The sequence below is a fragment of the Pseudoalteromonas luteoviolacea S2607 genome (genome assembly GCF_001625575.1).
Lineage (GTDB): Bacteria > Pseudomonadota > Gammaproteobacteria > Enterobacterales > Alteromonadaceae > Pseudoalteromonas > Pseudoalteromonas luteoviolacea_E.
Genome location: NZ_AUXV01000016.1, coordinates 1 through 57,671, shown reverse-complemented (window position 1 = coordinate 57,671; position 57,671 = coordinate 1). Strand labels below are relative to the sequence as shown.

At 43.1% G+C, this 57,671-nt stretch carries 50 protein-coding genes and 5 tRNA genes (1 of these 55 running past the window's edge); 19 read left to right on the top strand and 36 right to left on the bottom strand.

The features are described 5' to 3' along the window. On the bottom strand, positions 1-1,288 hold the 5' portion of the coding sequence (rlmD, locus tag N480_RS09785; RefSeq protein WP_063372322.1) for a 23S rRNA (uracil(1939)-C(5))-methyltransferase RlmD. The gene continues 17 nt to the left of window position 1, outside the view; only the first 1,288 of its 1,305 coding nucleotides appear in the window; the start codon lies at positions 1,286-1,288; its stop codon lies beyond the left edge, outside the window. 82 nt (positions 1,289-1,370) lie between these two features. Between rlmD and barA the strand changes: the two genes are divergently transcribed. Then, positions 1,371-4,139 carry a two-component sensor histidine kinase BarA gene (gene barA / locus N480_RS09780; RefSeq protein WP_063372321.1) on the top strand — a complete coding sequence of 923 codons (2,769 nt, stop codon included), beginning with the start codon at positions 1,371-1,373 and terminating at the stop codon, positions 4,137-4,139. Between the two features lie 62 nt (positions 4,140-4,201). Here barA and N480_RS09775 read toward each other — a convergent pair whose 3' ends face one another. From N480_RS09775 to pspA, 8 genes are all read right to left on the bottom strand, one after another. After that, positions 4,202-4,543 carry a 4a-hydroxytetrahydrobiopterin dehydratase gene (locus N480_RS09775; RefSeq protein ID WP_063359553.1) on the bottom strand — a complete coding sequence of 114 codons (342 nt, stop codon included), beginning with the start codon at positions 4,541-4,543 and terminating at the stop codon, positions 4,202-4,204. A gap of 10 nt (positions 4,544-4,553) precedes the next feature. Then, a complete protein-coding gene (phhA, locus tag N480_RS09770) occupies positions 4,554-5,351 on the bottom strand; it encodes a phenylalanine 4-monooxygenase (protein WP_063372320.1) in 798 nt (265 codons plus the stop codon). 214 nt (positions 5,352-5,565) lie between these two features. Next, on the bottom strand, positions 5,566-6,744 hold the full coding sequence (gene megL / locus N480_RS09765) for a methionine gamma-lyase (RefSeq protein WP_063372319.1): 1,179 nt from the start codon (positions 6,742-6,744) through the stop codon (positions 5,566-5,568). Between the two features lie 177 nt (positions 6,745-6,921). Continuing rightward, complete coding sequence (locus tag N480_RS09760; RefSeq protein ID WP_063372318.1) at positions 6,922-7,947, bottom strand: YcjF family protein; 1,026 nt, start codon at positions 7,945-7,947, stop codon at positions 6,922-6,924. After that, the gene (locus tag N480_RS09755) at positions 7,944-9,350 is read right to left on the bottom strand and encodes a YcjX family protein (RefSeq protein ID WP_063372317.1); all 1,407 of its coding nucleotides are present in this window, start codon (positions 9,348-9,350) and stop codon (positions 7,944-7,946) included. The genes N480_RS09760 and N480_RS09755 overlap by 4 nt, the downstream gene beginning before the upstream one ends. A 52-nt stretch (positions 9,351-9,402) precedes the next feature. Then, on the bottom strand, positions 9,403-9,804 hold the full coding sequence (gene pspC, locus N480_RS09750; protein ID WP_063372316.1) for an envelope stress response membrane protein PspC: 402 nt from the start codon (positions 9,802-9,804) through the stop codon (positions 9,403-9,405). After that, positions 9,801-10,034 (bottom strand): envelope stress response membrane protein PspB, encoded by a 234-nt coding sequence (pspB, locus tag N480_RS09745; protein WP_063359547.1) that lies wholly within the window; start codon positions 10,032-10,034, stop codon positions 9,801-9,803. Before pspB ends, pspC begins: the two co-directional genes overlap by 4 nt. 79 nt (positions 10,035-10,113) lie before the next feature. Continuing rightward, the gene (gene pspA / locus N480_RS09740; RefSeq protein WP_063372315.1) at positions 10,114-10,773 is read right to left on the bottom strand and encodes a phage shock protein PspA; all 660 of its coding nucleotides are present in this window, start codon (positions 10,771-10,773) and stop codon (positions 10,114-10,116) included. 183 nt (positions 10,774-10,956) lie between these two features. Here pspA and pspF point away from each other — a divergent pair, with 183 nt between their 5' ends. The 6 genes from pspF to N480_RS09710 are packed head-to-tail and all read left to right on the top strand — an operon-like array spanning position 10,957 to position 17,364. After that, positions 10,957-12,042 carry a phage shock protein operon transcriptional activator gene (gene pspF / locus N480_RS09735; protein ID WP_063372314.1) on the top strand — a complete coding sequence of 362 codons (1,086 nt, stop codon included), beginning with the start codon at positions 10,957-10,959 and terminating at the stop codon, positions 12,040-12,042. Between the two features lie 14 nt (positions 12,043-12,056). Beyond that, the gene (locus N480_RS09730) at positions 12,057-13,700 is read left to right on the top strand and encodes an ABC transporter substrate-binding protein (protein WP_081231823.1); all 1,644 of its coding nucleotides are present in this window, start codon (positions 12,057-12,059) and stop codon (positions 13,698-13,700) included. After that, on the top strand, positions 13,700-14,731 hold the full coding sequence (locus N480_RS09725) for an ABC transporter permease (protein WP_063372313.1): 1,032 nt from the start codon (positions 13,700-13,702) through the stop codon (positions 14,729-14,731). The genes N480_RS09730 and N480_RS09725 overlap by 1 nt, the downstream gene beginning before the upstream one ends. Then, entirely contained in the window at positions 14,718-15,611 is an 894-nt protein-coding gene (locus N480_RS09720) for an ABC transporter permease subunit (protein WP_063372312.1), read from the top strand. The genes N480_RS09725 and N480_RS09720 overlap by 14 nt, the downstream gene beginning before the upstream one ends. Continuing rightward, a complete protein-coding gene (locus N480_RS09715) occupies positions 15,611-16,618 on the top strand; it encodes an oligopeptide/dipeptide ABC transporter ATP-binding protein (RefSeq protein WP_063372311.1) in 1,008 nt (335 codons plus the stop codon). Before N480_RS09720 ends, N480_RS09715 begins: the two co-directional genes overlap by 1 nt. Further along, entirely contained in the window at positions 16,603-17,364 is a 762-nt protein-coding gene (locus N480_RS09710) for an ATP-binding cassette domain-containing protein (RefSeq protein ID WP_063372310.1), read from the top strand. Before N480_RS09715 ends, N480_RS09710 begins: the two co-directional genes overlap by 16 nt. A 44-nt stretch (positions 17,365-17,408) precedes the next feature. On the opposite strand, the gene N480_RS09705 is transcribed toward N480_RS09710, so the two are convergent. The 11 genes from N480_RS09705 to N480_RS09655 form a co-directional block, all read right to left on the bottom strand. Next, the gene (locus tag N480_RS09705; RefSeq protein WP_063372309.1) at positions 17,409-19,322 is read right to left on the bottom strand and encodes a SurA N-terminal domain-containing protein; all 1,914 of its coding nucleotides are present in this window, start codon (positions 19,320-19,322) and stop codon (positions 17,409-17,411) included. 163 nt (positions 19,323-19,485) lie between these two features. After that, complete coding sequence (gene hupB, locus N480_RS09700; RefSeq protein WP_063359539.1) at positions 19,486-19,758, bottom strand: nucleoid-associated protein HU-beta; 273 nt, start codon at positions 19,756-19,758, stop codon at positions 19,486-19,488. A gap of 210 nt (positions 19,759-19,968) precedes the next feature. Then, the gene (lon, locus tag N480_RS09695; RefSeq protein ID WP_063372308.1) at positions 19,969-22,338 is read right to left on the bottom strand and encodes an endopeptidase La; all 2,370 of its coding nucleotides are present in this window, start codon (positions 22,336-22,338) and stop codon (positions 19,969-19,971) included. Between the two features lie 123 nt (positions 22,339-22,461). After that, positions 22,462-23,745, bottom strand: a complete 1,284-nt coding sequence (clpX, locus tag N480_RS09690; RefSeq protein ID WP_063372307.1) for an ATP-dependent protease ATP-binding subunit ClpX — start codon at positions 23,743-23,745, stop codon at positions 22,462-22,464. 236 nt (positions 23,746-23,981) lie between these two features. After that, positions 23,982-24,590: an ATP-dependent Clp endopeptidase proteolytic subunit ClpP gene (gene clpP / locus N480_RS09685; protein ID WP_063372306.1), complete on the bottom strand. Its 609-nt coding sequence runs from the start codon at positions 24,588-24,590 to the stop codon at positions 23,982-23,984. A 193-nt stretch (positions 24,591-24,783) separates the two neighbouring features. Then, positions 24,784-26,091: a trigger factor gene (gene tig / locus N480_RS09680; protein ID WP_063372305.1), complete on the bottom strand. Its 1,308-nt coding sequence runs from the start codon at positions 26,089-26,091 to the stop codon at positions 24,784-24,786. 273 nt (positions 26,092-26,364) lie between these two features. Continuing rightward, positions 26,365-26,441 (bottom strand) — tRNA-Pro (locus N480_RS09675). A 22-nt stretch (positions 26,442-26,463) separates the two neighbouring features. Then, positions 26,464-26,540, bottom strand: a tRNA-Pro gene (locus N480_RS09670). A 20-nt stretch (positions 26,541-26,560) separates the two neighbouring features. After that, positions 26,561-26,636 (bottom strand) — tRNA-His (locus N480_RS09665). Between the two features lie 24 nt (positions 26,637-26,660). Next, positions 26,661-26,737 (bottom strand) — tRNA-Arg (locus tag N480_RS09660). A gap of 49 nt (positions 26,738-26,786) precedes the next feature. Further along, positions 26,787-26,863: transfer RNA gene (locus tag N480_RS09655), tRNA-Pro, on the bottom strand. A gap of 384 nt (positions 26,864-27,247) precedes the next feature. On the opposite strand from N480_RS09655, the gene folD reads away from it, so the two are divergent. Further along, positions 27,248-28,102: a bifunctional methylenetetrahydrofolate dehydrogenase/methenyltetrahydrofolate cyclohydrolase FolD gene (folD, locus tag N480_RS09650; protein ID WP_063372304.1), complete on the top strand. Its 855-nt coding sequence runs from the start codon at positions 27,248-27,250 to the stop codon at positions 28,100-28,102. Positions 28,103-28,120: 18 nt separating this feature from the next. Here folD and N480_RS09645 read toward each other — a convergent pair whose 3' ends face one another. The 3 genes from N480_RS09645 to cysS all read right to left on the bottom strand — a co-directional run bounded on the left by N480_RS09645 (position 28,121) and on the right by cysS (position 30,813). Further along, positions 28,121-28,528 (bottom strand): hypothetical protein, encoded by a 408-nt coding sequence (locus tag N480_RS09645; RefSeq protein ID WP_063372303.1) that lies wholly within the window; start codon positions 28,526-28,528, stop codon positions 28,121-28,123. A 159-nt stretch (positions 28,529-28,687) separates the two neighbouring features. After that, entirely contained in the window at positions 28,688-29,155 is a 468-nt protein-coding gene (locus N480_RS09640; protein ID WP_063372302.1) for a RidA family protein, read from the bottom strand. 278 nt (positions 29,156-29,433) lie between these two features. After that, entirely contained in the window at positions 29,434-30,813 is a 1,380-nt protein-coding gene (cysS, locus tag N480_RS09635) for a cysteine--tRNA ligase (RefSeq protein ID WP_063372301.1), read from the bottom strand. A 206-nt stretch (positions 30,814-31,019) separates the two neighbouring features. On the opposite strand from cysS, the gene N480_RS09630 reads away from it, so the two are divergent. Both N480_RS09630 and N480_RS09625 read left to right on the top strand, forming a co-directional pair. Then, on the top strand, positions 31,020-31,514 hold the full coding sequence (locus N480_RS09630) for a peptidylprolyl isomerase (RefSeq protein ID WP_063372300.1): 495 nt from the start codon (positions 31,020-31,022) through the stop codon (positions 31,512-31,514). 52 nt (positions 31,515-31,566) lie between these two features. Then, positions 31,567-32,301, top strand: coding sequence for a UDP-2,3-diacylglucosamine diphosphatase (locus tag N480_RS09625; RefSeq protein WP_063372299.1), 735 nt, complete (start codon positions 31,567-31,569; stop codon positions 32,299-32,301). A 25-nt stretch (positions 32,302-32,326) separates the two neighbouring features. On the opposite strand, the gene N480_RS09620 is transcribed toward N480_RS09625, so the two are convergent. The 5 genes from N480_RS09620 to N480_RS09600 form a co-directional block, all read right to left on the bottom strand. Then, a complete protein-coding gene (locus tag N480_RS09620; protein WP_063372298.1) occupies positions 32,327-33,256 on the bottom strand; it encodes a glycosyltransferase family 2 protein in 930 nt (309 codons plus the stop codon). Beyond that, a complete protein-coding gene (locus tag N480_RS09615; RefSeq protein ID WP_063372297.1) occupies positions 33,213-34,352 on the bottom strand; it encodes a polysaccharide pyruvyl transferase family protein in 1,140 nt (379 codons plus the stop codon). The genes N480_RS09620 and N480_RS09615 overlap by 44 nt, the downstream gene beginning before the upstream one ends. A gap of 220 nt (positions 34,353-34,572) precedes the next feature. Further along, positions 34,573-35,253, bottom strand: coding sequence for a sugar transferase (locus N480_RS09610; protein WP_063372296.1), 681 nt, complete (start codon positions 35,251-35,253; stop codon positions 34,573-34,575). A gap of 2 nt (positions 35,254-35,255) precedes the next feature. After that, the gene (locus N480_RS09605; protein ID WP_081231817.1) at positions 35,256-36,512 is read right to left on the bottom strand and encodes a WecB/TagA/CpsF family glycosyltransferase; all 1,257 of its coding nucleotides are present in this window, start codon (positions 36,510-36,512) and stop codon (positions 35,256-35,258) included. Between the two features lie 213 nt (positions 36,513-36,725). Beyond that, positions 36,726-37,469 (bottom strand): hypothetical protein, encoded by a 744-nt coding sequence (locus N480_RS09600; RefSeq protein WP_063372295.1) that lies wholly within the window; start codon positions 37,467-37,469, stop codon positions 36,726-36,728. Positions 37,470-37,704: 235 nt separating this feature from the next. Between N480_RS09600 and N480_RS09595 the strand changes: the two genes are divergently transcribed. The 8 genes from N480_RS09595 (at position 37,705) to N480_RS09560 (ending at position 48,314) form a co-directional block, all read left to right on the top strand. Then, positions 37,705-39,333 (top strand): LruC domain-containing protein, encoded by a 1,629-nt coding sequence (locus N480_RS09595; protein ID WP_063372294.1) that lies wholly within the window; start codon positions 37,705-37,707, stop codon positions 39,331-39,333. 15 nt (positions 39,334-39,348) lie between these two features. Continuing rightward, positions 39,349-39,954 carry a hypothetical protein gene (locus N480_RS09590; protein ID WP_063372293.1) on the top strand — a complete coding sequence of 202 codons (606 nt, stop codon included), beginning with the start codon at positions 39,349-39,351 and terminating at the stop codon, positions 39,952-39,954. A gap of 239 nt (positions 39,955-40,193) precedes the next feature. After that, positions 40,194-41,648 (top strand): sigma-54-dependent transcriptional regulator, encoded by a 1,455-nt coding sequence (locus N480_RS09585; RefSeq protein WP_063372292.1) that lies wholly within the window; start codon positions 40,194-40,196, stop codon positions 41,646-41,648. Positions 41,649-41,816: 168 nt separating this feature from the next. Further along, a complete protein-coding gene (locus tag N480_RS09580; RefSeq protein WP_063372291.1) occupies positions 41,817-43,055 on the top strand; it encodes an oligosaccharide flippase family protein in 1,239 nt (412 codons plus the stop codon). Positions 43,056-43,065: 10 nt separating this feature from the next. After that, complete coding sequence (locus tag N480_RS09575; RefSeq protein WP_063372290.1) at positions 43,066-44,073, top strand: glycosyltransferase family 2 protein; 1,008 nt, start codon at positions 43,066-43,068, stop codon at positions 44,071-44,073. A 195-nt stretch (positions 44,074-44,268) separates the two neighbouring features. After that, complete coding sequence (locus N480_RS09570) at positions 44,269-45,540, top strand: polysaccharide biosynthesis/export family protein (protein WP_231102247.1); 1,272 nt, start codon at positions 44,269-44,271, stop codon at positions 45,538-45,540. 11 nt (positions 45,541-45,551) lie between these two features. Then, entirely contained in the window at positions 45,552-46,952 is a 1,401-nt protein-coding gene (locus tag N480_RS09565) for a GumC family protein (protein WP_063372289.1), read from the top strand. Positions 46,953-46,955: 3 nt separating this feature from the next. Then, entirely contained in the window at positions 46,956-48,314 is a 1,359-nt protein-coding gene (locus N480_RS09560) for an O-antigen ligase family protein (RefSeq protein WP_231101470.1), read from the top strand. Positions 48,315-48,322: 8 nt separating this feature from the next. On the opposite strand, the gene miaE is transcribed toward N480_RS09560, so the two are convergent. After that, complete coding sequence (gene miaE, locus N480_RS09555; protein ID WP_063372388.1) at positions 48,323-49,111, bottom strand: tRNA isopentenyl-2-thiomethyl-A-37 hydroxylase MiaE; 789 nt, start codon at positions 49,109-49,111, stop codon at positions 48,323-48,325. A gap of 206 nt (positions 49,112-49,317) precedes the next feature. On the opposite strand from miaE, the gene N480_RS09550 reads away from it, so the two are divergent. Next, on the top strand, positions 49,318-49,917 hold the full coding sequence (locus tag N480_RS09550) for a Yip1 family protein (protein ID WP_063372387.1): 600 nt from the start codon (positions 49,318-49,320) through the stop codon (positions 49,915-49,917). A gap of 119 nt (positions 49,918-50,036) precedes the next feature. Here N480_RS09550 and purF read toward each other — a convergent pair whose 3' ends face one another. The 7 genes from purF to N480_RS09515 form a co-directional block, all read right to left on the bottom strand. Beyond that, entirely contained in the window at positions 50,037-51,563 is a 1,527-nt protein-coding gene (purF, locus tag N480_RS09545; protein WP_063372288.1) for an amidophosphoribosyltransferase, read from the bottom strand. 18 nt (positions 51,564-51,581) lie between these two features. Then, positions 51,582-52,076 (bottom strand): CvpA family protein, encoded by a 495-nt coding sequence (locus N480_RS09540; protein WP_063372287.1) that lies wholly within the window; start codon positions 52,074-52,076, stop codon positions 51,582-51,584. A gap of 61 nt (positions 52,077-52,137) precedes the next feature. Next, positions 52,138-52,863: an SPOR domain-containing protein gene (locus N480_RS09535; protein ID WP_063372286.1), complete on the bottom strand. Its 726-nt coding sequence runs from the start codon at positions 52,861-52,863 to the stop codon at positions 52,138-52,140. A gap of 14 nt (positions 52,864-52,877) precedes the next feature. After that, a complete protein-coding gene (gene folC / locus N480_RS09530) occupies positions 52,878-54,137 on the bottom strand; it encodes a bifunctional tetrahydrofolate synthase/dihydrofolate synthase (RefSeq protein ID WP_063372285.1) in 1,260 nt (419 codons plus the stop codon). 22 nt (positions 54,138-54,159) lie between these two features. After that, positions 54,160-55,035, bottom strand: coding sequence for an acetyl-CoA carboxylase, carboxyltransferase subunit beta (gene accD / locus N480_RS09525; RefSeq protein WP_063372284.1), 876 nt, complete (start codon positions 55,033-55,035; stop codon positions 54,160-54,162). Positions 55,036-55,249: 214 nt separating this feature from the next. After that, positions 55,250-56,050: a tRNA pseudouridine(38-40) synthase TruA gene (gene truA, locus N480_RS09520; protein WP_063372283.1), complete on the bottom strand. Its 801-nt coding sequence runs from the start codon at positions 56,048-56,050 to the stop codon at positions 55,250-55,252. 96 nt (positions 56,051-56,146) lie between these two features. Next, positions 56,147-57,671, bottom strand: a 1,525-nt coding sequence (locus tag N480_RS09515; protein ID WP_331245795.1) for a FimV/HubP family polar landmark protein, incomplete at its 5' end; no start/stop codon positions are given.

Genomic DNA, 57,671 nt, shown 5'->3' with positions numbered 1-57,671 from the left:
ACGCCATAGTTTCAATATGCCCCGTGTGTGGAAACATATTCATCAAAGCGATTTGGCCCACTGTAAATCCAGCTTCAACTATAAGCGCACTGTCCCTTGCCAAAGTTACAGGGTCACAAGACACGTAGAGAACCTGTTCAAACTGAGCAAGCGGTAGCTGCTTGAGTACTTCATAAGCACCAGTGCGGGAAGGGTCTAACACCAAGGTATTAAACTCTTTGTTAAACCATGCTGCTGACGCCATATCTTGGGTCAGATCAAACTGGAAAAACTGAGCATTATCGATGCCATTAGTTTGCGCATTTTGCGTGGCCATTGCAACAGAAGAAGCAACCCCTTCAACACCAATTATTTGCTTTGCGCGTTTTGCCATCAACAATGAGAAATTACCAATGCCGCAAAACAGATCCAATACCTGATCGCTGTCTTTTAACTGCAACCAATCCATTGCCTGAATTAACATAGCGTCATTGACTGCCGCATTTACCTGAATAAAGTTATTGAGCTTAAATTGAAAGCGAATATCCTCGACTTGATACTCAGGAAGCGTGTCGTAATGCACTTCACCTGAACCATCATCCCAAAGCACTTGCCAAGGGAGCTGCGCTGATAATATTTGCTTGGCCTTTTCTTCAACCGGTTTGGTATGGCGCAATAAAATAAATGGCAAGTTATCCGCTTCGCATAATTGAATATGGCTAACACTTTTAAATTGTGAATGGCTATTGAGGACGTCTCGTAATAAAGAGAAGACCTCTTGAAACGCGTCATTTAATACTGCACACTTTTGGACTTCGACAATTTTTTTTGACTTTGCCGCACGAAACCCTAATTTTAAAGATTTAGTACGCTTGTCTAAATAGGTCGCAATTCTGCCTGCGCGGCGATAATGAAGACTTTCACTCGCAATCGCATCATGCCAAGGTAATGTTTGGATACCTGCGAACTTTGCAAAAAGCTTCTCAACTGCAAGCTGTTTGTGGCTTAATTGCGCGCGCTTTTCTAAATGCTGCAACGAACACCCACCGCATTCGTTGTAATGCGGACAAAATGGTTTTACTCTATCCGAACTTGGCGTGACCACCTTTTCAATGACCCCTTCAAAGAGCTTGGCCTTTTGTTGCAGTACACGCACTTTAACCTGCTCTGAGGGCAGTGCACCGTCTATAAACCCAACCTTGCCTTGATGTTTGGCCACCCCGCGTCCGGTGTGATCAAGAGACTCAATTGAAACTTCAAAGACTTGCCCTTTACCTGTTGTTTTTTTAGCACGAAAAAATTGTGCCATGCATCGCCCCTTTTACATTGCTAAACACCAGTGAACTCGCTACTCTAGAGTTCATAATTATCAAAGTTTTATATTGCTAAATATGTCAAAATTGAGCTTACGAGATAGCGTTTTGTTGCTTACTCTGATCCCGACGGTGTTAATCGGTTTAATACTTGGGGGGTATTTTACTATAAATCGCTACGTAGAGCTTGAACAAATCCTGAAGCAACAAGGCTCCAGTATCGCCAATGCACTGGCGATGACTGTAGAACAGCCACTTACCACGAAAGATAAAGCCAAGCTCCACGGTATCATCACTAAGGCTCACAATCAGCACGCCTCTTTGGTTAATAGCATCGCCGTATTCGATAAGCATAACCAACTCATCATGACTAGCAATTACCACAGTGAGTTTAATAACCTTCACTATAGGGGCAATGTCGTTGCCTTGCATGCAACTGAAGTGCAAAAGCTACATAATAACTATGTGATATTTGCTCCTGTAAAACATTATGGGACAGGCGCTGAATGGCAGGAAGCCCATGCACAAACAACCGCTGTATTGATGGTTGAAATCAGTCAAGATCAAGCCATTATAGGCCAGCAAAAAGCACTGTTATTCAGTAGTGCAATCATCCTTGTGGCACTCTTTTTAAGCGCTCTGTTGTCAACACGACTGAGTCGGATGTTTTCTACACCTCTCTCGCAGCTTCAACTTGCAACAGATAAATTAATTGAGGGGAAAACCGATATTGGTGTAAACAACCCTATGCAGGGTGAGTTTGACATGATGCGTCAGGGCCTAATCACTATCAGTGAAAAAATGGTGGGTCAACGTGATGAAATGCAAAAGCATATCGATCAAGCAACCAGTGATTATAGAGAAACGCTTGAGCAGTACGAAACACAAAATATTCAGCTAAATATTGCTAAAAAAGAAGCACAGGTTGCAAACCGCGTTAAATCAGATTTCTTAGCAAAAATGAGTCACGAGTTACGCACCCCGTTAAATGGCGTTATCGGCTTTACCCGGCAGCTGTATAAAACCCCGCTTAATAAACATCAGAAAGACTATTTGGATACCATAGAGCTTTCTGCGAACAGTCTGCTCACCATTATTAGCGATATATTAGACTTTTCGAAGCTTGAAGCCGGCGCAATGGAGCTAGAAAACATTCAGTTCCAGCTGCGTGACGCGGTAAACGAAGTAATGACTCTGCTCGCCCCAAGCGCCTATGAAAAGCAGTTAGAGCTTTCGATTGCCGTAAACCGCCAAGTGCCAGATAACCTTGTTGGTGACCCGACACGATTTAAACAGGTGCTCATCAATCTAATTAGCAACGCGATAAAGTTTACAGAAAAAGGCTCGGTCAAAGTAGATATAAGCCATCGTCTAAAAGGCGATACTCAGACTTCCTTATTAGTCTCGGTGAGCGATACAGGTTTGGGAATTGCACAAGAAAAACAAGATACTTTGTTCACCCCATTTGCTCAGGCTGATACCAGTATTACACGTAAATTCGGTGGCACAGGGCTTGGCTTGATCATTACGAAGCATATTGTAGAGGTAATGCAAGGGCGTATTACACTGAACTCCGCGCTCGGTAGTGGCTCGTGTTTTACCTTCAATGCCATTTTCACTTTACCCAATCGCCTGTTCAACGATGACTTACCTTGTAAACCACTTGAAAATAAACGCGTACTGTATTTCGAGCCGCAAGAACATACTCGCAATGCTGTATGTGCGCAAATTGAAAGTTGGCATATGCAAGTAACAGTATGTGAAAGCGATGAAGCTTTTCAAAATGCCTTATCGCAAGAGTTTAGTTATGACATCTGCTTAGTTGGCAATATGGCAACCGTAGACGACATGCAAACCGTAAAAGGTTACATCAATCAAGCTCGTAATAAGGCTGATTACCTCTACCTGATGGTCAATACCATTTCTCATAATATGCGAGAGTCTTTAATCGGCAGCGGCGCGGATGCATGTATCAGTAAACCTTTACATCATAGAAAACTATGCGAAATGCTGGCCGCGCCTTATCGATTAGATCACCCAGACCTTTCGATTGAACCGGATAGCCCAACTCACCTACCACTGAAAGTACTGATTGCAGATGACAATGATGCTAACCTCAAATTGCTCTACACCCTCCTTGAAGAACAAGTAGAAACTATTGAGACCGCACACAATGGAGCTCAAGCGGTCGGTTTGTGTAAAACGCACAAATACGACTTAATTTTTATGGACATTCAAATGCCAATTATGGACGGTATCACCGCATGTAAGAGTATTAAAGAGTCTTCCATGAACGATGATACTCCCATTATTGCGGTCACTGCGCATGCGCTAGCAGGTGAAAAAGAACAGCTGGTTAAAGATGGTTTTAGTGGCTATATGACCAAACCTATCGATGAAGATATGTTAAAGCAAATTATCTGTGATCACAGCGCAGCGTCTCCAGTTGAAAGAGCGCAAAAAGAAGAGCAACTTGTGAGCAGCGTCGCCCCATTCGATAGCCACTTACTCGACTGGAACCTCGCTTTGCAACGCGCTGGTAATAAACCCCACCTAGCACTCGAAATGCTTAATATGCTTCTTCAAAGCGTACCCGAAACTATCGAGTTATTGCATGCTGCAAGTGAACAAGAAGACCCTGAGCAACTATTAAAAATAGTGCATAAGTTCCACGGTGCTTGTTGCTATACAGGTGTGCCAAAACTCAAACAATTAGCAGAAACAATCGAAACCGCTTTGAAACAAGATAAAGGGTTTAATTATGTTGAACCGGAAGTGTTAGATTTGATAGATGAACTTACCAACTTGAATCAAGACGCTGAAATCACAACCGCCTCAAGTTTATAAGTATTTATTAGTTAAATAAAAAAGGCGCCCGTTGGGCGCCTTTAACATTCCGATTATTTCAATTACAGTGCCGCGAATACTTCGTCAGTTTTAGCTGCACAGATGAAATCGTTCTTGTGAAGACCTTTAATAGAATGGCTCCACCAAGTTACAGTCACTTTGCCCCACTCTGTAAGAAGACCAGGATGGTGGCCTTCTTCTTCAGCCATATCGCCTACTTTGTTTGTAAACTCTAGCGCTAGTTTAAAGTTTTTGAACTTGTAAACTCTTTCTAATTGCATGATCCCGTCACGTACTTCAGGTACCCAGTCAGGGATCTGCTTAATCAATACTGCTAACTCTTCATCTGACACTTTAGGCGCATCCGCACGACACGCTTCACATTTTTGTGCACTTAAAGACATGGATGGTTCCTTAACTTGCTAATTTGTTTTTAGGTGGAAATTTAGGTTCAAACAGACCCAGTTCTTTCGCTCTTTGTACTAAAGACATGATGTCCATTTGAGAAATATCAAATAGGTCATCAATCGAGTTAATGGTGTAGTACAGGGGCTGCATTATATCAATTCGATATGGTGTGCGAAGTACATCTAATACTTCTAATTTATTGATCTCTGGTTTATCAGAATAAACGTACTGCGTTTCGCCAGGGCTAGATAAAATACCGCCGCCATATATGCGCAATCCATTTTCAGTTTGCATCAGGCCAAACTCAACAGTAAACCAGTACAAACGAGCTAAATAAACGCGATCTTTTTTCTCTGCCGCATATCCAAGCTGACCGTACTTGTGTGTAAATTCAGCAAAGGCGGGATTTGTCAGCATCGCACAATGGCCAAAGATTTCATGGAAAATATCAGGCTCTTGCAAATAATCAAACTCTTCACGAGAGCGAATAAAGGTTGCTACCGGAAATTGTTTGTTCGCCAGCAAACGAAAGAACTCGTCGAAATCAATTAGTGCGGGTACTGGCGCTACCTGCCAACCAGTCTCTTTTTCGAGTACCGCATTAATTTCGTGCAACTGTGGAATACGATCGTGAGGTAAGTCTATTTTCTTTAGACCTTCCATATACTCGTCACATGCCTTTCCTTCAATGCACTTTAGTTGTCTCGCAACTAATTCAGACCAGATTTTATTCTCTTCGTCGCTCCACTCAATGATGCCTTGCTCATTCGGCTGCTTGGAGGTGTATTTACTAGATTTAGCCATAGTAACCTTCTTAAATATTGATCCCCACTTCTGCTGGTGGAGCGTTCAAACCTGTTATCTGGATACTATGTAAAAGTGAGCAAAATATTAATAGTAGGGACGTAAATGCCCCTACTCAAAACACGGTTTTTTGTACACCTTAAATTACACTTTTGAACAAAAAATAGTACACCCCTTATTTAAAGGGGTATACAGAGATATCTCGTGTAAATTTTTATATACACAAAAATGCATTTTCAAGGTCTGCGATAATATCTTCAGCAGCTTCTAACCCAACCGAGATTCGGATCAAACCATCTGATATACCTGCCGCCAATCGTTCCTCTGCTGTATAAGGTGAATGAGTCATAGAGGCGGGATGCTGGATCAGAGTCTCCGGATCGCCTAAGCTCACAGCCAAAGTACATAGTTTGGTTGCATTGATAAATTGCTCGCCGTCAGTCAATGTTCCCTTAATTTCAAAAGCAATCACTCCCCCCGCCGCTTTCATTTGATTACCAATAAAACGATGGCCTGGATGAGATGCTAGACCGGGATAGTATACTCGCTCTACTTTAGAATGAGACTCGAGATACTCCGCAACTTTTTGTGCACTTTCGCAGTGTCTGTCCATACGAACATGGAGGGTTTTCAAGCCACGATTGATAAGCCAAGCATCGTGAGGACTGATAGTTGCTCCAATGTCTTTGAGTACCGTCAGTTTAATGGTTTCTATGTGCTCTTTGCTCCCACAAACTACACCAGCAACCACATCACCATGACCATTTAAGTACTTTGTCGCGCTGTGAATAACAATGTCGATGCCGAAATGCTTGGGCTTTTGCAGTAATGGCGTCATAAAAGTGTTATCGATTACACTGATCAGTCCATTTTCCTGCGCAAACTCGCCTAGCATCGCTAAATCCAATACCGTCATGTTGGGGTTAATGGGGGTTTCAGCAAACAGCATTTTACTGTTCGGTTTAAGTGCCGCTTTAATTGCCTCAAGATCAGTCATATCAACGAAACTAACTTCGATACCAAATTTAGGTAGCATGTGAGCAAATAATGCAAAACTACAGCCGTACAGCGCACTGGATGCAATAAGATGATCACCCTGCTGTAAAAAACTCAGTACCGAAGCTGAAACAGCGCCCATACCAGTTGCAGTGGCGGCTGCATCTTCCATCTCTTCCAATTGAGCCAACTTTTCTTCTAACTCTCGTGTCGTTGGGTTGCCTAATCTAGTGTATATATATCCAGCTTCTTCACCTGCAAAGCGGGCTGCCCCTTGAGCAGCATTTTCGAACTTAAATGTAGAACTCTGATATAGAGGCGCAGTCAGCGCTCCATGCGGATCTTCAAAATGATTAGGACCGTGAATACAATTCGTTTGATCATGTAACTTCTTCATTGCTTGCCTGTTGTTATTATTCAAAAGTTTAATACCTGTATGTAATTAGATATTCTATGAACGATAAATGCACAAGCATGCCGGAAGTTCAGATGGCTATGTGAGAAAGATTAATATTGTGAGGCTGTACACATATCTTGTCACTCCAACAAGTTAAAGACATGTGCACTTTGCGTATTAGTTTTGCTTAAGCAGTTGATTAGTCAATTTTTTAGCAAATGTAGTGAGGAAGTTTGCTTTATTTTCTAAGCGCGGGATTGGCCGGCATAGCTCCATTGCTTTATACCCTAACCTAGCAGTGAACACACCGGCACTTAGGCCCTGAGCCGAACGCGCTGACAGCTTACCTAGTAACTCTGCACCCAGGCTAGTCGCTGCCAGATCGCTCAGCAACTCTGCCGCACCGACAAACACAATCTGCTTTGCCAATAACTTATACAGTTTTATCCGGCTGCGATAACCAAGCTCTACGCCGTAATGTTTACTCAGTTGTTCGACCAAACTCACACCTCGCCAAAGTACAGCCAGCATATCTGTGATGGCCATAGGGCTCAATGCCACCATCAAGGCAGAAGTAGTCGCATATTGAGATATGATGTCCTTTGCAACATCATCTTGGTTTTTTAGTATGCTTTGCTCGTATAGCTGAATGACTTCTTTATCGGTATAGTGACTTTTCAGACTCGCTTGAAATTCATCCACAGTGTCTTTGGGTAGTTTTTTTAGTATCGGTGCAAGCCAGTTTTGGGCTTCACCTATTTGGTTACTGTTGAGTAGCCTTGCGGCATACTCACGCCTTACCTCTAAACTTTTTAGCGTGCGTAATGCAACAACCTCTTTAATTAGAAAATTGCCAGCCCAACCCAAAGCCGACACTACACACACGATATAAATACCAGCAAGAACAATACTTTGCTGCAATGCCGTGTAAATAGCCATCCCCATTTCAATAGGAATAAGCACCATCAAGCTTAGCAAAAACCCATGCCGCCATCCAAAACGATTCTTTGAAAATCCAAAACTAGTTTCCATTTGCTCATCGCTTGTTTGGAGACTAAGCACTTTCACATCTTCAGAAGAAAACGTCGACTGTGCTTCAACCCTAGCACTTTGCCGATTGAACTTGGGGGAGTGTAGCGCCTCGTCTGAGTTATCATCGGTATCAATCCTGCGACCAGCTTGCCACTTTTTTGACTGTGTCATCTCAGCTTATCTCCTATCAAGAACTGTAACGTGTGATCTAAGCGGATATGTTCAAGCTGACCTTGATAGGCAGGTATCGGGTAAAAAGACAAAAACTCAAACCCTTGCTCCGGCCAACTAGAAGGCGATAATACATGGTCTGGCGGTTCGGGCGGCAAGAATGTAATGAATTGAGATTCGTTCAAAGGTTTGCCATATACACAGTTTAATGTTTTGCCTTGGTCTTTTACTTGCTTATGTTGACAGCTTTTTACCGACGAGATAGTCATCGTATCCACTTCAACCCCTGCAAATCTAAGCTCGTTTTCATGTTCACATAATAGCTCGTACAACAGCCGTGTTAAGTTGTCTTGCTCAGTAATAGCAACTGCATCGCACTTATTTGCAGCAAATAAAACTCTGTCTATTTTGGGCTTAAATAAACGCTGTAAAACACCACTTTTACCATGGTTGAACATGCTCATGGTCTCTCTTAACGCTTGCTGGGTTTGCGCTAAGGTTGCGGGGCCATCATTCAGTGCGCCAAGCAAATCAACTAAAACTAATTGCCTGTCAAATGCGCAAAAATGTTCTTTATAAAATGGCTCAATGACTTGTTTTTTGTATGCTTCAAACCGCTGAACAAGCTGCTCGTATTGTGTTCCCTCCGTTATTTCGCCATGACTTGATAAGGGAAAAAACTGAATAATTGGTGCTCCAGCCAGATCTCCAGGAATGAGCATTCGTCCTGGTTGCAATTTCGCTAGCCGAGTTTCACATTTAAGGGTGTGCAAAAGCGCGCAATACTGCTTTGCAAGCGCATCCAGCGCTCCAGAATCTACCGGCGCTTGTGCATTAAACTGTTTGAGTTGGGAGAGCAACGGCTGACAGTACTTTGAGAACGCAGGCTCTGATAGGGCTTTTAGCTGTGAAAGACTCCATTGTTCAAAGCTCATGTTTAGCATTGGCAAATCCATAAGCCACTCACCTGGATAATCGATCAATTCCAGATAAATCGTGTGGTCATCTGAAAAATGCTGCCGTATACCGCGATTGCTTTTAAACTTGAGCGCCAATGTAAGCGTATTAATTCGCTCAGTTGAAGGCGGCCACGTTGGCTCTTCAGCCAGTAAACAAGCTGCTGCATTGTGATAATCAAACGTGGGAATATCTAGCGCTTTTTGCGGTACCAGCTTGCAAGCGATGAGCCGGTGATCTCTTACCACATCAAAAAATGGCAGATTTTGGCTATTTGCTTGCGTTGTTAAATGTTTAACAAGCGCCGTTATAAATGCTGTTTTACCACTGCCACTAAACCCTGTGACTGCCAGTTTAATATGCTGATCGAGTGAGCGCTGTATTGTTTTTTGCGCTTTTTGTTGAAGCTTTTCAAGTGTTTTTTGGGTCGTGAACTTTAAGCTCATTGAATGATAGTTCCTTAACATTAGCGGCGTGGCGAGTCCTCGCCACTGGCCGTTAAAGCTTATTAATTTCCCTTTTTATCGTAAACTCCGCGGAGGTAACATAACGCTCCATATTTTGGATGCGGCTATCTAACCTGCCGAGTCTATCTTTTAAATCAAACAGTGCTTGACGTGGCGGCTCTCCTTTTTGCCATACTTTGAATTTTACTGAAACAGGATCACTATCATGATTGTTATTAACATGCTCCACTTCTGGCTCCTTTTTATCTAAAATAAACCAGCAAGCAATATAGATAACGACAAATAAAGGACCACCAGATAACAAAACTGCTGTTACAAATAAGATGCGTACCAGCCACAGCTCCATGTTGAAGTAATCACTCAACCCCGCACAGACCCCGGCTAATTTGCCTCTTTTTGGGTCTCGATATAACTCTCTTCGTCTCTGGCTCATACTTTGCGTCTCCATTCTGGTGACTCTTGATCTAACAACGCCTCTAACGTTTCTACGCGTTCAGCCATTTTTTCTGCTTTATGTGCAAGCTCTAGCAATTGACGATGCTCGTGCTCGCTCAGGCCCTGACTCAGCTGTTTTTTGCTTTTATAATGAAGAATGAGCCACAGCGGCGCTACCACAATTAAAAATAAGACAACCGGGGCAACTAATATTTCTGCGTCAAACATAATCTTCTCCTGTTTATTTTGGTCTTGGCAGCGTAATTATTGTTTTATGCACCTACTTTAACAGTAGGTGCAGTTAGGTTCACTTTTTTGCCAGCTTTTTCTTTAAAGCTTCTAGCTCGTCATCTACTTTTTCATTCTTCTGTAGATCGGCTATTTCATCAGCCAGTGATTTTTTACCAAGATCGTACGCTTCCACTTGCGATTCAAGACCATCTATTTTGTTTTCATAACGCTCAAAACGATTTAATGCATCTTCAACTTTTGAACTGTCTAACGCCTTTTTAACGTCGAGTCTAGACTCGGCTGAGCGCTGTCTCAACACAATGGCCTGCTGGCGAGCTTTCGCATCTGCAAGCTTTTCTTGCAGCGTAGTTACTTCTTGTTGCAATTTTTCAATGTGAGACTCAACATGGCTCAATTCTGCTGCAACACTTTGTGCTGCATCAGAGGCTTTTTGCTTTTCAAGTAGTGCAGCACGAGCTAAGTCTTCTCGTTCCTTAGTTAAAGCAAGCTCTGCTTTTTCTTGCCAATCATCGGCTTGCGAATTTAATTGCGCAACTCGTCTCTCCAGCTCTTTTTTCTCAGCCAATGTTTTAGCTGAAGTAGAACGTACCTCAACCAGTGTATCTTCCATTTCTTGGATGATAAGACGAACCATTTTTTCTGGATCTTCAGCTTTATCTAAGATGGCATTAATATTAGAATTAACGATGTCAGTAAAACGTGAAAAAATTCCCATAATCTTTTACCTCGTAGGTTATGATTTATATTACTGAGTTTTATGTATCAAATAGCTTGCCAACTTTATAACTTAATTTAAATGTTATATTTCAATAACTTATAAATATAACAAAAAGCTTCCTATCACTATTTTTTTCAAATAAACTATAACTTAGTCAAAAATACTAAGAGTTAGGCAAATATGGGTCAGTTCCGACAGCAAGATAACCTTTTGGGTCAATCCGACAGCTTTTTAGCCGTATTAGACCAGGTTTCACAACTCGCACCTCTTGAAAAGCCTGTTCTTATTATCGGTGAGCGTGGCACAGGTAAAGAGCTGATTGCCGCCCGTCTTCACTTTCTTTCGGAACGCTGGGATCAAAACTACGTTAAGCTTAATTGTGCAGCGCTAAACGAAAACTTGTTAGAAAGCGAGTTATTTGGCCATGAATCTGGCGCTTTCACAGGTGCGAGCAAACGACATGAAGGCAGGTTCGAGCGAGCAAATGGCGGTACTTTGTTCCTAGATGAATTAGCGAACACATCTGCCATGGTGCAAGAGAAGCTTTTGCGGGTCATCGAGTACGGTGAGTTTGAACGAGTTGGCGGTAAACAAACCGTCAAAGTCGATACCAGACTAGTCTGTGCAACAAACGAAGACTTGCCAAGCTTGGCCGAAAACGGAGAGTTTAGGCATGACCTGCTAGACCGCTTAGCATTTGACGTAATAACGCTACCGCCACTTAGAGCTCGTAAGGAAGATATCTTGTTGTTAGCCGAACATTTCGCAATCAACATGGCGCGAGATCTTGGCTGGTCATTATTTAGCGGATTTACCCGAAAGGCCACAGATACCTTGCTAGAATACGAATGGCCAGGAAATATTCGAGAGCTAAAAAATGTTGTTGAACGTAGCCTATATCGCCACGGTAATGAACACCTCCCTGTACATCAAATAAACTTTGATCCATTTGATAGTCCATTTCGACCTCAGCAAAGAATAAAAGCGGCGAAAAATATAGATACAGTGCGTTATGAGCCAGCACTAGCAGATACACAAGAACCCGACAACCACGATGAGCCTATCGCTTCTGCCAGTATGTCATTCAACTTTCCTTGTGATCTTAAGTCCCTCTCCAGCGACTACGAGATAGAATTACTAAAAAAAGCACTTGAATTTAGTCAATTTAATCAAAAGAAAACTGCACAAAACTTGGGATTAACGTATCATCAGCTGAGAGGCTATTTGAAAAAATATAATTTGTTAGACTCACAACAAGAGGCTTAACTGTGGTCACTGCGATGACTGACTTACTGACTAACCCCAAACGCTATATCACCCATTTATGGCTACCGGCTATCTCCCTGTTTGTAACAGCGTGTAGTGATGTAAAACCGGTTGAAAATGCAAGTAAAACACAAGGCATTGTATATTGCGCTGAGGCAAACCCTGTGTCATTCAATCCACAGGTTACAACAACAGGTTCAACAATAGATATTATTGCTAATCAGCTCTACAACTCCCTGATTAGTATTGATCCCGTAACCGCTGAGTTTAAGCCTGAACTGGCAACACAATGGCATATCAGTGAGGATGGGAAAAAAATCACTTTTAAACTCCGTGAAGGGGTCGAATTTCATTCTACCGATTATTTTACGCCGACAAGAACAATGAATGCAGACGATGTGATCTTCTCTTTCAGCCGCTTGTTTGATGTTTATAACCCCTACCACTTTGTTCATGACGCTAGCTATCCCTATTTTCAAAGTGTCGGTATGGACCAACTGATCAGAAAGATTGTCAAAGTTGATAACCACACAGTGCGTTTCGAACTGTTTAGTGCCGAAAGTAGCCTACTTTCAAATATTGCGACCGATTTTGCTGTGATTCTTTCTGAAGAATATGCAATGCACAGAGCGTCACAAGATCAGAAGCACCTATTCGATAATATGCCGATTGGTACGGGACCATACAAGTACAAAAACTTTTTACGTGATAATTTAGTTCGCTTTCACAAACATGAAAATTACTGGAAACATGACTACGCAGTCGATCAGCTCGTCTATGACATAACAACTAACAACACGACGCGCATCGCAAAAATGTTGACCAAAGAGTGTGATATCACCTCACACCCGAGTGCGACTCAGCTTGAAGCGCTTTCCGCCAGAAAAGATATCGTGGTCGACAAAGCCGTCAACTTAAATGTGGGATATTGGGCATTCAATACCGAGAAGCCGCCATTTAACAACGTGCTAGTTAGAAAGGCGCTCGCACACAGCATCGACTTTGACAAAATCATGCAAGCCGTATTTTATGGCAATGGCATTGCTGCCAAATCTATTTTGCCCCCTTCTTCTTGGGCTTTTTCAGCACAGCAAATGCCCGTATACGACCCTGAAAAAGCCAAAGCATACTTAACCGAAGCTGGCTTTCCAAATGGCTTTGAAATGACATTATGGGCCATGCCAGTTTCTAGAATTTACAACCCAAATGCTCGAAAAATGGCTGAGCTCATTCAAAGCGATTTACGTCAAATAGGTATCCGTACACGCATCGTAGAGTTCGAATGGAATACTTTTATAGAACGTATTGGTCGGCACGAGCATGACAGCGTATTGCTAGGATGGGCTGCGGACACCCCAGATCCGGACAATTTTTTTAGTCCACTGCTCAGTTGCACAGCGACTTTTACAGGAAAAAACCCTGCTAACTGGTGTAACCCAGAATTTGATTTACTACTTACGCAAGCATTAGATACCAATGAGCTTTCAATGAGAAAGAAATACTACCTCCAAGCGCAAGCTATGCTCATTGAAGAAATGCCGCTGGTTCCAATCGCTCATGGCGTGCGATTCCAAGCTCGAGGTGCCAATATAGAAGGTGCACAGTTGAGACCTTTTGGCGGCGTATCTCTTGCTAACGTTAGAAAGGGCGAACAGTAATGCTTGATTATCTACTTCGTCGATTTAGCTTACTCATATTTATGCTGTTCGCTTTATCAGCGTTTACATTCGGGCTGAACTATTTATTTCCAGGCGATTTGCTAACCAACTTTAGCGGGCAGGTTAATACCAGCTTTAGTCAATCTCAAATGCTAGAAGAAAAGTATCGTATTAATGACAATGTACTGGTGCAATACGGCGCTTTTTTGGGGCGATTGATTGAGGGGGACTGGGGTGTCTCTTTATCATCAGGGCAAACCGTTTTCTCACATGTTACCTTACTTTTGCCAGCCACATTAGAACTGTGCTTTTATGCCTTATTCATGGCGGTTTTGATAGGTATACCTGCAGGTATAATCACCAGTGCATATCATAAAAAATGGCCAGATAAAGTCATTAGCACTCTGACGCTACTTGGATTTTCTATTCCTGTTTTCTGGCTCGCCTTGTTGCTCATAATGGTTTTTTGCCTTGGCTTTGGTTGGTTTCCAATGTCTGGACGAATCGGTCTACTTTATGAGATACCCGCTGTAACCAACTTTATGCTGCTGGATATTTGGCTACTCGGTTTTCCTTATGGTGGGCAAGCGTTTGTCGATGCTCTACACCATTTAGCGCTACCGACCATTGTCTTAGCTATGTATCCAACGACTGTGCTTACTCGTTTTACACGGGACTCTATGCTAAATGTGCTAGAGCAAAATTACATAAAAACAGCTCGCGCAAAAGGCCTTAACCGCAGGCAAATCATTCTCGATCATGCGTTGCGAAACGCACTGTTACCCGTTATAAAACAAATCGGTCTGCAATTCAGTACATTGATCACGCTGGCAATGGTAACTGAAGTCATTTTTTCTTGGCCGGGTGTTGGTCGCTGGCTTATTGATAGCATTTACCAGCGAGATTACCCTGCTATTCAAGGTGGCCTATTGGCTGTATCGATGTTTGTAATATTTGCCAATATGTTAGCGGATTTAACGCACTCAATGCTTGACCCTGTATCAAGGAACCAGTCTCATGGCAAAGTTTAGCTTATACAGTGAAGAGTCAAACCGCTCACCATTATCTCGCCTGTGGCGAACTTTTAAGGCAAACCACTTAGCGCTTGTTGGCCTATGGATGTTTATCGGTTTGACGCTACTGGCTATGACAGCGCCGTTACTCGCACCTTATGGAATAGACCAACAACATAGCGACGCATTATTACTGCCTCCCTCATGGCATGATGAAGGTGATGTCCACTTCATTCTTGGAACCGACGATTTAGGTCGTGATGTGCTTTCTAGACTTATGAACGGCGCGACATACACGTTTGGCTTGTCTATTATTGCAGCCTTGATGACCACCATCTTCGGCGTTGTGCTAGGCACCTTGGCAGGCATTAATAGAGGCTTCAAGTCCAGTATTTTAAATCACTTATTAGATATCACCCTTGCTATTCCTTCATTGCTTCTGGCCATCATTATCATTGCCATTTTAGGGCCTGGGCTACTCAATACAGTCTGGGCAATTATCTTAGCGCTGCTGCCACAGCATATTCATTCTGTTCGAAACCTAGTTGTGGAAGAGTTAAACAAAGATTATGTGGGCGCATATAGGTTGGATGGTGCAAGTAGAGTGCACATTTTGTTTAGAGGTATATTCCCCAATATCTATGAGCATATCGTGGTTATCTTCACTTTGGCATTATCCACTGCAATCTTAGACATTGCAGCACTTGGCTTTCTCAAGCTGGGCGCTCAACCACCCACAACTGAATGGGGCGCGATGCTGGCCGAAAACTTAGGTTTAATCTATATCGCTCCTTGGACGGTTGGACTACCCGGAGCCCTGTTGTTTTTGTCAGTATTAGCCACTAACCTAGTAGGTGACGGGCTTAGAAATGCACTACAAGCGCGAAAGGCGACCTAATGCAATTATTAGACATCAAAAACCTTACTATAGAGCTGCCCACTGAAGACGGAATAATACGTGCCGTGGATAAAGTGAATCTGAGCTTGAAAGAAGGAGAAGTACACGCACTGGTCGGTGAATCGGGGTCAGGAAAAAGTCTTATTGCTAAGGCGATAGTTGGCGTGCTTAACGCGCGCTGGCGTGTCACTGCGGACAGAATGCACTGGCAAGGCGTTGACTTGATGCGACTCAGCCCAGAAAAGCGCCGCAAGATCGTTGGACGAGATATGGCCATGATTTATCAGGAGCCGAGACGCAGCTTGGACCCAACGGCAAAAATCTTTGAACAGGTTGCGGAGTCTCTGCCTGACGATTGCTTTAAAGCGGGCTTTTTTGGCAGAAAAAAAGAACGCCAAAACAAAGTAAAGGCACTACTCCATAAAGTTGGGATCCGTGAAGATGAAAAAGTTTCGAGTAGTTACCCCCATGAGCTTTCGGAAGGCGTCTGCCAAAAGGTAATGATTGCCATGGCCATAGCAAGAAGCCCAAAACTGTTAATCGCTGATGAACCAACGACAGCACTTGAGAGCACAACCCGCGCTCAAGTGTTTAGACTACTAAAAAGTTTAAATCAGCTTAAGAACATGTCTATTTTGATGATCTCGCACGAATTGGAAGAAATTACTCAGTGGTCACATGCTATGCATGTGCTGTACTGCGGGCAAATGGTAGAGGCAGGGCCGACCAAAAAGGTGTTTAATGGTCCTTACCACCCATACACCCAAGCGCTGGTAAAGTCATTACCTGATTATGCTCATGGCATTGGCCATAAAGCCCCGTTTTATGCCCTCAAAGGCACGATCCCCCCACTTCAACACCTACCTATTGGTTGTCGTTTAGGCCCTCGTTGCCCACAAGCTCAAAAAGAGTGTGTCGCTACGCCAACACTGGTGAAATCTCATGGTCATTCCTATGCATGCCACTTTCCATTAAATAGAGAGAAAAAGAAATGCAACCCGTGCTAAAAGTGCAGGCACTTAATAAATCATTTAAAACCCGGGCAGGCCTGTTTAGACGTCAGCAAGTTCAAGTTTTAAAAGGGGTCTCATTTGCTGTCACACCTGGGCAAACTCTGGCGGTTATTGGTGAAACCGGTTCGGGGAAAAGCACGCTAGCAAAAGTGCTTGCGGGAGCGGAAGAAGTAGACTCAGGACAAATACTCTTGAATGGAAACATGATTGTTGATGATGGCATCAAAAATCGTGAATGTAGACATATTAGATTGATTTTCCAAGATCCCACTCGCTCACTAAACCCTGGTTTGACAATCGGTGACATGCTGGATGACTGCTTGAAATTTAATACTAAGCTCACAGAGCAACAAAGAGAAAGCAAGATTGAGCTTACTTTGTCTAGAGTTGGATTACTGTCGGAACATTACGATTATTACCCCCATATGTTTAGTGGCGGTCAACTACAGCGTGTTGCGCTCGCAAGGGCATTAATACTAGACCCAAAAGTGGTTGTGCTCGATGAAGCGCTTTCCTCTTTAGACCCTTCAGTGCGCGCACAGATAGTGAACTTGCTTCTAAAACTGCAAAGAGAAACGGCTTTAAGCTACGTATTAATCACGCATCATCTGAGCTTAGTGAAGCACATGAGTGATAAGCTATTGGTACTAAATAAAGGTGAGGTGGTTGAATATGGTCCAAGCGAGGCGATATTTAATAATCCTCAGTCAAGGGTCACACAAAAGTTACTTGCTGTTTAAATCTTAAATCACAGACATTAAAAAAGGCGCCTAAGCGCCTTTTTTTAGTTTTCTTCAGTGACTTCAAATGAACTCGGTTTGTTTACTTCAGCTGTACTTTCAAGAGCACTCAAAAGCGCTAGGTAATTTTTGTTAACCTGTGTTCTCGTAATGCTCTGTTTTTGTTGTGGCTGAACTTCGTCCGTTATCTCTGCAAGCTTAACAGCTTTCACTACCAATAACGCAGAATCACCATTGTTCAGTTCTACCATTGACTTAGACACGCTATCAGCAGCTGGGTGAGGCAACTTGAATGCTTCGCTCACTAATGCTGGTTGCACCGCATAGCTTTGACGCGCTAATGCATCTTGAGTTTGAACTTCAAGAGATTGCTCCGCTGCAATATCAGCTAGCGATGTACCTTGCTCAAGTTTTGCAAATAGCTCTGTCGCTTTCTCTTTCGTCAGCTCTGTCGCTTTGTCATTTTCTAAACGAGCCTTAATCTGTGCAGTCACATCTTCTAGTGCTCTAACAGTAGCCGCTTTATGCTCTGCTACGCGCACAACTACCATATGCTCAGGTGCAATTTCAATAACTTCAGAATTCACACCATCTTCTAATAGTTCTGGTGTAAACACAATATTCGTCACTGCTGGTTGGTTGAGCGGCGCAGGAAGCAAGTTGCGAGCAAGTAGCTCGGTCTTCTTCACTTCAATATTTGCAGCCGCTGCAGCTTCTTCTAGAGAATCTGCAATTTCAAATGCCAACTCACGAACTTCTTCCTGTTTACCATAGAATGCATCAATTTTCGCATTTTGCTCCAGTTCGGTGCGCAATTCATCCGCTACTTCAGCATATTCTTTACTTTCTTGAGCTTGAAGGTCTGTCAGCTTAATAATGTGAAAACCAAACTCAGACTCCACAACCTCAGAAAAATCGCCAATATTTGCTAGCGCAAATGCAGCAGCTTCAAATTCAGGATCCATCATATCACGATCAATCCAATCTAAATCACCGCCTAGCTCACCGCTGGCAATATCGTCTGACTGTGATTCCGCTAGCTGAGCAAAATCCGCACCGCCTTGAAGTTGCGTGTAAAGCGCCTCAGCTTTTGCTTTTGCAGCTGATGCATCATCACCACTTTCAACTAAGATATGAGATACACGACGTCTCTCTTCTTCTAGGTACTGTGCCTTGTTTTCTTCGTAGTAGGCTTTGACATCTTCTTCTGTGATAGCTTCTTCCAGCTCAATATCAGACGCTTTTAATTCGATGTAACTTAACGCAACTTGCTCAGGTGACTGGAACTGGTCTTGATTTAAATCGTAAAAATCTTTAATTTCTTCGTCACTTACAGATACTTGGTCTTTCACCGCATCTTTACTCAGTACGAGGTAGTCTACGTCACGAGTTTGTTGCTGAAGTGCAAGCGCATGCTTTACTTCGTTGTCCAATACAAAATCCGAACCTGCTAGCGCAGATACCAATTGGTTACGTGTCATTTCTTCACGTAGGTACTCACGAAATTCATCAGGTTGGAAGTTCATTTGACGAATAAGTTGCAAGTAACGGTCGTTACTAAATTCGCCGCCAATTTGAAAATATGGCATTTCAAAAATGGCTTGTTTAATTTGGCTATCGCTTACACGCAGGCCTAACTCAAGCGCCAACTGGTTTTGTAGCTCTTGCTGTACAAGTCTGTCTACAACACCCTGACGGATCTGCGCCATGTAAGTTGGATCTGAAGCGATTTGTTCAAAGTATTCACCAAACTGTTGTTCTAATCTGCCACGCTCGTTTTCGAACGCTCTAGAAAACTCTAGTTGGGTGATTTTAACTCCGTTGACTTCTGCCACTGGTTGCTCTGTGGTTTGACCTAGGTAACCACCGATCCCTGCCAGCGCAAAAGACAAGATAACTGCACCAAGAACGATCTTGGCAGCAAGGCCTTGCGAGCCCTCTCTAATCTTTTCAAGCATTTGTTCTATCTCTTATCTAAGTCAAAGCACCGAGGTACTTTGCATCAGTTAGCTCATGTAAAAAAAGCGTATCTTACCAGATACGCTTTTTATCTTGAAGCTTATCACGTTCAATTAACTCGGTTTCGCAACAGAGTCAATTGCAAATTGTATAAGCTATAACTTAGTTAACCGCGTCTTTTAGAGCTTTACCAGCTTTAAAAGCAGGGATGTTAGCAGCAGCAATGTCAATTGCAGCACCCGTTTGAGGGTTACGGCCTGTACGAGCAGCGCGTTCACGAACAGAAAAAGTACCAAAACCTACTAGCGCTACTGAATCGCCGTCTTTAAGCGCAGTGGTTACTGACTCAATGAATGAATCCAGAGCACGACCAGCAGCGGCCTTAGAAATATCAGCATCAGCTGCGATTTGATCGATTAATTGAGATTTATTCACAATATCATCCTCTTACATTGTTATTATCAAGAGCGATGGTTTTTTAAAACTAACATCACTTTTGTTGTTAACTACGAGAAATCTTACGATTCTCTATTTGCTTAAATGTATTACAGCCTAGATACTACGGGGCTTCCCGCGAACTAGGCTTAAATCCAGTGCTTAACTTAGCACACCACTGGGATTTGAAAACCCTTTTTATCGACTTTTTTAAGCTTTCGCAGCAGTTTTTTGAGTTTCTACTGAAAAACTGTCCACAGGTTGAGCAAGTGCTATCGATAAAACGTCTTCAATCCATGTTACAGGGTGGATTTCTAACCCATTAAGAACATTATCTGGGATTTCTTTGAGATCTCGTTCGTTCTTTTTAGGGATAACGACCGTCTTAATCCCACCACGATGAGCGGCTAGCAACTTCTCTTTCAAACCTCCAATTGGCAATACTTCACCACGCAGGGTAATTTCACCAGTCATGGCGACATCGCTTTTAACAGGGTTACCAGTCAAGCTAGAAACAAGACCAGTTACCATCGCAATACCAGCGCTTGGACCATCTTTAGGTGTCGCACCTTCAGGCACATGCACGTGAATATCACGTTTTTCATAAAAGTCATCGTTAATACGAAGCTTGTCGGCACGGTTTCTAACCACCGTCATCGCCGCTTGAATAGACTCTTGCATTACGTCGCCTAGCGAGCCCGTGTACGACAATTTGCCTTTACCTGGTACTGCTGCGCTCTCGATAGTCAATAAATCACCACCCACTTCAGTCCACGCAAGCCCTGTAACTTGTCCAACACGATCCCCATCTTCCGCTTTGCCGTAGTCAAAACGTTGAACTCCTAGGAAGCTTTCCAAGTTGTCACCATTGATAACAACCTTCTTTTGGTCTTTATCGAGCAAGATAATCTTCACAGCCTTACGGCATAGCTTGGACATTTCACGCTCTAGATTACGAACGCCCGCCTCGCGAGTGTAGTAGCGAATCGTATTAATAATCGCGCTGTCTTCAATCTCGATTTCGCCAGCTTTTAATCCGTTACGCTTAATTTGTTTCGGAATTAAATGCTGCTTAGAAATATTTAACTTTTCGTCTTCTGTGTAACCAGATAGGCGAATAACTTCCATACGGTCTAATAGTGGACCTGGAATATTAAAACTATTCGACGTTGCGACAAACATTACATCTGACAAATCATATTCAACTTCAAGATAGTGATCAGCAAAGGTACTGTTTTGCTCTGGGTCTAGCACTTCAAGTAATGCAGATGCAGGATCGCCACGCATGTCCGACGACATTTTATCGATTTCATCCAACAAGAATAATGGATTTTTAACACCCACTTTGCTCATGCTTTGGATAAGTTTACCTGGCATAGAGCCAATGTATGTACGACGATGACCGCGGATCTCAGCTTCATCTCTCACTCCACCTAACGCCATACGCACGTATTTGCGACCAGTAGAACGAGCGATCGATTGACCAAGGCTGGTTTTACCTACACCTGGAGGACCGACTAAACACAAAATTGGCCCTTTAAGTTTATTCGTACGCTGTTGAACCGCTAGGTATTCAATGATGCGCTCTTTCACCTTATCTAGGCCATAGTGGTCTGCATCTAAGATCTTTTGCGCGTTTGCTAAGTCTTTTTTCACCTTAGAGCGCTTTTTCCAAGGTACATTGATAAGCGTATCGATATATGAACGTACAACGGTCGCCTCAGCTGACATAGGCGACATCATCTTCAATTTGTTCAGCTCGGAAGTTGCCTTTTCTTCAGCTTCTTTTGGCATCTGTGCTTCACTGATACGCTTTTTCAGCGTTTCAAATTCATCTGGCACATCGTCTAGTTCACCGAGCTCTTTTTGAATGGCTTTCATCTGCTCATTGAGGTAATACTCTCTTTGCGATTTTTCCATTTGTTTCTTGACGCGAGAGCGGATTTTCTTCTCAACCTGAAGCAGGTCGATCTCGCCCTCCATTAACGCCATGAGGTACTCTAGACGCTCAGTAACATTATATAGTTCTAGCACCTTTTGTTTTTCAGGCACCTTAATTGGCATATGCGCTGCCATGGTATCTGCCAAACGTGCCGTTTCATCGATGCCGGATACAGAGGTCAGAACTTCAGGTGGGATTTTTTTATTGAGTTTTACATACCCTTCAAACTGACTTACCGCACTGCGGATGAAAATATCTTGCTCTTGCTCAGAAATATTTTCTGAAGCAATAAACTGAGCTTGTGCTAAGAAGTAATCATCGGTTACTAAAAATTCATCGATTCTCGCCCTTTGCGTACCTTCAACAAGCACCTTAACTGTGCCGTCAGGCAGCTTAAGTAACTGCAATACTGTTGCAACCGTACCGACTTCATAGATATCGTCAGTACTTGGATCATCGATTGAGGCCTCTTTTTGAGCCACTAAAAATATTTGCTTGTCATTTTCCATTGCAGCTTCAAGACATCTTATAGACTTCTCTCTGCCAACAAATAGCGGGATCACCATATGAGGGTAAACAACCACATCACGCAGTGCCAACACTGGAATTTCAACTCGATCCGTTCTCTCAAGCGTCATTATGTTCTCTTCGCACTTCATTTATTTTTAAGATTACAGAGGTATATGGGGATGCCCTCTATAAAGTTCAACTCTTCGACAAAAAAAGGAGCACGAGGCTCCTTTTCTAATTATCTTGCCTGACTATTCAGACGCCGCTTTGTCTTGACCACTGTTTTCATAAATTAAGATAGGATCCGACTCCCCCTTAATTACAGTTTCATCAATAACAACTTTGCTCACATCTTCAATTGAAGGTAACTCATACATAGTTTCGAGTAATACGGCTTCAACAATTGAGCGTAGTCCACGGGCACCTGTTTTACGTTCCATTGCTTTATGTGCAATTGCTTTTAAAGCATCTTCGCGAAACTCAAGTTCAACGCCTTCCATCTTAAATAGCGCACCATACTGTTTAGTCAGTGCATTCTTAGGCTCATTTAAGATCTGTATTAACGCGTCCTCGTCTAACTCAGTCAGCGTTGCAACAACAGGCAAGCGACCAATAAACTCTGGTATCAAACCATACTTCACGAGATCTTCTGGCTCAACGTCTTTAAACGTCTCACTCAATGAACGCTCGCTATCAGCACTTTTCACTTCTGCACCAAAGCCAATGCCAGTACTGGTATGACTACGCTGCTCAATCACTTTATCTAGGCCCGCAAATGCACCGCCACAAATAAACAGAATCTTTGACGTGTCTACTTGTAAGAATTCTTGCTGTGGATGTTTGCGACCACCTTGAGGAGGTACTGACGCGACAGTGCCTTCAATTAGTTTCAATAGTGCTTGCTGAACACCTTCGCCTGACACATCCCTAGTAATCGATGGATTGTCAGACTTACGTGAAATTTTGTCTATTTCATCAATATAAACAATACCACGCTGTGCTTTTTCTACATCATAGTCACACTTTTGAAGTAGCTTCTGAATGATATTCTCTACGTCTTCACCAACATAACCTGCTTCGGTTAATGTTGTAGCATCAGCCATAGTAAATGGAACGTCTAATAACCTAGCAAGTGTCTCAGCTAATAATGTTTTACCACTACCAGTTGGACCGATCAGTAGAATATTACTTTTACCAAGTTCTACTTCAGTTTTAATACCTTGATTTCGAAGACGCTTGTAATGATTGTAAACAGCCACTGACAACACTTTTTTCGCGTGCTCTTGTCCGATTACATAATCATCTAGATGGTTGCGGATTTCTTTAGGCACCGGCAGTTTATCAGACGAATCATGCTGCGGCGCAATATCCTTGATCTCTTCCCTAATGATGTCGTTACACAGTTCGACGCATTCATCACAAATGTATACTGATGGACCAGCAATTAACTTGCGTACTTCGTGCTGACTCTTACCACAAAATGAGCAGTACAAGAGTTTGCTATTCTTGTCGCCGTCTGTAGGAGTGTCTGACATTCAACTACCTCTTAAATTTGGTGAGTTGCCACAATGGTGACAACACAATACATGCTTTAACTATACCAAATAAAAATTCAGTTGGCATAGCTAAGCCAGCTCAAAATGAAAACTACTCGTACAAAAGTCATCATTTTGGCATTAAACTATAGAAAACTTGGACCTCTCTAAGATATAGATCCAAGTTTTATTATTTCAAGGTGTAATTTTTCACCTAAAAACAAACTTTACTTAAATTAGCGGCTTGTGTGAACCGCATCCACTAAACCATACTCTACAGCTTCTTGTGCATTCATGAAGTTATCACGGTCTGTGTCATTGGCTACCACATCAAATGGTTGACCTGTATGATCAGCAAGTAACCTATTTAGTTTTTCTTTGATAGTTAGGATTTCTTTCGCGTGGATCTCAAAATCAGATGCCTGGCCTTGGAAACCACCCAAAGGCTGGTGGATCATCACGCGAGAGTTAGGTAAACAATAACGTTTGCCTTTAGCACCACCTGACAATAAGAATGCCCCCATGCTTGCTGCTTGGCCAACACACACAGTGCTCACATCTGGTTTGATGAAATTCATCGTGTCATAAATTGACATACCAGCAGTAACAGAACCGCCTGGTGAGTTTATGTACAAGTAAATATCTTTATCTGGGCTCTCTGACTCAAGAAATAACATTTGTGCAACAATCAGATTCGCCATGTGGTCTTCAACTTGACCTGTCAAAAATATAATTCTCTCTTTAAGTAGGCGAGAGTAAATATCGTAAGAGCGCTCACCTTTAGCTGTCTGCTCAACAACCATAGGGACTAAAGCGTTTAGAGGATCTATCATACCGTCATTCATATTATTGGTTCCTTTGTATGCGAGGCAGGTTTGCTGCGCAGTTCAAGCGCTAATTATTGAACTAGCTTTATACTTGTTCTTTATCGTAATAACGAAAAAGGCTCGCAGCACTGCAATTAACAGAGCATTACGAGCCATTTAAGCGTTAGCTTAACAGTAAGTCAATGCTTTCCTCATAGACGAGGGAAGAAACTTACTCTGCAGCTTGTTGTGGGTTCATGATGTCGTCAAAAGACTTTTCAACATCAGTAACCGTAGCGCTTGAAAGTACAGCTTCTACTGCTTGCTCTTCCATTGCTACATTACGCATTTGCTGCATTAATTGATCATTTTCTTTGTAGTAGTTAACTACTTCTGAAGGATCTTCGTATGCAGAAGCAACAGTTTCAATTAGAGCTTCAACTTTTGCATCATCAACTTTGATATCATTTGCTTTGATCACTTCACCAAGAAGAAGACCAGTCTTAACGCGAGTTACAGCTTGCTCGTGGAAAAGCTCAGCTGGAAGTTCAGGCATGTTCTTCGCATCGCCGCCAAAACGCTGTGCAGCTTGCTGACGAAGCGCATCAATCTCTTGGTCGATAAGTGCTTTAGGTACTTCAACTTCGTTAGTTTCAAGTAAACCCTGGATAGCCTGCTCTTTAACCTTCGCTTTAACAGCTTGGTCAAGCTCACGCGTCATGTTCTTTTTGACTTCTTCTTTAAGAGCGTCAACACCGCCTTCAGCTACACCGAACTTAGTTGCAAATTCGTCGTTAAGCTCTGGAAGTTCTTGAACTTCAACTTTCTTCACTGTGATAGTGAATTGTGCAGGCTTACCTTTAAGGTTTTCTGCGTGGTACTCTTCAGGGAAAGTTACGTCAGCAACAACTTCGTCACCCGCTTTCTTGCCAACAATACCGTCTTCGAAGCCAGGGATCATACGACCTTGACCTAGCTCTAGTGGGAAGTCTTCAGCCTTACCGCCTTCAAACTCTTCACCCTCAACAGTACCTAGGAAGTCGATAGTTACACGATCTTGTTCACCCGCAGCTGCTTCAACTTCAGTCCAAGTAGCGTGCTGCTTGCGAAGAGTCTCTAGCATGTTAGCTAAGTCATCAGCAGTAACATCTACTACTGGCTTTTCTACTGCAACCTTGTCTAGGTCTTTGATTTCAACTTCTGGGTAAACTTCAAAAGTTGCTTCAAACTCAAGATCTTTACCAGCTTCTAAAGACTTAGGAGCAAAGCTAGGAGCACCAGCAGGGTTGATCTTTTCTGAAACGATTGCTTCGATGTAGTTACGTTGCATTAAATCGCCAGCAACTTCTTGACGAACAGCTGCACCGTAGCGCTTGTTGATTACAGAAACAGGTACTTTACCAGGACGGAAACCGTCAATACGCTGGGTTTTAGACAGTTGTTGTAAGCGTTTTTTAACTTCAGTCTCAACGTTCTCTGCAGGAACGGTGATAGTCAGACGGCGCTCAAGGCCTTGAGTCGTCTCAACAGAAACTTGCATGATATACCTCAATTTTCATTTTTGGCGACAACGCGCCTTCCTTCACAAACAAGTCGACACTGAAGTGCAATTAGAATTCAAGCGAAAAGCGCTTATGACCTACCAATTACATGCCAGACTTGCTGCCTGCCCCATCAGGGCACTATGTTAAACATTAGACGCGGCATTATAACCTATAAAACGGTAGAGTCGAGCAATCCGCTGAAATAAATGAGATATAAGGTAACAATAGTATATTTAAGGAAAAAATAGAGAAAATTTTGAATGAGGAGATGGTCGGCGATGCAGGATTTGAACCTGCGACCCCTTGGACCCAAACCAAGTGCGCTACCAAGCTGCGCTAATCGCCGATAATATATATTTTTTTGAAAGTGGTCGGCGATGCAGGATTTGAACCTGCGACCCCTTGGACCCAAACCAAGTGCGCTACCAAGCTGCGCTAATCGCCGAAACATTTTTTGAGTGTAGATGGGGCGACTGATGGGGCTCGAACCCACGACAACCGGAATCACAATCCAGGGCTCTACCAACTGAGCTACAGCCGCCACTACATGTGGACATAATTTAAATGGCGCACCCGGAAGGATTCGAACCTTCGACCCACGGCTTAGAAGGCCGTTGCTCTATCCAGCTGAGCTACGGGCGCAACACAAACAACACTTGTGTGCTATCCACCCACCTCTTCAAGGAAGAAGTGGTCGGCGATGCAGGATTTGAACCTGCGACCCCTTGGACCCAAACCAAGTGCGCTACCAAGCTGCGCTAATCGCCGATTTTGTTACTTACTAAGAATGTTTTTGTTTAACACCCCTCGTTGGCAACGGGGTGCATATTAGAGATTTGAGTTGTTGAGGTCAAACATTTTTTTTAAAAAATATTTCAACTGCCTATTTTTACCACAAAAGGGTTAAAAATCAGCTGAAACAGTCAAATTTCGTTCAACTTAATCTTCGTCTCTTTACTTTGCTCTATGTTTATCGTGGGATCTAGCTTGGCTAATCAGTTCAATTTTGCGAAAATATAGGCAGCACAGTTGTAATCCTTACACATACCCTATTTTATTGTGGGGAATACATACTGCCATATTTAAATAGAGTGACCCCTTTTTAACTCTATAATCGTTCAAGTAACTAACCCTTATATATAAAGGTCACCCATGACGGCAAACATCATAGATGGCAAAGCAATTGCGAAACAGGTTCGCAGTACAGTCGCAAAACGTGTTGAGCAGCGAGTAGCTGAAGGGCTAAGAGCCCCAGGATTGGCTGTGGTACTTGTCGGGCAAGATCCTGCCAGTCAAGTTTATGTTGGCTCAAAGCGTAAAGCCTGTGAAGAAGTAGGCTTTGTTTCTAAGTCTTACGATTTACCCAATGATACGAGTGAAGAACAGTTACTCGAACTGGTAGACAACCTAAATGTTGATCCAGAAGTTGATGGTATCTTGGTACAACTCCCTTTACCTGAGGGTTTGGATGCCGAGAAAATTTTAGAGCGTATTCACCCAAGTAAGGACGTTGATGGGTTCCATCCATATAACGTTGGTAGACTTGCGCAGCGCATGCCTGCTTTAAGACCTTGTACACCAAAGGGGATTATCACCCTACTCGACTCCACTGGCGTTCGATATAAAGGGATGCATGCTGTCGTAGTAGGCGCCTCCAACATTGTTGGCAGACCGATGTCGTTAGAGTTACTACTTGCTGGTTGTACAACAACCGTATGTCACAAGTTTACTCAAGACCTTGAAGCCCATGTTCGCCGTGCTGACTTGCTCGTTGTCGCTGTCGGTAAGCCTGAGTTTATTCCTGGTGACTGGGTTAAAGAAGGCGCAATCGTGATCGATGTGGGTATTAACAGATTGGAGTCGGGTAAGCTTGTAGGTGACGTGCAGTATGATAAAGCAGAGCAAAATGCGAGCTTCATCACGCCTGTGCCAGGAGGCGTTGGCCCAATGACTGTTGCCAGCTTAATTGAGAACACGTTAGAAGCTTGTGAAAACAGCAAAAATTAGTAAAGCACAAGGAGCACTTTAATAGTGCTCCAATTTATTACTCTGTTTTTCAGTTTCATCTGCCGATTTTAACTCTTTCGCCATCATTGATTCTAACATTTCCATTTGTTTATCAAAATCTTCTTTACTAATTTCACCATTCTCTAGACGACTTAATAACTCATCCATTTTGGCTTTTATCTCTTTCACTTTTTCCTCGTTTACGCCAAGGCGGTTAAACATCAAAGTTTGTTGTACCTGAGATAAAAAGCTCTGATTCAGGTTAGACGTCGATAAATCTTTTTGTCTCAAAGACTGCGACAATTGTGAGACTGGGTTCTGGTTGTTTAATTCATTCGCAAAAGATTCACCACTTTGATTTTTAGCGGTGCCTGCGCGCGATGAGTATGTAGATTGGGGGGTAGCGCCAGTTTTATGCAATAGCATTTTACACTCCTTTTAAAATGGGCATGTCATTGCCACGCAATGACATCTTGATTCTGTTAAGCAATCAGTGTGCCTGTATCTCTATCACAGCTTAATAAATTCAATACTACCCTTGTTCAGCTAAGGTGCTGTATCAGCGTCACCTGTGTATAAAGGTCACTATTCAGGCACCACCGCTGTGCACTCGACTTCAACACGTGCACCTAACGCCAATCCATTGGTAGAAAATGCACTTCTAGCAGGGTAAGGGCGGCTAAAGTACTTGGTGTACTCTTGGTTAAAGGCCGGCCACTCCTTTATATCTGCAAGCATTATGGTGCATTTAAAAATATCTTTCATAGCAAGGCCATGCGCTCCTAAGCTGGCTTTTATATTCTCCATGGTTTGCTTACTTTCTGCAGCGATCCCACCTTTAACTAGCTTAGTTGTACCTGGTTGGATCCCTATTTGACCAGAAAGATAAACCTTGTTATTCACTTTTACCGCCTCTGAGAAGGGTAGATTATGCCCTGCGGGTAATACCGCATATGAATTTAGGTACTCTATATGGGATTGACTTTTAGGCTCTGCAAATGACACACCTGTAAAAAGAGATAACACAATAAGGGGGATTGTGCTTTTTTTCATAACGATTCCTTGATTAGAAAGCTTTCAATTTCCAAAATACCATTGTTCGATAAAAAACCAAATTGCGTTGTTAAGTCAGCGACTAAACATGATTAATTTTATTGTAAATATTGATATGTGACGTTTAATTTAAGCGGGATGGGGCTTTAATTAGCGGGGTGAGTATTTAGATGGATGCTTAAAAGCCGTGTCAAATGCGTAGAAGAATAAAAAGAAATAGGAGAAATGAAGCGTAAAAAGAAGCACTTAATGGCTTCTTTTTACAAATCGATAATAACTTACGCTTTACGCCAAGTTGTTTTACCGGCGCTATCCTCAAGCACAACGCCCATTGCAGTAAGTGCATCACGCGCTTCATCTGCGGCAGCCCAATCTTTATTTGCACGGGCTGTTTTACGTTGCTCAATTAGGGCTTCAATTTTAGCCACTTCATCATCGTCCTGTTCGCCTTGCAAGAAGCTCTCAGGTGACTGTTGAGCAATGCCCAGCACCTCAGCGAGCTTAACCAGAATAAAGGCATGTTTACCAGCCGCTTGCGGATCTGACTCTTTTAACAAGTTTACTTCTTTTGCCAGTTCAAAAATAACAGGCAAAGCTTCTGGCGTATTGAAATCGTCATTCATTGCAGCCTCAAAGCGCTCAACATAAACATTGCCTTTAAGTTCAACTTCTACCTGCTCAACACCACGTAACGCTGTATAAATACGCTCAAGTGAAGATCGAGCTTGCTCTAGGTTTTCTTGAGAATAGTTTAGCTGACTGCGATAGTGGCCATTGATTAAGAAGTAACGTACCGTTTCACGGTCAAATGCCTTAAGTACTTCACGCACAGTAAAGAAGTTGCCTAAGGACTTAGACATTTTCTCTTTATTGACCTGAACCATACCAGTATGGATCCACGTATTCACGTAGCGGCCATTGTTTGCACAACAAGATTGTGCAATTTCATTTTCATGGTGCGGGAATTGTAAGTCAGAGCCACCACCATGAATATCGAAAAACTCGCCTAAGTGTTTCGAGCTCATTGCACTACATTCAATGTGCCAACCAGGTCTACCTTCACCCCAAGGTGATGTCCAAGATGGTTCACCTGGCTTGGCTTTTTTCCAAAGTACAAAGTCAAGCGGGTCGTCTTTACCTTCAGCTACTTCAACACGAGCACCCGCCTGCAACATATCTAAATCCTGTTGAGACAATTGCCCATAATCTTTAAACGTTGATACATCAAATAAAACATCACCGTTTTTGGCAACATAAGCGTGCTGCTTTTCAATCAAACGTTCGATCATTTGAATAATGTCGTCCATATGACCGGTTACTGTTGGTTCAATATCCGCAGGCAAAATATTCAATGCATCAAAGTCCTCATGCATCGCTTTAGTCATGCGAACAGTCAGGTCGTTGATCTCTTCATTATTTTCAGCTGCGCGTTTGATGATTTTATCATCTACATCGGTGATGTTACGCACATAAGTTACATCGTATCCTAAATGGCGAAAATAACGGTTCATCACATCAAACGATACATAAGTACGTGCATGACCTACATGGCAGAAATCATAGATTGTAATACCACACACATACATGTCGACTTTGCCTTCGACAAGGGGTTTAAATGGGGCCTTTTGGCGTGTAAGTGTGTCGTATATCTGCAACATGTAGTAATTTTCCTAAAGTTGTATTAAAACCACAGCATCATAACACTTGCACAGGCTTGTCTCTACTGTAAATACGCTAATTCTCACCTATTTGAGTAACAAAGTTTACACCGAAAAACTGTCAAAGTTATTTCAACGCTTTGTAGTTCAGCAGATGTACTATAAAATAGCGTTCTAATCTTTTTATTGTAATTCAAGGACCCATTATGGTTGTTTTACAAACAAACTTCGGCGAAATCAAAATCGCATTATTTGAAAAAGAAGCGCCAGCAACTGTGGCGAACTTTAAGAAATATGTTGAGAATGGTTTCTACACAGGCACTATTTTCCACCGCGTAATCGATGGCTTTATGATTCAAGGCGGCGGTTTTGAGCCGGGCATGAGCCAAAAAGAAGTTGATGCACCAATTCAAAATGAAGCAAACAATGGTCTTGCAAACAAAGTTGGCACATTGGCTATGGCGCGTACGCCAGATCCACACTCTGCTACAGCGCAATTCTTCATTAACGTGAACGACAATGACTTCCTTAACTTCTCTAGCGAAACTTCGCAGGGTTGGGGCTACTGTGTGTTTGCTGAAGTTGTTGAAGGCATGGATGTTGTTAACAAGATCAAAGGTGTTGCAACAGGTTCATCTGGCTTCCACCAAGATGTACCTCTAGACGATGTAATCATCGAGAGTGCTGTAATCACAGATTAATCCAAGGATTAAGAATGAGCGCTACGGCGCTCTTTTTCCAACAAGAGACCCCATGCGCAAAACCTATTTTATTTCTGATCTGCACTTAACTGAGCACCGCCCTGACATAACCAACGCCTTTTATTTGTTTCTCGATAACTGCATCAATTCAGATGTCGACGCTTTATACATCCTCGGTGACTTTTTTGAAGTCTGGATTGGCGATGATGAAGGTGACCCTCTGGCGTTAGACATTGCGCAAAAGCTAAAAAAAATCAGTGATAATGGCACTAAGCTCTTTTTTATCCATGGCAACAGAGACTTTTTAATTGGCCAAAAGTATGCGGACTTGTGTGGTATGACTCTTTTACCTGAGCAGACCGTCATTAACCTATACGGCACTCCCACCGTGATACTGCACGGCGATGAAATGTGTACACAAGATATTGAGTATCAGAAGTTTCGTAAAAAAAGCAGAGGCTGGTGGTGGCCACGACTCATGCTTGCTATGCCTCTTTGGTATAGACGCCGAGTCGCGAAAAATGCTCGAGAAAAGAGTAAGATTACACAAATGGGTAAAGCTCCGAGTATTTTGGACGTCACCCCAGATGCCGTGCAAAATATGTTTGATAGATTTGATGTCAAAAATATGATCCATGGCCACACGCATAGGCCACACGTGCACCAAGGTGCAAACCATACGCGCACTGTTTTGGGTGATTGGTATAGCCAAAGCTCTTACTTAGTAGTAACCGAACATGGCCAGTCGCTCGAGCAACATGGTTACAACGAGCACAGCCACTCTTAGCAGATGCTCGCGGTCGGAGTATTTATTAAGCCCCTTTCAGTTTGGCGATATAAGCAAAAGGCAGTGCTACAAACTTGTAGTAGCTCCAATGTACAGGTCTCTTGCGCGACGCAGGATGTGTCAACAATTGCGCTGCATATTTTAAAGAACGATGCTGAATGTGACGTTTAGCTAAATCACATATGTGTGCACCTACGTATTTTAAGACCATTGGCTTCAGCTTTTCAGCCACTCGTCCCTCTTTGATATCAGTTAAAAGTCGCTCAGCGAAAGGACATAGTTGCTGTGGTGGTGCCTGATCACATGCGCTATTTTGCGTACCCTGATAATAAAAACTCTCGATAACAGGTGTGTAGGCAATGCGAGAATACATTGCAAAGTTAATATAGAAGCTCTGATCTTCTCCCATCCACTCACCGCGTGGAAATCCGCCCAACTCATGAAAAACAGGCTTACTAACGACAATGCTCGACATGGTAAATGGTAAATCGCCACTGGCAGCAACGGCAAAATAGTTATCCATTTCATACCCACACGCATCCCACTTGGTTAGAGCAATTTTGGCGTCTTGAAATTCATTGTCGCCATAAACTTTTTGGTAACGCGTTGCATAAAGCCCCATATTAGGAAAGCGGCTGATCAAATCAGCAATACGCGATAAGAAAAACGGGGTCCATGTATCATCGGCATCCAAAAACGCCATATATTCATTACTGCAATGCTCAGCCCCAGTGTTTCTAGCGGCTGAAACACCTTGGTTTTCTTGATGAATCAACTTTAAATTTGGCACATTTAACGCTTCTACTTTAGCCACACTATCATCTGTGGAACCGTCATCTACAATGACAATTTCGTCCGCTGGACAACTCTGCTCAAGCACACTTTTAATGGTGCGCTCGATGCACTCACTCTTATTGTAAAGAGGGATTACGACTGAAAACTTGATGCTGTTCATATTCATTACTCCAATTCTTCATTGATAACGCGATAGCTTGCTCCACTGGTAAAGTCGGAGGAACACAGTGCCCAGCCACCAGCTTGTTTATGGTATTAATCACGCTTTCAGGCTCGTATTCGTTTGCGTCAAATTGATAATCTTGTGCCATGCCGATTTGTTTAGACCACTGCTTACACTTGCTGTGGTACTGCAGGTTTATAAAAGGGGTGTTCATCATATATGCATATATTGCAGCGTGAAGCCTCATACCAACGACAGCTTTGAACATCGCCATACTTTGCAGCATACGCAGTGGGTTGATTGTGTAACGAATACGCTTGATTGGTACGTAACTCGGAAGCTTGCTGATGATTTGATCATGAATTAGATTATCACCAAGTACACCATGGTCGTTAAGCTCGATTAAATACACATCTTCACGTGTGGTCTCCCAAACAGACGTGATGAGTTTAACTGCTTTGCGTACTCGCGCTCGTTCGTTTAAAGCATCCGTTTCACCAAACGCATTGGTGGCTTGCTGACAGAAGTTAAATGCGACACCTCTTCTGTCAATCGTGCGAATTGAGTCTCCGAAATAGTGCAACAATGAAGGCGCTAAATCAAAGGTCAGCGCGACGTTTGAACTTGGTGCGATAGACTTAGCTATTTCGTAGCTTTGCGCGTCTCTTACACCAATGAAATGGCATTTATTTAAAAATTTAGCACACTGCTTTTCATCTTTCGTGGTTTTAAATGCTTCAATGCCAACGCCAACTGCATAGCTAGATTCTTTACCGCACAGAGATATCATGTGGCATTTCTGTGCAATATCCTTACTAGAGTGCAGCACTGACCCTCCACCAAAGACAATCGTTTCCGCATCAAATGCGCGTTTGTAATTAGTTAAGCGTTGGTGCCCTCTAAACATCATCGGCCCCTGACCTTGTAACTCCAGCTGCCTCACAAGCCCGTATTGGCGACTTGCGTTGACGGCCACACTGTTGGAGCTAAATGCGTGCTTAGCGCCTTCAACGCTCGCTAACATCAAAGCGTCGTCTCCGCTATTGCGCATGCCGTAATATCCCACTACAAATATGTCGCTTTTGCTTTGCATGATTAGTCCTCAAATCTGAATGTCTGAGTAACTAATTGCAGACTGTGTGCCAATAAAAAACAAATTTTAAGATTCTGATTTTTAATAACATTAATAATTACAAAAGGACAAATATGCAGATTGGAAATTGAATTTTTGCATTTCGATAATAATTAGGTGGGAATTTTTTAAAATAAAAAAGTCGGCGCAGACAGCACCGACCCCTTGAAAACTCTACTTTTTAATATGCGCCTTTTGCACCTAGTACACACGGTACCGTTTTCAGTAATATTTTCACATCACTCATGATGCTTTGCTCTTGAATGTACTGCTCATCTAATTGCACTTGTTGTTCAAACGTTGTATCTGCTCTACCCGTTACTTGCCAAAGCCCCGTTAAACCCTGTTCACTGTTCAAGCGCGATAGCTGACTAGGTTCATACTGCGCAACTTCCATCTCTAAAGCAGGTCTTGGACCAATGAGTAACATGTCGCCTTTCACTACATTCAGCAGCTGAGGCAATTCATCAATTGAATATTTGCGAATAAAGCGGCCAATACATGTAATGCGAGGGTCATGGATATACTTTTGACATACCCCCTCTCTAGAGCTGTTTTTTTGTTCAGGCGCTTTAAAACGAGGATCGTCTTGCATATACATTGAGCGGAACTTGTACATGGTAAAACGACGACCATATTTACCTACCCGAACTTGCTTGAAAACACATGGACCTTTGCTCTCTAGCTTAATTGCCAACATTAGTAGGGCTAACAAAGGGCTAATCGCGAGTAAGCCAAGTGTTGCAACAGCACGTTGCAGCCATACAGGGATACCATGGTGGACACCATCCACACTGACTTTGCGTACCGCTTTGATTGTTCTTACTGTGGCTGTAGTTGAAATTTTGTTTGTAATTTCCATGATTAAAGCCCTCTGATAGATTGTTTTAAAACATAAACTCTGAATAAGAAAACTGGATTACCAATAACGTACCGCTTGAATTTGGCTTTGGGTTCTTGCATGAGACGCCAAATCCATTCAAGCCCTAGCTCACGCATCCACAACGGCGCTCTTGGGATAGAACCTGAAAAGAAGTCAAATAAGCCACCAACAGCAAGCGCACAACGACAATCAAGACGGTGTTTGTTTTGCGCCAGCCACATCTCTTGGCGGGGAGAGCCCAACGCAACTAGTAAAATGGTTGCGCCGCTATTATTAATTTTTTCGATGATTTCACTGTCATCTTTGAAATATCCATGGTGTGTGCCACGAATATCAAGGCCTGGGAACCGTGCTTCGAGCGCTTTACCTGCTTGTTCAGCAACCCCTTCTTTTGCGCCAAGTAAAAAGAAAGAGCTGCCAGTCTCTAAGGCCTTGCTGCAAAGTACGGGCAACATGTCGGTACCATTTATATTGTCGGCTAAGTCTATGCCCGCGTGACGAGACGCTAAGCGCATACCTGAACCGTCAGCGAAGTTTTTGTTACTTTGAGACAGTGTCTCTCGCAGCTCTGAATTACTAGCTGCTAGGTTGATGGAATTGGCGTTCAAAAAGTAGCCAACCTGACAGTAATGCTCTTTGGTGTGAGGCGCACATACCCAGTTCACAGCATCATCCATCATCGTGTTGTCAAATGGGATGCCAAATACAGAGGAATTTGCCTGTTTAGCACCGCCGTCAACATAGATACAGCGACATAGCAAAATTTTCAAAACCATTGCAAAATCTTTTGCCACGCTTTGCGCATTTTGTGCCGCCAATAAGCTAGGGATGTCTCCTGCCACCAGCCCGGTTAGACGATGCAGCTGCAAGCTGTCAAATACGCCTGCTTTGGCGCAAGGAGATTTAAACCTACGAACATTAGGAACTGACGTCTGACCCCAGATAATCGGCGTACCTACAAAATGAATATCATCACGCATAATATTGAAGACGAGGGCGCTGCTTTTAAAAACGCCTGCTTGCCATACATACAGCTCAACAACACCGCCGCCAATGTCTAGCCATTTTTGCTTCTTAAGAGGTGCACGAATAAGTAAAACACTCAGCACAGTGTTAAACGCAAAAAGTGGAAGCAAACAACCGATTAAAGTTAAAGCACAAGCAACTCTCACTATTCGACGAGCACAGCTTTGCTCTGTCGTTTTGCTTGCGTGATGTGTGATTTTATCGTCCAACATAATTCACCCTCAAATATTTTTATCTGAGGAGGGAGTAGCGAGGAGTGTGCCAATCCAAAATTAAATTTTAATCAACTGATTTTAAATGGAAAAACAAAACTTTTAAACTTGTTGGGTATATTAATTTCTTATTTTGCGAACTAAATCGAAAAGCTTTTTTTAAAATAAGAAAACGGTAAGAAATATAGTGAAGGCTATTTATTTTGTGCCAATTTACTTAGAGAACTCTGGATATAACCGAACCACGCGGTTGAATAATTTAGGAAGCTTATGCTGCACCACCTGTAGCTTTTTCTCCTGTTGGCCCATATCGTTTAAATCACACTTAAGCAAAATTTTACTCACTTTAAATATCACTTTATGAATTACTTTATCTGACCAACTATTTTTTAATGGTCCAAAATTAAAATGCCTTATGTAGTCATTCATTTCCTTAGCATAAGTATTGTTCCATTTTGGGGATATTAATTGAAACCCATCCCAAGCCTTTGCAAAGTGCGCAACATGGCCATTTTCACCCCACCCTATCCCTTCTGACTCCGCCACTGGCGTGCAAATCGAAGCCAATACTTCATTGATCCAATTCAATGCGGCTTGAGAGCGTTGCATCAGCATAATACCGGAGTTTATCTCTCCACTGTAGCCATGGGCCATATAGAGAAACTTATCTTCCTTTATAAGTTGTTCAACTGGTGGACAGGTTGGTTGAATGAGTGCATCAGCATCAACGAACAGCACCTTACTATAGCCAGCCTCTAATGCTGCTTTTAACAACAGAAGCTTTAACCAACAACACTCCACTCCTAACGAAGTGAATATAGGTCGAGATACCACAACATATTGGTAATTCATTTTTTTAGCGTATTGCTTATGGCTTTTAATACAATGACTATAGCGCCACTGATAGCCATTTAGTGCCACACTGAAAACTAAAGTCGTCGCTGCTCTATTCGTCATCACATACCCTCAAAAATATTGCTGCTATTTATTAATAAAGCAAAAGAACAGCATTTTGCCCAAAAAGTTATTTTCTCAATTTTAAAAATGAGAAAATAATTACTTTCAATATTGCGAAAATACGCCTTAAAACTCGCTTATAAAATGCGTAACCCACTGTTATATATAACAACTCAAATTTGGCATAGTTACTGCTCTCTCAGGTATATCATCAACTGAATACAAGGTTCTTACTATGAACTACTTAACTAAGATGTGCTTAGGAGCTGCATTGTGTGCAACAGCGTCACCAACGCTGGCGGTGCAGGTAGTGGATGGGCAATACGTATGGCAGTTTCAATCAGGACAGGCTTGGCCTAGCGGCTACAACCAGAATACAGGTAAGCCAGACAGTATGATCTATGCGCGAGACCAGTATAGTAGCGATTTCTTTCAACGTATAAGCAATGCGTTGCCAGAAGCTAAGGTAAACGAGGCTTTCATCACTGGTGATGAAGGTTCTACCATTCATCTAAACGAAGAAGCTGAGGTGTTTATCACCTTTATACATGAAGGTGCGGGATACAAAAACTCGTTTGGATACTTTACCTTCGACCCACAAAACCCACCAACTTCCGCAGAGGAAGTACAAGAAACCATCGTATTTCCGAACTTAAGTTACCCTCACTTAACCAATGGGCATCGGGTCAGCATTGGTACTTTCCCAGCAGGCACCAGTATCGGCTTTTTCGTTGCAGCCAATGGCTTTTGGTACTACACCGGCGTTAAGAATTGGCAAATTCCCTACTATTATTCAATCTCATCTTTAAATCCTGAACCTACAGAGGAATTGAGACAACACTGTGTACTTCTTTATGATGAGCAGGAACAAGAAGTGGTCATTGGCTTTGAAGATTTACCGCGCACATGGGGCGACAATGACTTCAACGACGCAGTATTCAGTGTCACTGCTAGCCCTGGTTCCGCAATCTCTTCAACCAACTTAGTGACCATGCCTGAGGCCAATGACAGTGACGCAGACGGGATCCCAGATGAGCAAGACGAGTTCCCAAACAACTACCGTCGCTCTCACAGCCAGTACTTCCCTTCTGAAACGGGAGTATCGACGCTGGCTTATGAAGATAACTGGCCGCAACGAGGCGATTACGACATGAATGACCTTGTAGTCAAGCAACGCATTCAAACCACGTTGGACGCGGATAATCTTGTCAGTGGGTTTATTTTACACGGCTGGATAACTGCGCGTGGCGCTGCTTTTGAAAACGGGTATGGCTTGCGTATAATGGGCTCAACACCAGACCTCATTGAAAGCGCCACTATTACCATCGATGGACAAAGCTTCGACAAGTCTGCGGAAGAGTTCCAAAGCAATGCAGTTCTTCAACTGTGGAGCAGTACACAGGTCTTCACGCAAACAGGTCAGTCAGGTCAATGTTCGCACTTTAACACAGTTAAGACATGTAATTATTTCGAACCAGTGCCTTTTACACTGGACGTTACATTTGCCGAGTCTCAAGCATCGCTGAACGTTTCTGATATGGACTTTTTCATCTTCAGAACCGCCGACAGAACAATTGAAGTGCACATGGCCGATTACCCGCCAACAGATTTATTTGACCAAACCCGATTTGGTAAGGTCGACGACACGTCTGATGCGAACAGTAACCGCTACTTCAGAACAGCAGACAACCTTCCGTGGGCATTAACGGTAAGCGAAGAGTGGAATTACCCTCGTGAATATATTGATGTGCTTTGGGCGTACCCTGAGTATGAAACTTGGGTCGAATCCAGCGGTGAACAAGCACAGAACTGGTACCTCACCAGCGACCGCGATACACACTACTATTTGCCAGAATCTGAGTAATGTTAGGAGACCATCATGAACACACTGCAAAATTTAAAAACAGCTATTAGTATGGCCTTACTGACCACCTTTATTACTGGATGCGGTGGTGGCGGTGGCGGCGACTCTGCACCGTCGAATACGACGAGCCAGACGACACAGCAAGCAACACCGGCTGACACCACTAGTCAAACCCAGACAACCAGTGAAAGTAGTGCAGCTGAAGACGCTAACACAGATGCCGCGATGCCAGAGCTCAGTTATGAACCTGAAGCGGCGCTTTTACAAACCGCAGCATCTGCTTCCACCGAGCTATACGTAGAACCCGACTTCAAGTTTAGAACCAGTGATGATATTTCACTTGAACTGGATGGACAAGATGTCTTCGGTGAATCATTGGCTGGTAGAGCGATAAAAGTTTATTCGTTCAGTATGGAAGTACCATCTGTTGAAGATGAACTAATGGGCAACAAACAATTAATCGCCACATTGCGTTTTAACTCTGCAGGGCAATTGCAGCATACACTGACAGTTCCTCAGACGACGCAAACTATGCTAATCAGAGTAGATGGTATGTTAGAAACCAACCAAGTATTGTTTAAATTGGACTCTAGCACCTCAGTAACCCATACCTTCAATTAATGCGCCTACGCGGTGTGCAACCATTAAGCACACCGCGCATTCATACAGCGCAACTTTTTTAAATAATTTCATGCACCTTCCCTCGCAACTTTGTTATCTTTAACTAAGCTTTTGCCGAGTAGTTACCCATTTCTTGGAATTTCAACAAAGGCAGTTACGTTTTAGCAAAAGTCCTTGGAACTCTGAAAGTTAGGCTGCTATATCTTAATAGAGAACAAAAATGAAAAAGGAGCGCGACCATGGAAAAGATGATGGGATTACATATCCTGCTAGTAGACGACGAGCCACATATTTTACGTTCTTTGAGTCGTGCTCTGCGCTCTGAACAATACACCATTCATACCGCTGAAAGTGGCCAACATGCCTTAGACGTATTAGCTCACGAGCCGATTGATGTGGTTGTTACCGACAAGAACATGCCCGGAATGACGGGCAATGAGCTGCTGGCCATCATCGCTGAAGACTACCCTGATACCATTCGCATAATGTTGACAGCGTTTACTGAGCAGGCAGCACTTATCGATGCAATAAACCAAGGTAAAGTATGGGGTTACCTGCAAAAACCTTGGGAAAACGACAATTTACGCATCACCATAGAACAAGCACTACAGACAAAAATGCTCATAGCTGAACGCAACATGCTGCGGGCTAGCCTTAAAAGGTATAAAAGGGAGCACCGCTCTCAATTTCAACGTTTTATTGGTAGTTCATTGGCTATGCAGGTTGTCTACAAGGCCATAGATAAAGCCGCTCCAAGTCGTGCAAATGTGTTTATTACCGGTCCCAGTGGTACAGGTAAAGAGCTCGCAGCTGAAGCAGTTCACAATTTGAGTCCACGCACTGAACAAGCGCTCATTTGTATCAACTGTGCAGCCATTCCATCAGAGTTGATGGAGTCAGAAATCTTTGGTCACGTGAAAGGAGCATTCTCTGGCGCCACCAACAACCGAGATGGTGCAGCAACTCTCGCCGACGGCGGCACATTATTTTTAGACGAAATTGGCGAAATGGACATGGCTTTACAGGCCAAGATCCTACGTTTTATTCAAACGGGTACATTTCAGCGTGTAGGTAGTGGCAAGACCGAGCGAGTGGATGTGCGATTTGTATGTGCTACCAACCGAAACCCGTTAGAGGCAATTGAACAGCAATTACTAAGAGAAGATTTGTTTTATCGCCTTAATGTCATTGCCATTGACATGCCTGCACTGGCTGAAAGAGATCAAGATCCTTTACAAATTGCCCTATTCTACCTGAATAAGTACAGTGAATTAGAAAATAAGCTCTTTGTTGGTTTTTCCAAGCGCGCCGAGCAATTAATATTAAACTACGCTTGGCCTGGTAACGTTAGGCAGCTCGAAAACCTGATACACAGTGCGGTTGTTATGTCTGATGGCCCGATGGTAAGTGAAGAAACACTGATGCAACAGTTACACTTGAAACCGGATGAATCGTTATTTACAGCCAAAGAAAAACCGCAGCCAATACCAACAATCCCACGCGCCTCTTCCTCCACATCAGACACGACCCAACAAGGTGGTGCGTTAAATATAGTGCCACTTTCTGAGGTAGAACGTTTTGCCATTGAACAAGCATTACAAGTTTGTGAGGATAATGTGGTCAAAGCCGCTGGCTTGCTCGAAGTCAGCCCGTCAACTTTGTACCGAAAAATTCAAAAATGGGAACCGTCTTAACGCCTTTTTTCTTTGCAATTCGATAATGCGATGCTTCGCATTCTGCAACTCAGTCAAATTGAAAAATAAGGTTTTGCATAAAAGCAATATAATACAACAACTTAAAAAATCTATATATTGGCCTGATTATTGATTAGTAAGGTTATTACTTAACCAGAGACTAACACTATGCAGGCAAGCAAATACTCTATCACGCTTCTTCTAAGAAACACTTCTTGGCTGATTGGCGCTGAAGTAGTTGCTAAGGCATCTCGCCTAGTGAGTATTATGGCAATGGCGGCATTTTTGTTGCCCGTGGAATACGGAGCAGCAATGCTTGCACTAAGTATTCACGAAGTCCTACGCCTTTTACTTCGTTCTGGTACTGGCGCTCAAATAATTAGAGCAACAGATCAGGAATTGCCATCTTTACTCGCCAACGGTTTATGCGTGCAATGGGTTATTTGTATCGGCCTATTTCTAGTTCAACTCGCTGTCGCATACTGCACCCACTGGTTGTTCCCAGAACACGATATCTTTGCACTCGTGGCGCTAATGGCTTTTACATATTTGGTGTTTCCCATTGTTAGTACCAAAGCGTTTCTTGTTCAACGTGAAAACCGTATGGCCTTATTCAGTGTGATTAGTAGTGTGTGTATCATCATTGAAAACTTTGCCATTGCTGTCGCTTTATACTTAGATGCAGGACTGCTTGCCATCGTTTACGCGAAGTGGGCATTCGCAATACTGTGGTTGGCCGCCTTTCTAGTGGTTAAAACGCAGCCACACCGTATTGGATTTGACCGTGTAATATTCATACGCCTGTTAACGACTTCAAGCCAACTCGCTGCTGCCGATGCGCTTCGCTCGCTAAGAATCAATATGGATGTATTCATCGCAGCAAGGTTGATGACACCTGAGTTATTTGGTCTATATAGTTTTGCTAAAAGTGCAGGCATTGGTCTTGCGATGTCAATTAGCCAAGCTTATATCACGGCGCTTTACCCTTATATCTGCCACCAGCAAAAAACGAACCCAAGCCACAGTCAAAGCAAGAAAATCGCCTTTGTGACAGCTCTTGTATCCCTAGTATTTGTTTGCCAATCAGCTTTGGTCCCTGCATACGTGCCATTTTTATTCTCAGCTGAATGGCAGGCGAGCTTTACCACCACCAGCCTGCTTTGTCTCATCGCAATCACGTCTGTTTGGTCAGATACATACAGTGCGGTATTACGCAGCAAAGGTCTTTTCCGTTTAGAAGCGCAACAGTGCGCATATTGCTTATTCGTTTCTCTCGTAGGGGTATTTGCTATGACCCCACAAACGCCAGAAACATTTGCCCTCGTACTACTTTTATCAAGCGTTTTATGGCTCGTGTTCCCAGCCGTAAATATGTTTATCAAATTCAGAACCATAAAGCCCGCGTAAGGAGCCCATTATGAACAGCTTAATCCACCCAACAGTTAGCGTCGTTATCCCAATGTACAATGTAGGTAAATATATTGAGCTGAGCATAAACTCAGTGCTGAAACAAACCTATCAGGACTTTGAACTGATCTGCGTAGATGATGGTTGCAGCGATGACACGTTAGCAAAGGTCGCGCAATTCGACGATGCTCGGATCAAAGTAATTTCACAGCTCAATCGGGGCCTATCAGGCGCTAGAAATACAGGTATACGTGCGGCACAAGGCGATTACATCGCATTACTTGATGCCGATGATTATTGGGCACCTGAGAAACTGGAGAAACACGTCGCACATCTTGAGGCCAATGACCAACTAGGCATCAGTTATTGCCCGTCATTGTTTATCGATGAGGACGATGCCCCACTCGGTATTGGACAATTCCCTAAGTTGAAAAACATCACCACCAAGCATATTTTTTGTCGTAATCCAATCGGTAATGGCTCAGCACCTGTGATCCGAAAAACAGTGCTAGACAGCATTGCCTTTCAAGATGGTATGCGCAACTGGGTACAATACTTTGACGAAGAACTTCGTCAATCAGAAGACATCGAACTGTGGCTGCGCATTGCGCTAGATACTGACTTCAAAATTGAAGGTATTGAGCAGCCATTGACCTTTTATCGAGTCAACGCCTCTGGATTATCTTCAAATTTACATAAGCAATTTACGAGTTGGCAATATGCTGTGGACCAAAACCGAATTGGCCATGATGCGTTTTTTAGTAAATACGCTTCACTTGCTAAGGCATATCAGCTGCGTTACTTATGCCGTCGAGCAATTCAGTCTCGCAACAGCACTCAAGCCATTAAACTCATGCACGAGGCATTAAAAACAAATTGGCGAATTTTAAAAGAGGAACCAAAACGTACTTTAGCAACATTGGCTTGCACTTATTTGTGTACCCTACCAAACAATCTCTACAGCGCCATCGAAAATGCAGCAATGCGTGGAGCAGCGTATTTACAAAAATCTAATTAAGGCATTTTTAGAATTAAATAAAAAAACCAGCACCTGCTGGTTTTTTATATTGCAAAATCCCCGCTATGCAAATTGCAAAATCGGCACAGAAAACCTGAAAGAGAAACACGTAACCAACTGAATATAAAGGATTTAGACAACTGGCCTAATTAATGCTTTATTTAAGTCAGCAAACTTCTTATTAAGGAATAAGCCATGTCAGTCACTCACTTAAAATCCAAGCTAAGCATGTTGGCACTCGTATGCCAACTTGCGACCATCGCTGGCTGTGCACACATTGACGGAACAGTAGAGTTAGAAGACAAAGATGACCGTTTTTACGGACACCCGAATGCGCAAGGTAATATCATTTCCCCCTCTAAACCGGGAACTGTGTTCGCAGCTGGGTTAGACTGCTCTGGCGCCAACGAGTTTGCAATCACGAAACAATATCGCGTCGATAGAGCAATAAAAACACACCCGAACAATCAAGCACCTGTGCCTGTTTTAGGTGGTAAACACGCCAGCTCATTGCCTCTTAGCCCTGGTGATTTAATTGAAGTCAGTATGGAGTTTGGTGAAGGGTTTAATGGTAACTACATTCTAGATAACTCAGGCCTACTTGAAATGCCAGCGATTGAGCCCATTTTTGCAGCAGGCCTTACAACGCAGCACTTAAGTGAACGTATAGAACTGGCACTGATTAGAGCAAACATTTTTAAGGCCAGTACTTTGGACGTAAACATCAGGGTGCTAAACCTCGCTGCAATTGAAGTGCCTGTTTCTGGTGCTGTCTTCGAGCCAGGTAGAGTAACCATTAATGCTTCAATTCCAGCACAGGTCCACAAAGACCGTCTTGTAGCCTCAGGCGACCAAACTAAAAAGCGTTTGCTATCTGAGGCTGTAAGAACCGCTTCAGGAATTCGTCCCGATGCAAAACTTGATCAAGTTATTTTGATCCGTTCAGGTTGGCAGGTAGAAGTCGACTTAACGGGCATCTTAACTGGTGAGCCTGTAACTGACTATGCGCTGATTGCTGGTGATCAAGTGATTGTGCCTAGCACGGGCTGTTTTCAGCCACATTTGGTTCGCCCATCGCAAATTACACCCAAAGGTTTTCGCGTCTTCATGTCGAACCTAATCGACTCTGCTGAAAGTAATTCAAATGCAGCCATTGGTCGCTTTTCTAGCAACCTACCTTATGGCACCAGGTTATTGCAGGCAGCTGTTTCAGCTAACTGCGTGGGTGGTAAATCTTATACAAATGCGCCTCGCCGCGTTGTGTTAGTCAGCACACACCCAATTACTAAACAAACTCAAGTCATTGAGCGCTCTATAGAGCAGCTAATGCGTATGCCTTACAGAGATCAAATCAACCCATACGTAATGCCAAATGACGCCATCGCTTGTTACGACTCGGATATCACTAATTTAAGAGACGTAGCACGTACCGTACTAGACATCGTAACACCATTTAAAGTGTTTTAAGGGGGTGTATCATGGGTACCGCACTTCAAGTCACAACGCCATATAGCCGCTTCAGAGCAAGTGTTTACAGAGCTTTGCACAGACCTTATCTGGTTGCATGTCTCATTAGCTACGTGATAATTGTAATGCTCGTTATCGTCTACTTGCAAAAAGCGCCGACATACAAAAGCGACCTAGATATAGTCCTTCCTGGTACAGGTGCAAATAGCCAAGTATCTATCGATGAAGTAGGTCAAGTAGTGTCATCAACCAGTGCACCTTTCGGTAAAGGCTACAACCCTAGAGTCAATTACAAAGAGATGCTCATGAGCCGCAATCTAATAGAAAATGCCGCTCAGTCTTTGAATATTCATATTCGCGATTTTGGCAACCCAAAAATCAGATTGACCGAGCAGACCTCAATCCTAAATGTCGAAACCACCGCAAATTCAGCCAAAATGGCGCAGCAAAAAGCGTGGGCCCTTTACGATGCACTACAGGCACAATTAGATCATCTGCGCGCGGATGAAGTGAAGCGCCGCGATGAAAGTATCAAAGCAGTGTTAGATCAGTACCGTGAAAGATTAAACGCTACCCGTAACAATATCATCGATTTTCAACAGCGTTCATTACTTGTATCAGGAGAACAGCTTCAACGTGAAACAGCAACACTTGCCACAATCAAAGAAAGAATGGTTATGATCCAAGCCGAAATTGGTCAAAGTGATGATTATGTAAACCAGCTAAGTGTTGATTTAGGTGTTTCGCCGGCAATGGCAGGTCAGGCTTTTGTTTTACAATCTGATGGAGAGTTTCGTGGCTATTTATCTGAACTAACATCAAGTGCATCTCAGTTGAGTGAATACCGTTCACGTTGGGGCGATGGCCACCCAAAAGTAAAAGCTGAATTTGCGCGTTTTGAACAATCAAAACAGTCTCTAAGAAATCGTTCTCAAGGGCTTGTAGGTCCGAACGCAGCACATATCTTTACCTCGCTTGACTTAAAGAACAACCCAAAGCGTGCGCAACTATTCGCAGACCTAATTAACGCTTACGCTTTGAAAAAGGGCAAACAGGCTCAGTTTCTCGAGCTTGACCAAGCACAGGTTTTACTGAATGAAAAAATCAAAATTTATGCTAGAGAAGCCGCGGAACTAGAAAGGTTAGAAAGAGAGTTTGATCTAGCAGAAGCGGTCTTCACATCTGCCGCGGCACGCCTTGAAGCGGGCAAAGCAGACGTATTTGCTTCGTATCCGATAGTACAACTTATGACGCCTCCGTCAGTGGCGATGAAACCAGTTAGTCCAAAGAAAAGCCTCGCCGTTGCAGCAGCGTTATTTGCCATGATTTTCACATCTGCAGCCATTTTAATGGTGAACAAGCGTAGAGAGATTGTTGCGCTTGTAGTAGAAAAGCCGAAGGCTAAGGCATAAGTTATGTTATTACTCTCAGCGCTACCTGGCGAAAAAAAAGAATTTATTAGCTCTGAAGAGTTTGTTGTTTGGGCGGGGCTAGTTTTAACTTACCCAGCATTTTTAACAGGCACGTTATATGTACTAGGCTCTGTTATCGGGTGGCTTCTATTCGCTATGGTCATTACCCGAATTTATGTTGAAGTAGATACCAAACATGCCTCGGTAAGTCCCATGGTATGGCTTTGGACAATAGCCATGTTAGTGATGCTGGTGGCGCTTATCATCGCCCACTTTAATTGGTCGTTGGGCATAGGAAAAACCATCAAATCGTCCATTGGGTGGATGAAAGGATGGGCGTTACTCGCATTGTTCCCCTTCATTGCAAATATGATCCAAGTAAGAAAAGAAGTGATCATCCGTGCCGTTTGTATCATTGCGATTCAGACTCTTATATTTGCAGTTGTCTCTTTCATTTTTTACCTAGGCCGATTACCTGGTGATATCTTTCTGTCTCCCCTTAAAGTTATTGGTGGACCCGGAGAAAGCTTCTTTATGGTAAGTTTTTACGGTATTAACCCAGAAACAGGCGCTGGCCGCTGGCGCTTTTTCACTCCTTGGGCACCTGCTGCTGGATTTATGGCGTGCATTTATTTAGTTTTTTGCTTACAAGAACAAAATGCACGCATTCGCAGATGGGCTATCACGGGTTGCTGGGCAATGCTGTTACTGTCTCAATCTCGCGCTGGTATTGCGATTTTTATTATGTTGTTTCCAATGGTGATGTTCAGTGATAAATTCAAAGAGCCGTGGTTTTTACTAATGCTAGGCTTTGTGGTCCCTGCTGTTCTGCTGTTGGGGGAACCTGTATACAATTGGATTATGGACTCATACGAAGCCATCAAACAACAGCGCCCAGGCTCTACCAGAGTCAGGCAGGCACTGGCTAACATCGCAATGCAGCGCTGGGAAGCTGAAGCACCGATATGGGGGCACGGTATTGTGGAGCGTGGACCCAAAATCGTTGAGCGTATGCCCATCGGGTCGCACCATAGTTGGTATGGGTTGCTGTTTGTAAAAGGGATTGTTGGCGCAATCGCGCTGGCTGTGCCAATGGCGATCACCATGGTTTACTTTTTAGTTAAGTCACAAGTTTCTAAAACGGCACAAACGGCTCTGTGTTTAATGACCGTATTTATCTGTTATAGCTTCTTTGAAAACTTAGAAATTTTGTCTTTTTTGTACTGGCCCGCGCTTTTATGGTTTGGTCTCGTATTTAAAGGTGACGACGAGTCCAATAAGACTGAACGCAGAAAACGCCGCCGTGGGAATCGTAAAAACCGCCAGATAGAACGTTTCCCAAGTAGGCGAGCGTTTAGTTAGAATAACGCTTAGGCCGCAACAGGGGCGCCACTGTGAAATTTAAAATCGTCATCTGGTGCAGCAATTAGTGCGTTTTCAATTTCCTTAAGTTCAGCGATGCGTGCTGTCACATCAAAACGAGCCGGATCTGTCGCTTGAGCAACTTGCTCAGCAAGCTCAATGTAGTCTTGGTAATGTCTCGCTTCAGAGCGCAATAGGGACACATAAAATCGCCCTAAATCCTCTTCTAAAAACGGCGCTAGCTTGGCAAAACGTTCACAAGAGCGAGCCTCGATAAATGCACCGATAATGAGCTTGTCAATTAACGCGGCCGGTTCAAACGTGCGCACGTGCTTTATCATACCCGCAGCATATCTAGACGCATTTAAACTCTGGACTCTGAGCCCTCTAGCTTGAATAATTTCAAGGACCTGCTCAAAGTGATGTAACTCTTCTTTAATTAGGCGAACCATTTTATCCAATATATCTTGGTTATATGCGTACTCAGGTTTGGCCGTTAAACTGCCGATTAGCTCATTTTTGCTTGCTCCAAATTGGCCGTCACCAATCTTGCGATAGACAAAGTCCTCATATGGCTTTACCCAGCCAAGTAAAGTTTTTGCAGAAGCATTATCGACAGCATATTTACGGATCAAAAAAGCGGCACTTTGCGCGGCTTTTAATTCACAGTGCATATGATCGACAAGTAAACGCTGTAAATTCTCAGGCTTTTTCGCCTCTTCAATCCAGCTATCTGGCGTACTAGTCCCCAAAAATTCATAAATTGGCGCCAGCAAATCTGCGTATTTTTCTAGCATAATCTTAAAACTCCCAAACCAAGGCGCGCATTCTAGCACATACCAAGCAAATGCCTCCATCATCGAAAACTCAAATTATAACGACCATTGCGCCTTATCAAAGGATTTGGGTGTTTACCTCTAGTTTCTTGACAAAATTTAACCAATATTTCATAAATAAATTGAAGCTGTGTAAAAAACACCCAAAATATAACAGAGAGGCTTTTATGATCTTAAACCATTTATGGGGGCTTTATGCGCACCCAATCGAAGAATGGCAAACAATTGATAACCATCATGAAAGTGCCAAGTTTAGCCTATCTCACATGTTTCTTATTGCACTGATCCCTTGCGTGATGGGGTATGTTTCATCAGTGCATTTAGGCTGGCGGATCGGTACAGGTGACGTTGTATTCTTGACTCACGACAGTGCTCTATTAATTGCGTTTGCAATGTACTTTGCGCTCATTATCGGCGTATTTACACTTGCTTATCTGGCACATTGGATGGCTGTTACTTTTGGTGCCCAACCAACTTTTACCCAGACGATTGAACTCGCAGCTTATACTGCCACGCCAATCTTTATGTCTGCACTTGCTGCAATGTACCCAGAGTTGTGGTTTGTCGTCAGTGTTGGTATCGCTTCGGTCGCCTACTCAGTTTATCTGCTTTATACCGGTGTGCCCATTCTAATGCACATTCCTGAGGAAAGGGGGTTTATTTATGCCAGCTCAATGGTGACATGCGGCCTGATTCTATTGGTCATTATTCTTGCTGCAACAGCTATTTTATGGACGAATGGCATAATTACCCCTACATTTACCTAGGGAGGCGGATTTGATTACGCTTCCTTTGCTTTTATCCTAAAAAACGAAATCAAACAAAAGGGCGATGATAATATCATCGCCCTTTTTTACAATCTGAAAAATCAGTTGTCAGGCTCTTGCTACTCGCCTTCGCCCGTTTCTTGGTTATGCAGCTCAAGGCTTGCTGACATCGCTTTTTCTCGAGTCGATTTAGCAGAGTCATTACGCAGAGCATCAATTCGATTTAGGTAATCCTGATCAACATCACCTGTAATGTATTGGCCGTCAAATACCGAAGTTTCAAACTGGCTGATCTCTGGATTTTCGATGCGTACAGCTGCAATTAAATCTTCGATAGACTGGTAAATCAAACCATCAGAACCAATGCTGCGGTTGATGTCCTCTAGCTCACGACCATGTGCAATTAACTCTGAAGCTGATGGCATATCAATACCATAAACATTCGGGAAACGTACTTCTGGTGCTGCTGAAGCAAAATACACATTCTTAGCGCCTGCTTCTCTTGCCATCTCAACGATCTGCGCAGACGTCGTACCACGCACAATAGAGTCATCGACAAGTAAGACATTTTTGCCTACAAACTCTCGGTCAATCGCATTCAACTTACGACGAACCGATTTTTTACGTTCTTCCTGACCAGGCATGATGAAAGTACGGCCGATATAACGGTTTTTAACAAACCCTTGGCGATAAGGTAAACCAAGCACTGAAGCAATCTCTAGGGCGATGTCACAAGAAGTTTCAGGAATAGGAATAACAACATCTATGTCTTTATCAGCCCACTCTCTTTGAATTTTCTCGCCTAGCTTAGTACCCATGTTTACGCGAGATGCATAAACAGACATGCTGTCGATTGTAGAGTCTGGACGTGCAAAGTACACAAATTCAAAGATACAAGGCGCTAAAGTCGTTTTATCAGCACACATCTTTGAGAAGAACTGTCCGTCTTCAGTGACATAAATCGCTTCACCTGGTGCAACATCACGCACAAAGTCAAAGCCATCCGTTGCCAATGCAACACTCTCTGAAGCAAACATGTATTCAGTGCCTTTTTCAGTGTCTTTTTTACCAAACACTAATGGACGAATCCCATGTGGGTCACGAAATGCAAGCATACCGTGGTCGATGATCATAGCAATACTTGCATATCCACCTGAGCACTGCTCATTTACCGCTGCAATAGCAGTAAACATGTCATCCGCTTCTAGCTTCATTTTGTCACTGCAGCCTAGTTCGTAAGCTAGGATATTCAGTAATATCTCTGAGTCTGAAGTCGTATTTACATGGCGTCTCGCCTTTGTAAACAAACGCTCTTTCAATTCTGCTGCGTTGGTAAGGTTACCGTTATGCGCAAGAGAAATGCCAAATGGAGAGTTTACATAAAAAGGCTGAGCTTCTGCAGAACTAGAAGAGCCAGCAGTTGGATAGCGTACATGGCCAATACCGATATTGCCTTGTAGGCGCTTCATGTGACGCGTATGAAATACGTCTTTCACCAAGCCGTTCGCTTTGCGAAGGCTAAACGTATTGTTGTCAATGGTAATGATGCCCGCTGCATCTTGACCGCGGTGTTGCAAAACAGTTAAGCCGTCATACAAAGCCTGATTCACAGGAGATGTTCCGACTATCCCAACGATACCACACATTAAAAAATTCCTCGCCGATTAACGGTTTGCTGAATTTAAAAAGCTCGAATTATTTTCTAAGTAAGAAAAAAACCATTCAATGACAAATCCAAATTCAGGGATTACTACCGATGCTTTCCACCAATCTGTATCTGGGGCTTTGGTGAATGCATCGAGAAAAAATAACAGGGCACTGACTACCAATACACCGCGCATGGCGCCAAATAAAAGGCCGACTACGCGATCTGTGCCTGATAGGCCTGTACGTTGTACAAGCTCACCCAATATAAAATTAACTAGTCCACCTAATACCAGCGTCGATATAAACAGTATGGCTATCGCCGCAGCGTTTCTTAAAAGGGGTTCTGAAACAAAGGTAAGGAAAGTGGATAGATATTGATAAAATAGACTGGATATGAAGAATGCGCCAACCCAAACTACAAGGGACATAGCTTCTTTTACAAAGCCGCGGATCAGCCCAAAAAAGGTAGAAATACCGACAACTGTAAAAATGGCGTAATCAACCCAAATCATAATAACCAACAAGTCGTTAATTTGGGGCGCATTTTATAAGACACGCTTTAGAAATACCAGATCAATTTGCAACCTTAAACTGAGTAAGTCGCCCATTAAGTTTAGTTAACTTCTTTAATTCCGGTAACTTAGCTTCAAGTTTTTGTTTATTTAAGTCTGGTCCAACAAATACCTTAGTTAAGGTGCCATTGGGTGTTTTAACAGGGCGGGTAAAGGTTTTAAACCCATTCTTTTTCAATTTGTCGGTCAAAGCTAGCACATTCGCCTGATGCGAAAAACTACCTAATTGAATCACATACGCCATTTTTGTGAAATTAGAAGAATCAGGACGTTCTAATTTTGGCTCTGCTTTTATGGTAGGTTCGGGCTGTGAAGCACTGGTTTCGGCAGCAACATTTGTTTCCTCGACTGGTTTTTGAGTTTCAGCCTTGGTTACTTGTGCCACTTGCTCCGTAGTCTGGGATTGCTCAGTTGATTCAGCCACATTGCTAGCTTGCTCGACATTGGCAGAAGTATCGCCGCCGCGCTCAGCCTGAACAGGCGCTTCATTGAAATCATCTGCAACCACATCCTCTATGACGTCCTCTTTGGGATCCAACGCCAAAGAGGCCCTATCGTCGATGCTTTCTTGCAGATCAATAGAGGTGAAGTCTGGTCGCTCAGGAATTTGCTTGAATCCTTCTTTGTAGTGCACTTTCTCGCCATCCAAAATATTAGGAATAAATACGATTGCAGCAATAACAATGATGCTGGTACCAACAAGACGATTCACAAATCCTGAGTTCAAAATATTACTCTCTATTATTTCCAATATTGAATGGCATCTGCCACTGTGAAAAAAGATCCAAAGACAATCAGTGCGGTATCACTTCTCTGCTCTGGCAGCAATGTATCTAAAGCTGACGAGATGCAATCAAAAGTACGGGCAGATGCACGTTTGTCCTGTGGTATCACAGCAAGTAGATTTTCAGCCTTTTCAGCCCTTGGCCCACTCAGTGTTGCACATGTCCAGCTATCAACGACTTCGTTAAGCTCATTAATTACACTGGCTTTGTCTTTATCAGCAAGCATAGCGATTAAGACGTTAATTTTAAAGCCCTGATTTTTTAATTCGTTTAACTTAGTGCGCAAATAGCGTGCAGATTCAGGGTTGTGCGCTACATCCGTATACACACAAGGGGATGCACTTAATTGCTGAAAACGTCCCTCTACCTGAAGACCATCTAATGTTTCTCGTAGTAGTGATTCATCTGGTAATAGGTTTAATCTTGCCAGCGCAGTCAATGCAGTAGCCACATTTTGAGCCGGAATAGCGGGTTTAGTGAAGCTCAAATCATGTTCTTGATATTGCCACCTGAGTCCATCTTCCAGAGGCGTGTAATAGAAGTCCCGCTTTGATAAAATCATCTCCGCGTTAATCTCTTCACCATAATCGGTCACGGTATGAGGGATATTTAAATCGCCCACAATTGCTGGCGTATTGTTTCGGAAAATACCCGCTTTATCATAGCCAACGAGCTCGCGCGTGTCTCCCAAGTACTCTTTATGGTCGAGATCTATGGTGGTGATCACACTTGCATAGGGTGTCACAATATTCGTCGCATCGAAGCGACCACCAAGTCCAACTTCGAGAAGAACATAGTCCACGGCGTAGCGCTTGAATAATGCCAAAGCACCTAAAGTACCATACTCAAAATAGGTAAGTTGGGTTTCGCCTCGGCCTTGCTCAAGCTCACAAAAAGCATCTACATGGTCTTGATCTGGCAGCTCTTGCCCATTAATACGAACACGTTCATTGTAGCGGATAAGGTGAGGTGAAGCATAAGTTCCTACTGTATACCCTTGAGCCAAAAGCAGGGCTTCCATACAGCGTGCAGTTGTTCCCTTACCGTTGGTGCCACCGATTAGAATAACCTTACTAGAGGTATTTAATAATTCTATATTATTAGCGACTTGGGCAACGCGCTCTAAGCCCATTTCTATGTTGGCAGGATGCAACTGCTCTAAATAACAAAGCCAATCATCTAAACTCGATGATTGGCTAGGTTTGATGTGTGACATAGCTAGCTCAATTTCGAAAAATTTACGCTACTCTATGCTCTTGTTCAGTAGAAGGCAAGTCCATAAACTTGGAAATCATACGTGCCAATGAGTCACGCATTTCACGGCGGTCAACAATTACATCAATAGCACCATGCTCTAGTAAGAATTCACTACGCTGGAAGCCTTCTGGTAATGTTTCACGTACAGTTTGCTCAATAACACGAGGGCCAGCAAAACCAATCAAAGCCTTTGGCTCCGCAACATTGATGTCGCCAAGCATTGCTAAAGAAGCCGAAACACCACCCATTGTTGGGTTAGTTAGCACAGAGATAAATGGTAGACCTTGCTCACTCATTTTTGCTAAGGCTGCACTTGTTTTAGCCATTTGCATAAGCGAGAACAATGCTTCTTGCATACGCGCTCCACCTGATGCAGAGAAGCAAATTAGAGGCATGTTATGCTCTAGACACTCGTTAACAGCTTCTACAAAACGCGCGCCAACAACGGATGCCATTGAACCACCCATAAATGAGAATTCAAATGCAACAGCTGCCACTGGGACGCCTTTTAGGCGGCCTTTCATAGCAATCAATGCATCTTTCTCACCACTCACTTTTTGTGCAGCGGTAATACGATCTGAATACTTCTTAGAGTCTTTGAACTTTAGTACATCTTGAGGCTCAAACTGTGCACCCAGCTCAACAACTTCTCCCTCGTCTAAAAAGCGCTCTAAACGCTGACGAGCAGAAATTCGCATATGATGATCACACTTAGGGCAAACATGTAGTGATTTTTCTAACTCAGCTTTATATAAAATTGAGTCACAAGCCGAACATTTAGCCCAAACCCCCTCAGGGACCTCTTTCTTACCTGCCGATTTAGCAGCCTTAGGCAAGATTTTTTCTAACCAACTCATTGGCAACTCTCTTGTCTTTATTCTGTAATGAGTCTGTGCACACAGACAGATTTTCCCAATTAAAACATGTTTAAGGCAACAGCGATATAAAAAACTGGTCTTAGTAGTCTTAACCACTACTAGACGTAAGACAAACGCAATTTTTCATGCCTACCTGCTCAATTTATATCAGATGTTTTATTGAGCAACCTTGCGTTAAATCGGGTTTTAAAAACTATTTTATAATTTCAACTTCGGGTAAAAACAGTGGACCGACCGCCATTTGAGGAATGCCCCACTTCTCTGGATAGTCAACATCCACTAAATAAAGACCGTTAGGCTTAGCCGTAGCACTAGCCTGAGTACGATCTTTTATTTTGAGCAACTCCCCCATCCACTCAGGCTTTTGCTCATTGGTTCCAATATCGAGCAAGCACCCAGTGATATTCCTCACCATATGATGCAAAAAGGCATTTGCTTTTACATCGATAACTACGTAGTCACCAAATCTATTAACTTGCAAATGGTGGATGTTTCGAAAAGGCGTATTTGATTGGCAATGGACAGCTCTAAATGACGTAAAGTCTTGCTCACCCAGCATAAATGGACAAGCAGCTTGCATTTTTTCAACATCCAATGGCTGGTGAAAATGCGTAACGCCGTTACGTAAAATGCCCGGTCTGTATGTATGATTATAAATAACGTAGCGATAACGCCTTGCCGTAGCGCTAAAACGAGCATGAAACTCTTCGTCAACTTGCTGAGCAAACCTAACCGCAATATCATCAGGTAATTGAGAATTCATTCCCAGCGTAAAAGCGCTCATATCACGCTGTGCATCGGTATCAAAGTGAACTAGTTGGCCCGTAGCATGCACACCCGCATCTGTGCGCCCAGCACACACTATTTCAACCGGATGATTACAGATCCTCGACAACGCTGTTTCAATTTCTTGTTGAACGCTACTGACATGGCTTTGGCGCTGCCAGCCTGAGTAGTTTCCACCGTTATACTCTATACCTAGTACTACACGCATACACTTGCTAACTCTTCACTAAATTATGACCGGGCATTTTATGCTATTGAGGCGGCGAAGAAAAGCCAAGGGCGCTTAATCACGCCCTTGGCTTTCTTATTTGATTTGCTCTTTTAATATTCTTGCTTCAGCCTGTACCGATTCCGGGCCGTTTTCCATCACTTCCTCTAGTGCAGAAACCGCAGAGTCAAAGTCTTCGATTTCTAAGTAGGCACGTGCCAAGTCCAGTTTTGCTGCAAATCCATTTTCCTCTAAATCCACATCCGTCGGATTGTCACCAGCAAGTAACTCTTCAAAATCGTCCAACCCCACATCCATATTGGGCTCTTGATACGGCTCTTCTTGCTCTATAACGTCATCACTTTGTGCAATTAAATCATCGATATTGAGGAAATCTTCAGGGGCTTGCTCCACCTCATTCACTTGTTCGGTGGCCACTTGCTCTTCTTCAATTTCAAATGGTTCATCAAGTTCTTCACTTAACAACGCATCGAAGTTCACTTCTAACTCAGGCTGTGGCTCAGGATCTATAGATTGCGGTTCAGCATATTCATCTAAAAGAGAATCAAAGTCCGTCTCTTCCAAATCAGCCATGAACTCGTCTTCTATTGCGCTTTCATCTATTTCAATGGCCTCGCCTAAATCAGCGTCATTTTCAGCGGCTTCTTCAAGTTGCTCTAAGAAACTCTCTGGATCTATATCTAACTCGACAGACTCTTCTTCACTTTCAACACTTTCGGTCAATTCTCCTGAAGGCTCACCGAGTGAGGCGACAGCTTCATCGGCTTCAGCCAAAGCCGCTTCTTCATCAAATGTCGCTTCCAAGTCCATTGCTAACTCATTCGGCGCGTCATCAATGTCATTCTCTTCGTTCGATTCAACAGGAGTTTCTAACCCTTCATCCATGGCAGCCATCGCGGCCGCTTCATCGAAAGGTGTATCTAAATCTATGCTTAAGTCATCGAGTTCACTTTCTCTTGCCCCTTCTGGCTGGATTGAGGGCTCTGTGATTTCGTCCATCGCCGCCAATGCTGCGGCTTCATCAAATGGCGCGTCTAAATCTAGATTTAAGTCTTCAAGCGACTCTTTCTCTTCAATCTCAACATGCTGCTCACCTGAAATGGTTGTGTCGTTAGTGACATCATCAGGTTTTTGCTCATCAGCACCTACATCACCAAATAAGTCGTCTAAATCATCTTCAAAAGGTTCTTCTAGCTCATCTTCTAGCTGTAAGTGCAGATCGCTCTGATTGCCTAAGCTTTCAGTCAATTGACGTTCTGTTTCACTCATACCATTTGAAACATCACCATCCTCTATTGAGATAGCCAGTTCTTCATCACTATCTAATTCAAGTTCTGGATAACTATCTAACTCCGCGCTTGGGGTTACAAAGTCTTCTTCTGGTTGTTCTTCTTCAGCCAATAAGTCAACTTCATCGCCTAACGGGTCATCACCTAAATCAATCTCTAGTTCTTCAGAAAGAAGCTCATCATCAAGCGCAGCAAGTTCCGACTCAGCCTCCAAGGTCTCTAACATATCCCCCACATTTTGAGCGGATAAATCTCCAAGATCAGCTGCTAGTTCTGGTTCTGCTTCTAGCTCTGGCTCTACTTCTAGTTCA

Excerpts from the sequence above, each read along its gene's own strand:
- N480_RS09560 (WP_231101470.1), top strand. The coding sequence starts at position 46,956 with ATGTTATTACTCTCAGCGCTACCTGGCGAAAAAAAAGAATTTATTAGC.
- N480_RS09590 (WP_063372293.1), top strand. The coding sequence starts at position 39,349 with ATGAACACACTGCAAAATTTAAAAACAGCTATTAGTATGGCCTTACTG.
- N480_RS09725 (WP_063372313.1), top strand. The coding sequence starts at position 13,700 with ATGCTTGATTATCTACTTCGTCGATTTAGCTTACTCATATTTATGCTG.
- barA (WP_063372321.1), top strand. The coding sequence starts at position 1,371 with ATGTCAAAATTGAGCTTACGAGATAGCGTTTTGTTGCTTACTCTGATC.
- N480_RS09605 (WP_081231817.1), bottom strand. The coding sequence starts at position 36,512 with ATGTTGGACGATAAAATCACACATCACGCAAGCAAAACGACAGAGCAA.
- clpP (WP_063372306.1), bottom strand. The coding sequence starts at position 24,590 with ATGAATGACGGTATGATAGATCCTCTAAACGCTTTAGTCCCTATGGTT.
- phhA (WP_063372320.1), bottom strand. The coding sequence starts at position 5,351 with ATGGCTAAATCTAGTAAATACACCTCCAAGCAGCCGAATGAGCAAGGC.
- clpX (WP_063372307.1), bottom strand. The coding sequence starts at position 23,745 with ATGTCAGACACTCCTACAGACGGCGACAAGAATAGCAAACTCTTGTAC.
- accD (WP_063372284.1), bottom strand. The coding sequence starts at position 55,035 with ATGAGTTGGTTAGAAAAAATCTTGCCTAAGGCTGCTAAATCGGCAGGT.
- pspB (WP_063359547.1), bottom strand. The coding sequence starts at position 10,034 with ATGTTTGACGCAGAAATATTAGTTGCCCCGGTTGTCTTATTTTTAATT.
- N480_RS09595 (WP_063372294.1), top strand. The coding sequence starts at position 37,705 with ATGAACTACTTAACTAAGATGTGCTTAGGAGCTGCATTGTGTGCAACA.
- folD (WP_063372304.1), top strand. The coding sequence starts at position 27,248 with ATGACGGCAAACATCATAGATGGCAAAGCAATTGCGAAACAGGTTCGC.
- cysS (WP_063372301.1), bottom strand. The coding sequence starts at position 30,813 with ATGTTGCAGATATACGACACACTTACACGCCAAAAGGCCCCATTTAAA.
- N480_RS09625 (WP_063372299.1), top strand. The coding sequence starts at position 31,567 with ATGCGCAAAACCTATTTTATTTCTGATCTGCACTTAACTGAGCACCGC.
- folC (WP_063372285.1), bottom strand. The coding sequence starts at position 54,137 with ATGTCACACATCAAACCTAGCCAATCATCGAGTTTAGATGATTGGCTT.
- pspC (WP_063372316.1), bottom strand. The coding sequence starts at position 9,804 with ATGAGCCAGAGACGAAGAGAGTTATATCGAGACCCAAAAAGAGGCAAA.
- N480_RS09585 (WP_063372292.1), top strand. The coding sequence starts at position 40,194 with ATGGAAAAGATGATGGGATTACATATCCTGCTAGTAGACGACGAGCCA.
- N480_RS09755 (WP_063372317.1), bottom strand. The coding sequence starts at position 9,350 with ATGAGCTTAAAGTTCACGACCCAAAAAACACTTGAAAAGCTTCAACAA.
- tig (WP_063372305.1), bottom strand. The coding sequence starts at position 26,091 with ATGCAAGTTTCTGTTGAGACGACTCAAGGCCTTGAGCGCCGTCTGACT.
- N480_RS09760 (WP_063372318.1), bottom strand. The coding sequence starts at position 7,947 with ATGACACAGTCAAAAAAGTGGCAAGCTGGTCGCAGGATTGATACCGAT.
- N480_RS09620 (WP_063372298.1), bottom strand. The coding sequence starts at position 33,256 with ATGAACAGCATCAAGTTTTCAGTCGTAATCCCTCTTTACAATAAGAGT.
- N480_RS09610 (WP_063372296.1), bottom strand. The coding sequence starts at position 35,253 with ATGGAAATTACAAACAAAATTTCAACTACAGCCACAGTAAGAACAATC.
- N480_RS09710 (WP_063372310.1), top strand. The coding sequence starts at position 16,603 with ATGCAACCCGTGCTAAAAGTGCAGGCACTTAATAAATCATTTAAAACC.
- N480_RS09645 (WP_063372303.1), bottom strand. The coding sequence starts at position 28,528 with ATGCTATTGCATAAAACTGGCGCTACCCCCCAATCTACATACTCATCG.
- megL (WP_063372319.1), bottom strand. The coding sequence starts at position 6,744 with ATGAAGAAGTTACATGATCAAACGAATTGTATTCACGGTCCTAATCAT.
- N480_RS09720 (WP_063372312.1), top strand. The coding sequence starts at position 14,718 with ATGGCAAAGTTTAGCTTATACAGTGAAGAGTCAAACCGCTCACCATTA.
- N480_RS09705 (WP_063372309.1), bottom strand. The coding sequence starts at position 19,322 with ATGCTTGAAAAGATTAGAGAGGGCTCGCAAGGCCTTGCTGCCAAGATC.
- miaE (WP_063372388.1), bottom strand. The coding sequence starts at position 49,111 with ATGCTAGAAAAATACGCAGATTTGCTGGCGCCAATTTATGAATTTTTG.
- N480_RS09615 (WP_063372297.1), bottom strand. The coding sequence starts at position 34,352 with ATGCAAAGCAAAAGCGACATATTTGTAGTGGGATATTACGGCATGCGC.
- N480_RS09575 (WP_063372290.1), top strand. The coding sequence starts at position 43,066 with ATGAACAGCTTAATCCACCCAACAGTTAGCGTCGTTATCCCAATGTAC.
- purF (WP_063372288.1), bottom strand. The coding sequence starts at position 51,563 with ATGTGTGGTATCGTTGGGATAGTCGGAACATCTCCTGTGAATCAGGCT.
- N480_RS09630 (WP_063372300.1), top strand. The coding sequence starts at position 31,020 with ATGGTTGTTTTACAAACAAACTTCGGCGAAATCAAAATCGCATTATTT.
- pspF (WP_063372314.1), top strand. The coding sequence starts at position 10,957 with ATGGGTCAGTTCCGACAGCAAGATAACCTTTTGGGTCAATCCGACAGC.
- pspA (WP_063372315.1), bottom strand. The coding sequence starts at position 10,773 with ATGGGAATTTTTTCACGTTTTACTGACATCGTTAATTCTAATATTAAT.
- N480_RS09565 (WP_063372289.1), top strand. The coding sequence starts at position 45,552 with ATGGGTACCGCACTTCAAGTCACAACGCCATATAGCCGCTTCAGAGCA.
- N480_RS09600 (WP_063372295.1), bottom strand. The coding sequence starts at position 37,469 with ATGACGAATAGAGCAGCGACGACTTTAGTTTTCAGTGTGGCACTAAAT.
- N480_RS09715 (WP_063372311.1), top strand. The coding sequence starts at position 15,611 with ATGCAATTATTAGACATCAAAAACCTTACTATAGAGCTGCCCACTGAA.
- N480_RS09540 (WP_063372287.1), bottom strand. The coding sequence starts at position 52,076 with ATGATTTGGGTTGATTACGCCATTTTTACAGTTGTCGGTATTTCTACC.
- N480_RS09640 (WP_063372302.1), bottom strand. The coding sequence starts at position 29,155 with ATGAAAAAAAGCACAATCCCCCTTATTGTGTTATCTCTTTTTACAGGT.
- truA (WP_063372283.1), bottom strand. The coding sequence starts at position 56,050 with ATGCGTGTAGTACTAGGTATAGAGTATAACGGTGGAAACTACTCAGGC.
- N480_RS09550 (WP_063372387.1), top strand. The coding sequence starts at position 49,318 with ATGATCTTAAACCATTTATGGGGGCTTTATGCGCACCCAATCGAAGAA.
- lon (WP_063372308.1), bottom strand. The coding sequence starts at position 22,338 with ATGACGCTTGAGAGAACGGATCGAGTTGAAATTCCAGTGTTGGCACTG.
- N480_RS09730 (WP_081231823.1), top strand. The coding sequence starts at position 12,057 with ATGACTGACTTACTGACTAACCCCAAACGCTATATCACCCATTTATGG.
- N480_RS09580 (WP_063372291.1), top strand. The coding sequence starts at position 41,817 with ATGCAGGCAAGCAAATACTCTATCACGCTTCTTCTAAGAAACACTTCT.
- N480_RS09775 (WP_063359553.1), bottom strand. The coding sequence starts at position 4,543 with ATGTCTTTAAGTGCACAAAAATGTGAAGCGTGTCGTGCGGATGCGCCT.
- N480_RS09570 (WP_231102247.1), top strand. The coding sequence starts at position 44,269 with ATGTCAGTCACTCACTTAAAATCCAAGCTAAGCATGTTGGCACTCGTA.